We start from the raw sequence: 57,671 nt of genomic DNA on the forward strand, positions 1-57,671 counted from the left end.
CGGCGAACGGCTGATGACGTGGCCCGGTCTCAGTGGAGACCAGTCCTACTGCGGCACAGACCTGTGCGTGAGCGCGGGTGACAAGGAAATCGTGCACTTCCACGGCGAGAACGAAGCCGATGTGCACCTTACCCATTCCATGATCGCCAAATTGCGACCCGCTCTGAAGAACTCGACCGCTCTGCGCCTGCGGGCGGGCTCGGGGTGGGTGACCGTGCGGCTCGACACCGGCGCCGACATCGATCTGCTCACCACTCTGGTCAGCGCGGCGCTCCAGGCCGCGACCATACTTCCCGAGGGATCGGTCACCGGGCCGGTCACCGATCCCTGCTCACGGCAGCGCGCGTACTCCTCGTCCCACTGACTCCCGCCGCCCCGCCCCGCCACGGCTCCGGCTCCGGTGACGCGGCCGATCGCGAAACGGACAGCAAACACAGCGGTCGAGTCGGCACCGGTCGTCAGAAGCCCGACGATCAGCTCGGTGGCGACGGGAGCGGCGGAAAGCGACCCTCGGGTGACCGGCTGCCCCAGAACTGACGGTCCCAGTCAACTTCAGACGTCAGCCGCCGTCGAACGCCCTGCGTACCAGTGCCACCGACCCGGGGCCGGGCCCGGCGGCCTCGTGCGTAACGGCGTGTGCCGCCGTCCTCGTCCGCTCACGTCTTCGACTTGTCGAGAGCCGCCCTGACCAGCGCGGCCGCGAACGTCGCCCGGTCCGTGTCGCCGGCCAGGTCCGCCAGTTTCCCCGGCTCCGGCGGCAGCCCGACGCGGCGCGCGCCCTGCTGGGCCTTCTTGTCCAGATAGGGCGCGACCTCGGGCCAGATGCTCTGTACCTCCCGCAGGAAGATGTCCGCCCCCACCGGTCCCAGTCCGGGAACCTGCTGGAGCAGCCGGCGCAGCTCCGTGACGTCCTCGTGCGCCTCGGCGCGCAGCTTGCGCAGGTCGCCGCCGTACTCCTCCAGCAGGATGTCGGCGCCCTTGCCGAGCTGCGTCGCCGTCCGTTCGTCGTAGCGCCGGTATCCGCCCCGGCCGAGGGCGTCCACGCGTTCCTGCCAGGTGGTGTCCGCCATCCTGCGCGGGGTGCGCATGCCGGCCCGGGAGAGCGCCCGCGACGAGGCGAGCGCGATGCCGCTGCTGATGCGCGCGCTCAGCAGGAAGGACAGCACAAGCAACTGGTAGAGCGGCTGCGGAGTGTTCTTGAGCCGGATGTCCGCCTCGGACGCGTACGTACTGCCGTAGGTGTCGAGCAGTTCTCGTACGGCTTCGCGGTTGCCGGATTGCGCCACGACGCACCTCCTGAGTCAGGTGGTTGCGGTCACGGGCCTCGGTCACGGGCCCCGCGATCAGAGGTTCCGGTCACGAACCCCACGGGCCCCACGTCACGGGCCTTGCGGCCGGAAACAGGAAGAGATCAGTCCCTGCCCTTTCCATTGTTGCTCGGCCAGGTGCCCGTCGCGCGTTCTATGGCCTTGGCGCCCGCCCGGTCGACGGCGCCGCGTACGACGGCGAAGATCGCGCCCTGGATCGCGGCCGCGAGCAGGACCTCGCCCCAGCCCCGGTCCGGGTCCAGGGCATCGGGCGCGTCGTCCTCGTGCCGCAGGGCCTTCCACGTCTGCTGGAACACCTGCCCGGCCAGGGCGCCGCCGACCCAGCCGAGGGCGAAACCGACGGGTTTGTAGGCAAGTGACAGCTTCTGTTTCTTCTTCACCTCAATCGACTGCCCGCCGCGGGCCCGGTGCACACACCCCGGCAGGCCCGATACGCACGCTCCGAGGCGGGACCCGCCTACAGCAGGACCGGCGTCAGATCAGGGCCGGGACCGTCGCCGTACGCGTCCTCGTCGAACGGGTACAGCGGCCGTTCCACCCGGTGGTGGCCCAGGCGCAGCAGGTCCTGGTCGACGCCGCCCGGGGTGAGGGCGAGGAGCCAGTCCGCCGCCATGTCGTACAGCTCGGGTTCCAGGTAACCGATCTTGACGACGACGAGGTCGAACGTGCGCGGGTCGATGCCAAGGCCGCCCACCGCCGGCCCCGTGAAGTCGGCGAGCGTGTGGAACGGCTTGCGGCGCTCGGTGACGACGACCGTGAGACCACCGACCGTGATCGCCGCCAGGTCACAGCCCAGGTCGTACGCGCCGCCCTCCGCCCGGTCGGTCTTGTCCGCCGCGCGCTGGAGGGCCGTCACGGTGCCGGTCAGCCGGTACGGGCCGCCGTGGTTCGGGTCGACCTTGCCGCCGATGTCCAGCGTGACTCGCGCGCCCGTACCCGCCTCGAAGCAGGCGCGTACGGCTGCGGGGTCCGTGATGCCGGGGTGTACGGCGGTGACCCGGCCGGAGGCGATGTCCTCGTGGGAGAGGAGCGTGGAGAGCATGTACGCGAGGTCGCCCGCGCCGCCCGCGGTCGGGTTGTCGCCCGAATCGCTGATCAGGAACGGACGGCGGTCTGAGGCGACCGCTGCGGCGACGCACTCCCGCGCCGTGCCGGTCGGCCCGACGAACTGGAAGTCGCGGCGTACGTCCCAGTACTGGCGGGCCAGCGACGCGGCCTCCGCGGCGGCCAGCTCCGCGTCGTCGCCCGTGACGACCACGGCCGCCCGGCAGCGGGGCTGGTCGGCCCACGCGTACCCGACCCAGATCGCCGCGTCCGTGATCCCGGGCTTGGCCTCGATCCCCGCGAGCCTGCCGTACAGGCTCTTCGCGGGCTCCAGCCGGGTGCTCGTCTTCTCGCCGGGCAGCAGGACGGGGATCTGTACCCAGGCGCGGTGCGGGCGGCGTGCGCCCTCGGGCAGCCGCAGCCGCTCGACCAGCTTGCGGGCCGCGCGTTCGCGGGTGTCCCAGGCGTCCTCGTGCGGCGCGAGCCGGTGGGCGGTGAGCAGGTCCACCAGGTCGGCGAACCTGCGCGAGACATTGCCGTGCAGATCCGTCGCCGCCGAGATCATGGGACGGCCGTTCGCCGGGTCCTCGGGGGTGCCGACCGCGTCGAGAGCCGCCCGTACGGCTTCGGTGAGATCGCCTTCCGCGTCGGCGAGGCCGATCACACTCATCGCGCCGTGCAGGTCGTAGACCAGCCCGTCGAGGGGGCCCGCCGCACGGATACGGGTGACCAGCTCGTCCTTGAGCAGCAGGTACGACGCGGCCTCGACGGGACCGCCGGGCAGCGCGGTGGCGTGCAGCAGGGGCACCCACTCGATGTGCGGCGCGAGGTCGGAGTCCGGCCGCGTCCAGGTGTAGCGGCCGAGGAGTTCGGCGCCACGCGTCTGACGGAAGTCGTCCGCCGTGGAGCGGTGCGGACAGAAGGTGGACGACTCGATGCCGATGCCGCCGATGCCGATACGCAGCGGACGGCCGGGGTTTTCAAAGGCGTTGGGAACGTCGGGGGAGGCGCTGGTCATGGGGAGTGCTTTCCGGGTCGGGCGCACCGCGTGCCGGCGCGGTGTGCGGTGGTGGTGTGCCGTGGCGTGTGTGGTGGTGTGTCTACGGGCGTGGCACCGGGGAGCCCGCTGTGTCCGCCAGGTGCGGGACGCCCTCACGCAGGACCATGAGCCCCGCGCCCAGCAGCCCCGAGTCGCGTCCCGTGACGGTTGTGGTGATCTCCAGGTCCGCCGTGGCCATCGGCAGGCAGCGCTCGTACAGCACCCCTCTGACCGAGGCGACGAGCGGTTCGGCGGCGGCGAGCGCGCCGCCGAGGACGACCGCCTGCGGGTTGAAGAAATTGACGACGACGCTCAGTACGGTGCCGATGTGCCGACCGGCCGTGCGGACGAGGGTGGTCGCGTACGGATCGCCGTCGGCCACCAGCCGGAGCAGATCGGCCGTACCGTCCACCGCGGGCCCCTGCACGGCGAGTTCACGCTGAAGCGCGGCGCCGCTGGCGACCGTCTCCAGGCAGCCGATGTTGCCGCAGCTGCATGGGCGGTCCTGCGCCGCGTCGACCCGGACGTGGCTGATGTCGCCCGCGGCCCCGTTGGCACCCCGGTACGGACGGCCGCCGGAGATGACACCGCAGCCGATGCCCCTGCCGACCTTGACGACGACCAGATGTTCCAGGCGCTGACGTGCTGTCAGGTGTTCGCCGACGGCCATCAAGGTGGCGTCGTTGTCCACGAAGACGGGCATCCCGAGACGCCGGGCGAGAACGTCACGCAGCGGGAAGCGGTGCCAGCCGGGCATCCGGGACGGGGACAGTACGCGTCCTGTCGCCACGTCCACCGGGCCCGGGAAGGCCACACCGGCCCCGGTCACGGTGCGTCCCGCCGCCCGCTGCCGCTCCGCGAGCGCGCCGAGCCTGCCGGCCAGCCACTCGACGGCCGGTTCCGGTCCCGCCGTGAGGTCGTGGCTGTGGTCGGTGGCGTCCATGACCGTGCCGTCGGGCCCCACGGCGGCCATCCGCCCGTGGTGGGAGCCGAGGTCGGCGGCGAGAGCCACGCCGTCGTCCCGGCGTACCCGCAGCAGCCGGGGCCGGCGCCCGCCCCGGGAGGCGCCCTCGCCGGACTCGGTGAGGAGGCCGGCCGTGACGAGTTCCTGTACGCGCAGTGACACCGTCGAGGCGGCCAGGCCCAGTTCACGGACCAGCTCGGCCCGTGACGTCGCCGCGCCTGAGGACACCATGCGCAGGATGTCCTGGTTGGACGGGCTCTCCGCCATCTCGCTCCCTCGTCTTGTTTCGAATAATCGAATCAAGTTCGCGTTCTCTCGGCGTAAGTTACCGATTCAGGCCCAACTTCCGCCAGGTGGTAGGGGAAAGTCTTCACCGCATCGGGCCGGTGAAATCGCTCATCAACGGACAAAGTGTCCAGGCGAGTTGCTTCGTCCGTTGTATTCAGCCCTTGACTTATTTTCGTCATCGGTCCTAACTTTCCCTCACTTTCACCCACAACCGGCCGAACTCCTCTTCGGCCGTCCGCCGGACCCGATGGAGGCCCATCCATGCGCCCAGGGCGCTCACCCGCGCGGCTTCGCGCAGTCGTCGCGGCCCTCGTCGGGGCGGTGCTGGTCGCGGTCCTGTCCGGCTGTACGCAGGACGGTGGCCGGATCGACATGGCCCCCACCGGCGGTGTCCCCGTCGAGGGCGGTACCGCCACGATGGCACTGCCACCGGCCGCCACACCGAACTGGATCTTCCCCATCGGCGCCCCCGGTTACGGCGCCGCGTACAACTACGCGATCCAGACGCTGCTTTACCTGCCGGTCTACGACGCGGTGAAGAAGGACGGCTCCCTCACCACCACGGGCTCCAACACCCTGGGCGGCAAGCCCGTCTACAGCGACGGGAACACCACGGTCACGGTTCCGCTGCGCGAGGACATCACCTGGTCCGGCGGGAAACCGGTCACCGCACGCGACATCGAGTTCTGGTTCAACCTCGTCAAGGCCAACAAGGCCGAGTGGGGCAACTATTCGGTCGGCACCATGCCCGACAACGTCAAGCGGTTCGAGACCGTCGACGACCACACCGTACGGCTGCATCTCGACCGCGCTTACAACCCCGACTGGTTCACCGCCAACCAGCTCACCCTGATGCGCGCGCTGCCGCAGGCCGCCTGGGACGCCACCACCGACGGCGGGAAGACCGGCGACTGGGACCGCACCACCGCGGGCGCCAAGAAGGTCTTCGCGCGGCTCACACGGCACTCCAAGAGCCTGGGCGCCTACTCCACCGATCCGCTCTGGAAGACCATCAACGGCCCCTGGAAGATAGCCGAATGGCGGGACTCGGGTCAGGTCTCGCTGGTACCGAACCCGCAGTACACCGGGCAGGCCCGGCCGCATCTCGACAAGGTTGTCCTGAAGCCCTTCACCACCGCCGACTCGGAGTTCAACGTCCTGCGCGCCGGCGGCGTCGACTACGGCTACATACCGCCGTCCGTCCTGGCGCAGAAGTCGAAGTTCGAGAGCCGCGGCTACCGCGTCGACCCGTGGGAAGGCTGGGCGGCCACCTACATCGTCTACAACTTCAACTCCTCGCACGGCGGGCCGCAGATGAGGCAGCTCTACATACGCCAGGCCATGCAGCACCTGGTGGACCAGAAATCCATGAGCGACATCGTCTGGCAGGGCAGCGCGGATCCGACGCTCGGCCCCGTGCCCGTCACACCCAAGACGCAGTACACCTCCGAGGCCATGGAGCACAACCAGTATCCGTACTCGGTCGGTTCGGCCCGCGCGCTGCTGACGGAGCACGGCTGGAGCATCCGCGACGGACGGGCCCGCTGCACCCGGCCGGGAACCGGGCCCGACCAGTGCGGCGCCGGGATCGCGAAGAACGCGCCGCTGAACCTGACCCTGCTCTCCCAGTCGGGCTCCACCGAGACGACGAACATGATGCAGGAGCTGAAATCCTCGCTCAGCAAGGCCGGGATCACCCTGGAGATACGTCAGCAACCGCTCAACTCCGTCCTCGGGAACTCCGTGCCCTGCAAGGCGGGTGAGCCGGGTTGCGACTGGGACATGTCGTTCTTCGGCACGGCCGGCAGCTGGTACTACCCGCTCAACCCCAGTGGTGAGCAGCTGTTCTCCACCGGCGCCTCGGCCAACTTCGGCAACTACTCGGATCCGAAGGCCGACCGGCTCATCCGCGCCGTCCAGTACTCCGCGGACCCGAACGCCACCCACGCCTACGGCCTCTACCTGGCACGGCAGTTGCCCGTGATGTGGATGCCCAACCCCGCCTACCAGGTCTCCGTCATCCGCAACGACCTGCGCGGCATCGACCAGAACCCGACCGTCACCATCGCCCCCCAGGACTGGTACTACGTCAAGAAGGGAGCCGATCAGTGACCGGCTTTCTCGCCAAGCGTTTCCTCCAGGCGGTGGTCGTCCTCTTCCTGGTGTCGGTCATCGTCTTCGTGCTGCTCCACCTGCTGCCGGGCGGACCCGCCCGCGCCATCCTCGGGCCGAAGGGCACCCCGCAGCAGATCGCGCACTTCAACGACGTACAGGGCTACGACCGCTCCCTGCCCATGCAGTACTTCAGCTATCTGAAGCGGCTGCTCACCGGTGACCTGGGGGAGTCGTACAAGCTCAACCAGCCGGTGTCGCAGCTGCTCACCCAGCGGCTGCCCAAGACGCTGATGCTGACCGCGCTCTCCACACTCGTCGCCGTGCTCGTCGCCGTGCCGCTGGGCCTGCTGCAGGCCGTGCGCCGCGGCAAGGTCTCCGACTACCTGCTCACGGGCGCCGCGTTCCTCGCGTACGCCACCCCGGTGTTCTTCCTCGGGCTGATCCTCATCATCGTCTTCAGCCAGATCCTGCCGGTCTTCCCGGCGGAGGCGCCCCAGGGCGAGTCCGTCTCCGCGATCTTCAGCGGCTTCTCCGGCATGGTGCTGCCGGTCGTCACCATGGCGCTGGGCATCATCGCGATGTTCAGCCGCTACATGCGCTCGGCGACCCTCGACAACCTCACCGAGGAATACGTACGCACCGCGATGGCCAAGGGCCAGTCCGGCCGCCGGATCCTCGTCAGGCACGTCCTGCGCAACGCGCTCATCCCGCTCGCCACGCTCCTCGGGCTCTACCTGCCGACGCTGTTCAGCGGCGCTCTCGTCGTCGAGGCGATGTTCAACTACCCCGGTATGGGGCTGCTGTTCTGGAACGCCGCACAGGGCTCAGACTTCCCCGTACTGCTCGGTGTGACGCTCGTCGTCGGCGTCGCCACCGTGCTCGGATCGCTCCTCACCGACATCGTCTACGCCGTCCTCGACCCCCGGATCCGGAGCGTCGCATGAGCACCGCAGCCATAGCACCCGGGCACGAGGACGCCGACCTCGCGACCCCGTCCCTCGCCCGCCGTACGCTCCAGGTCTTCACCGGCAACAAGCTCGCCCTCACCGGCGTCGTCGTTCTCGTCCTGCTGCTGGCGTTCTGCTACCTCGGACCGCTGATCCATCCCACCGACCAGGTGCACACCGCCCTGTCGCAGGCCAACCTGGCACCGGGCAGCCCGGGACATCTCCTCGGTACCACCGACCTCGGCTATGACCTCGTCGGACGGCTCATGGTCGCCGGGCGTTCCTCCCTGGAGGTCGGCCTCGCAGCCGGCCTGCTCGCCACCCTCTTCGGTACGGTCTGGGGCGCCGTCTCCGGGTATTTCGGCGGCTGGACCGACGCCGTGATGATGCGGGTCACCGACGCGGCGCTCGCCATCCCCGCGATGTTCCTGCTGGTCGTGGTCGCGGCCATCATCACACCGACCAAGACCGTGCTCGTGGTGATCATCGCGGCGGTCGCCTGGCTCTCCCCGGCCCGCCTGGTCCGCGGCGAGGCGCTTTCACTGCGCGACCGCGAGTACGTCCAGGCGATGCGCATGATGGGCGGCGGCGGCGCCCGCGCCGTGTTCCGGCACATCGTGCCCAACGCCATCGGCACGGTCATCGTCAACTGCACGTTCCAGATCGCCGACGCCATCCTCTACGTGAGCTATCTGGCGTTCCTCGGCCTCTCCGTACCGCCGCCCGCCACCGACTGGGGATCGATGCTGTCCGCCGGCATCACCTACACCCAGAACGGCTACTGGTGGCTGATCTTCCCGCCGGGCATCGCCATCGTGCTGGTCGTCGGCGCCTTCAACTTCATCGGTGACGGCCTCAGGGACGCCTTCGAAGTACGGCTCCAGAAGAAGTAGTTGACCGCGAGGGAGTCGGGCGCCAGTCCCGCGCACTCCCGCGTCACTGTCACCGCGCCGTACGCGCGCGTCACCGCCACCGTCATCGCCCCTGTCCGGAGGAACCGCCCATGACCGATCCGCTGCTCCGGATCGACGATCTGTACGTCGACATCGAGACCCGCGACCGCACCGTCCACGCCCTCGACGGCATCAGCCTCGACCTGGCCCCCGGCGAAGCCCTCGGCATCGTCGGCGAGTCAGGCAGCGGCAAGACGATGACCGCGCTCAGCGTCCTCGGACTGCTCCCGTCCGGCGGCTCCATCAGCCGGGGCCGGGTCCTCTTCGACGGACAGGACCTCGCCGCGGGCGGCGAGAAGGTCCTGCGCGAGGTCCGCGGCAACACCATCGGCATGGTCTTCCAGGACCCGCTGACCTCCCTCAACCCGACCATGACCATCGGAGCCCAGGTCGCCGAACCCCTGCTCCTGCACCGCGAGACGACCCGGCGCGAGGCGTGGCGGCGCGCCCAGGACATGCTCGGTCTTGTCGGTATGCCGCAGCCCGCAGAGCGGATGAAGTCCTACCCGCACCAGCTCTCCGGCGGCATGCGTCAGCGCGTCGCCATCGCCATGGCGCTCGTCTGCGAGCCGAGGCTCCTCATCGCCGACGAGCCGACCACCGCGCTCGATGTGACGACGCAGCACCAGATCCTCGAACTCATCGACGACCTGCGCTCCCGTCTCGGCATGGCGATGATCCTCGTCACCCACGACCTCGGCGTCATCGCCAACCGGGTGGACCGCGTCGCCGTGATGTACGCGGGCAAGGTCGCGGAGACCTCCGGTGTACGAGACCTCTTCGCGCACCCCAAACACCGCTACACCCAGGCGCTGTTCGCCGCTCTGCCCGAGCGGGCCGTCGTCGGCGCCACCGAACTGCGCACCATCCCCGGCCTGCCGCCCAACCTCGCGGCCCCGCAGCAGGGCTGCCGCTTCGCCGCGCGCTGCTCGTACGCCACCGGCGTGTGCCGCACCGAGGAGCCACAACTGACCGAAGGGGAGCACCGGTTCGCCTGCTTCCACCCCGTCCCCGAGGAAGCGGGCACACCGCTGGAGGTCGAGCCGTACGACACCGGGGCGCCGGCGCCCGTGGTGCCGGCGGGCGCGGCCCTGCTGGAAATCACCGAACTGCGCAAGGACTTCCCGCTGCGCGGCGGCCCGTTCTCGCGCTCGCGCGGAACCGTCAGTGCCGTCGGCGGTGTGACGCTGACCATCAGGAAGGGCGAAACCTACGGCGTGGTCGGTGAGTCCGGCTGCGGCAAGACCACCATGGGCCGGATGGTCGCCGGGCTTGAGGACCCGACCTCGGGCACGATCGCCTTCGAGGGCCGCGACCTGGCCGCCATGGACCGCGCCGAGCGCCGCGCCCACCGGCGCAGGATCCAGCTGATGTTCCAGGACTCCACCGCGGCCATGGACCCCCGGATGCGAGTCGGCGCGATCCTGCGTGAACCCCTGGTGATCCAGGGCGTGGGCGACCGGGCGGAACAGGACCGTATCGTCGGCGAACTGCTCGACGCGGTGGGCCTGCCGCGCGGCGCGGTCGCCCGCTACCCACACGAGTTCTCCGGCGGCCAGCGTCAACGCCTCGGTCTCGCACGGGCGTTGACCCTGTCTCCGGAGCTGATCGTGGCCGACGAGCCGGTCTCGGCGCTCGATGTCTCCGTGCAGGCGCAGATCCTCAACCTGATGCGGGACCTCCAGCGCGACCGCGGACTGACGTACCTCTTCATCTCGCACGACCTGGCGGTCGTCCGCTATCTCGCGGACACGGTCGCTGTGATGTACCTGGGCAAGCTGGTCGAGTCGGGGCCGGCCGAGCAGGTGTACGCGCGCCCCCTGCACCCGTACACCCGGGGCCTGCTCGACACCGTCAACGTGCCGGACCCGGCCCTGGCGGCCCCGGACCGCGCCCCGCTCGGCGGTGAGACACCGTCCGCCGCGAACCCGCCGTCCGGCTGCCGGTTCCGTACCCGTTGCCCGCGCGCCCGGGACGTGTGCGCCGAGACGGAACCGCTCGCGACCACTCCGGACGGCGAGGGCCACCAGGTCGCCTGTCACTTCCCCCTGGTGCGCGAAGCGGTGTGACCGGCGAATTTCAGCCAGCAAGCCTGTCACGTGCAGGTTTTATGGCTGGTTCACTATTCGGTTCCCTCTGGGTCTTCCCCGCGCCGTCTTTTCGCCGGACTGTGGAGACCAGTCCTGCGCTGTTGTTCAACAGCGCGGCTCAGCAAAGGTTCTGGAGGACCTCGCACTCATGTGGGCATCAGTTTCACGGCAATTGTCCCGCCCCTCGCCCTTGTCCCTCCGCCGCCGAAGACTCGTGTCGGCGGCTCTCGTCGCGGGCGCGGTCGTGGCGAGCCTGGTGCCCACCACGGCGGCGGCCCACACCAAGGACATCAGCGCCTTCGACGCCGTGGACCAGTTCATCGGCACCGAGCTGGACACGACGCAGAACAAGGGCAACAGCGCCTACGGCAACACCTGGCCGGGCGCGACGGTCCCGTTCGGCATGGTGCAGCCCAGCCCCGTCACCTTCCGCACCAGCGACGGTGACCAGAAGGGCGGGTACGAGTACACCGCCGACAAGATCCGCGGCTTCGGCATGACCCGCCTGTCGGGCACCGGCTGCGAAGGCCGCTTCAGCGGCTTCGACTTCCCGGTCCTGCCGTACACCGGCGAGCTGACCGGCGGCGCGCTGCCGAAGAGCCCGTCGACCGCCATCACCGACTACTACCTCGGCTTCGACCACGCCAAGGAGAAGTCCGACCCCGGCTACTACTCCGTGGACCTGGCCAACGGCGTCGGCACCGAGCTGACTTCCACGACCCGCACGGCCGTCAGCCGCTACGACTTCCCCTCGCGGGGCAACTCCACGCTGATCCTGGACGTCGCGGGCTCGAACAACCGGGTCTTCGGCAGCGAGATCACCGTCAAGGGCAAGACGGTCAGCGGCTGGGTGGAGACCGCGTCCGTGTGCGACGAGGGCGGACGCTACCGCGCGTACTTCTCGGCCACGTACGACAAGCCGATCAGGTCCTACGGCACCTGGAAGGGTGACGCCGTCACCGCGGGCTCCGCCACCGTCAAGGGCGGCGAGGCCAAGCACGACGCCGGCGCCTACCTCGTCTTCGACAAGGGCGCGAAGGTCACCGCCAAGACCGGACTGAGCTACGTCAGCATCGCCAACGCCGCGCAGAACGCCACCAGCGAGGCCGGCAAGCACAGCTTCGACCAGGTACGGTCCGGCGCCGCCCGCACGTGGCGTGACGCCCTGGACACCGTCAAGGTCAGCGGTGGGAGCAAGGACGAGCGCGTGAAGTTCTACACCGCGCTCTACCACTCCCTGCTGAACCCCAACGTCTTCGACGACGTCAACGGCCAGTACACCGGCTACGACGGCAAGGTCCGCAAGGTCGCCAAGGGCCGTCACCACTACTCCACCTACGCCGGCTGGGACATGTACCGCAGCCAGTCGCAGCTGGTCGCCCTGCTCTACCCCAAGGTCGGCGACGACATCAACCAGTCCATCGTGGACATGGTGACGCAGACCGGTACGTGGTCGAACTGGCCGCACCTCAACGCGGCGCAGCAGAAGATGAGCGGCGACTCCCTGCAGTCCGCGCTCTCCTCGATCGACGCGTTCGGCAGCACCGGGTACGACCGCAAGGCCGCCCTCGCGTCCATGGTCAGCACCCAGACGCTGCCCGCGGACACCACACGGCGCAACAACGCGTACCAGTACTTCAGCACCGGTTTCATCGAGAACCGCAAGGGCGGCGTCGCGACCTCCACGACGCTCGAGTACGCCATCGACGACTTCGGCATCGCCCAGCTCGCCCAGCGTCTCGGTGACCGCAAGTCGTACGACACCTTCATGGCGCGTGCGCAGAACTGGCAGAACGTCTTCGACGACCAGACCCGCCAGATCCGCCCGCGTGAACGCAACGGCTTCGACCGGGCGTTCAACCTGACGGAGCGCGGCGACCAGTTCGACCAGGCCACCGGCCTCCAGTACGGCTGGCTCGTCCCGCAGAACGTGGGCACCCTGATCGAGAAGCGCGGCGGCATCGAGACCGTCACCGCCGACCTCGACGAACACACCAAGGAGCTCGACGCCGGTGTGTACGGCACGACCGGCGCGTACCTGAGCAACCAGCCCAGCTTCTCCATGCCGTTCGTCTACAACTGGCTGCGCCGCCCCGACAAGACGAGCGACGTGCTGCGCCGCGCGGTCAGCGAGATGTACGACACGACTCCGACCGGTCTGCCGGGCAACGACGACCTCGGCTCCCTCAGCTCGTGGTACGTCTGGTCCAACCTCGGTATGTACCCGTCGATCTACGGCACCGCCAACCTCGTCCTCAGCGCGCCCATGTTCGAGCGCATCGAGATCGACAGCGTCGGAACCCGCCGCTCCATCAGCATCAAGGCGGATGGCGTCGCCGGTGCGAAGAAGTACGTGACCGGCCTCAAGGTCGACCGCAAGTCCACCTCGCGCTCCTGGGTCGGCGAGGACTTCGCCCGCAAGGGCGGCACGCTCGACTTCACCATGGGCCGCACCGCGGGCGCGTGGGGAACCAAGGCCGCCGACGTACCGCCGTCGTACACCGACGGCAGCGACAGCCGCAACAACATCGGCAGCACCCCGGCGGGCAAGGGCTCGCTCGGCTCGCTCGACGTGAGCGACAACTCGCTGTCCCGCGAGCAGCTCGCCGCGGCGGGCGCGGCACCGGGCGCGCGGCTGCCGCTCGGTGACACCGGAGTCGAGTTCCGCTGGCCCGACACCAAGCCGGGCACGCCCGACAACTGGATCCCGCACGGCCAGCGCATCGACATGAAGGGCGCCAAGGCGACCGGCGTCTCGTTCCTCGGCCTCGCGACCAACGGTCCCGCGCAGGGCAACGCCACCGTCGAGTACACCGACGGCACCACCCAGAGCGTGCCTGTACAGCTCACCGACTGGACCCCGGGCGACACGTACCAGTTCGGCAACGTGCCGCTGGTCACCACGTCCGGGCGCAACAACGCCAACGGCACCACCGACACCTTGCAGGCCAAGGTGTTCGCCACCGTCCCGCAGGTCCTGGACCCGGCCAGGCGTGTCGCCGCCGTCGTCCTGCCGCAGGGCACCGACCGCGGCATCATGCACGTCTTCGACGTGGCCCTGACCACGAAGTAGGCGTTCGCGTCGCTCCGTTGATACGGCGCTCGGCAGAGACAGGAGGGACGGGCACCGCCTCGGGCGGTGTCCGTCCCGCCTGCTTTCGCTGCTTGCGGTTCTTGCGGTTCTTTCAGTTTTTCTCAGTGTTCTCGTTGTTCAGTCCAGCAGCCGCAGCGAGGTCACCGACCGCCCGAGGCGCACCGTCTGGCCCCAGGTCAGCACCAGCGCGTCGTTCTCCATGCCGTCACCGAAGGCCACCAGACGGTCGGACTCCACGGTCAGCCGCAGCCGCTCCGCGTCGGCGAGCACCCCTTCGACCAGGGACGTCCCGGTGGTGGGGGAGGGCCACGCCTCGCGTACGTACCAGACCAGCAGCGGGTCCGAGGGGCCCGGCAGCGGCAGGGTGCTGCCGCGCTCCTGGCGCAGGGAGCGCAGCCAGCCGGTCGCGCCCGTGCCCGTACCCACCAGCACGCCCGAGGACGCCTGGGCCTCGGCGGGTACGGAGTCGTCGTCGGGGCCGAGACGGTAGCGGGCGCTCTGGTGCCCCGGGCTGCCGAGATAGATCTCGTTGAGGGCGAGCAGCCGCTGCGTGTCGTCGGCGACGGCCTCCACCATGGTGAGTTCGTCCACGACTGCGCCGCCGGAGCCGGCCGCACGCAGCAACTTCCCCGCGTCCGCCGCACGGTGACGCACCAGCACGCCGGGATTGCGGCCGGGATCCGCGTCGATGCCGATCACCGGCCGTCCCGCCAGGTACTTGGCCGCGTTGGCGACCAGCCCGTCCTGCCCGACGACCACCACCACATCCTCCGGGGCGAACAGGAACCGGTCCAGATCGGCGCGCTCCACCCGGGCCTGACGCCACTGCGGCGGGACCGCGGCCGCCACCGCCGCGAAGGCGCGCCGCGCCCGGTGGTGCCGCTGCGCCACCTCCTCGATGTCCCGGCCGCGCGAGGAGAGGAAGAACGCCGCCTGCCCGTGGGTGCCGTGCCGGGCGAGCAACTCCTCGTACTCACTGGTGCGGTGCACCAGCACCGCGCGCGGCGCCAGGCTCACGGCCGCTCCCCGGCTTCCCCGCCGAGCTTGGCCAGCAGTCCGGTGAGGACGTCCGGGGAGAGGGTGACGCTGTCGACGCGCGGCAGGTTCTCCGCGAGCCGGGTGACGGCCAGCGCGTGCAGCGTCGCCGCGTCCGCCTCGCCGTGCACCCGCAGCCAGGCGTCCTGGGCGGCGGCGCGCGCCTCACCGGTCTCGCGCGCGGCCTCGGCCCCGGCGCGTGCCAGCCGTACCGTACGCAGCGCCTCGGCCTCGGCCCGTATCGCGTCGGCCGCCGCGTTCTCCTCGGCCTCTCGGCGGGCGTTCGTACCGTGCTGCTCGACCAACTGCTCCTCGCGGCGGGCCAGTTCGATCCTGCTGGCGAGTTCGTTCTCGGCGATGGCGCGCTCGCGCTCCACGGCCACGGCCCGCCGCTCGTAGGTGGCCCGGTCCGCCTCCTGCTGGATCTGCTCCCGGGCGGGTGTGCGCAGGGCGCGCTCCACCTCCGGCTCGGGGCGGACGGCGACGACGCGTACGGCCACCACCTCGATGCCGGTGGCGGGCAGCCGGGGTTCGGCGGTGAGTCCGTCCCGCACGCGTTCCCGTACGGTCGCCACACCGTCGGCCAGCGCCTCCGCCAGGGGTGTGCGGGCGAGGACGTCGAGCGCGTGCTGCTGCGCGGTCTCGGTCAGCAGGGTGGCGAGCTGTTCCAGCGGCGCGCCGCGCCAGGCGCCGGTGTCCGGGTCGAGGGAGAAGTCGAGACGTGTCGCCGCGGCGGCGGGCTCGCTGATCCGGTACGTCACGGTGGCCTGCACGGTGACGTCCTGGAAGTCGGCGGTACGCGCATGGAAGACCATCGCCAACTCGCGGTCGTCGACCGGTACTTCGGAGAGCGCGGCGGTCAGGGCCCGGAACCAGAAGCTCAGTCCCGCACCTTCGTGGACCAGTGTGCCGCGCCGGTGGTGGCGGACGTGGGCGGTGGGCGCGGAGCGCAGATGGCGCCATCCGAGGCGCCGGGTGATGTCGGACATGACGGGACCCCCTCTTTTCGTCAATGAGACGATATCGAGAGGAGCTATTTATCGTCAAGATGACGAGAGGAAGGGAAGAGGGAGTCCCGGCTCCGGCTGGCTCAGGCGATGGCCGCCGAGACGATCGCGGCCACCGCGATGTTGCAGGACGCCGTGATCCACACGGCCGGATGCGGCTCCCTCTCCACCAGGGTGGCGCCCAGCTTCCCCGGCGTGACGAGGTCCACCACCAGGAACGCGATCCCCATCATCACCAGCCCGAGCAGCCCGAACGCGGCGGTCGACACGAGGCCCTTGCCGAAGTCCTCGTACGTCGTCCAGATCGACGTGAACACGATGCCGCCGATGCCCAGCAGCGCCGAGCTGAGCAGGACGGCCGCGTTGCGGTTGCGCTCCTCCCAGATCTGCTTGCCGAGCTTGCCCGGTGTGAGCAGATCCACCAGCGCGATGCCGAGCAGGAGCAGGACCACACCGAGCGCCCCGTAGGCGCTCGCGCGGCCAAGTCCGTTGACTATGTCGCTCATTGAATCGTTCATCTCCCCGTAGAAGTTGATCCAGGACAAGGCGCCGGAAAATGTACCGCACGGGACGGGCGTACGGCCCTGACCCGTACGGACCAACAACGCCAGGCCTGCGGGGCGGTGGCCGACGAGAGTGGACCCGTACGCCCTTCTTCCGTGCCCCCGGACCACCGGAGCCCGCCATGACCCGTCTGAACCGTCGTGACCTCGGACTGCTCGCTCTGCGGGCGGGCATCGGTACGGTGCTCGCCGCGCACGGCAGCCAGAAGCTGTTCGGCTGGTTCGGCGGCGGGGGAATCAGCCGAACCGCGGAGGGGATGCGGGCGATGGGCTTCACGCCGGGCAAACCGAGCGCCGTCGCCGCCTCGCTGTGCGAGGCCGGCGGCGGACTGCTGCTCGCGCTGGGACTGGCGACCCCGGTGGCCGGGGCGGTGGCGGCGGGCGGCATGGCGGGGGCGGCCTCCGTGCACGTCTCCAACGGGTTCTTCGCTCAGAAGGGCGGTCTGGAGTACCCGGGCCTCATCGGGTGGACAGCGGCGTCCCTCGGAATCATGGGCCCGGGACACTACTCGCTCGACCATGCGACGGGGCACCGCCTCGACCGGTCCTGGATGGTGCCCGTCGCTCTGGCGGCGGGCGCGCTCGGTACGACGCTGATCCTCCGGAAACGGCTCAAGGAGAACGCCGAGGACGAGGACTGACGTGCCCGGGACGCGTAGTACGCCGGTCGTCTCCGGTCATCGCGGGACGGGTCCGGAGAGATCCGGAAGGGAATCGCGGAAAGGGGGAGCCGAAAGGGAGAGAAGGGAGAACACCGCATGGCACAGCTCGACATCCGCGACGACCGGCCGAAGGGCCGCCTGGAAGCGTACGAGGACGGCGAACTCGTCGGCGTCATCGCCTACTTCACCATGGCCACCGCCCCCGGCCCGCTGGTCGCCGTGCACACGGTCGTCGAGGAGGGCCAGGAGGGCAAGGGCATCGGCAGCGCGCTGGTACGGGAGTTCTACGCGATGGCCGGACGCGAGGACGTCCCCGCCGTCCCGCTGTGTCCGTACGCCGCCCGGTGGGCGCGGCGCCACCCCGACGGGGCGCCGGCGGTCCCGGCCGGGACGGTCGACGCCGCGAAGGCTGAGTTGAAGGCGCAGTTGAAGGCGAGCCCGGGGCGCTGGTGACGGCAGCGGCGCGCCGCCGGACCGGCGAGCGGTCAGGACGGCCCGGCCGGCCCGGAAGAATGAGTGGACCCGGCGCGCGTGGGCACGCGCACCGGGAGACATTGGGAACGCACGTCTCGGCACCTCTGGAGGTCAGGCATGACCAGTCCGTACCCCGACCCCGTACCGCCCTCGCCCATTCCGCAGCCGGGGCCGCCCGTGCCCGGGCCCGGCCCGCTGCCCGGACCGGCGCCGGTGCCCCCGCCACCGCCGGGCCCGACACCCGATCCGGTGCCGAGCCCGCCGGGCCCCGACCCCGTACCGGAGCCGGAGCCCGCGCCCGGGCCGCTGGGCTGATCAGCCGCGCAGCCCGCACACGGCCGAGGCTGATCAGCCGCCGGACACCTCGGAACGGTCGCCGCCCCAGAGGGTGTGGAACGAGCCCTCACGGTCGGTACGGCGATAGGTGTGCGCGCCGAAGAAGTCGCGCTGCCCCTGCGTGAGTGCGGCGGGCAGCCGCTCGGCGCGCAGCGCGTCGTAGTACGACAGCGCCGCGGCGAAGCCCGGAGTCGGGACACCCTGGTGCACGGCGGCGGCGACCACCGCGCGCCAGTCGTCCTGCGCCGCGCCGATCTCCTCGGCGAACGTCTTGTCGGACAGCAGGCTCGGCAGGTCGCTCCGCGCGTCGAACGCCTCGCGGATCCGGTCGAGGAACGCGGCCCTGATGATGCAGCCCGCCCGCCAGATCGCCGCGACCGCACCGAGGTCGATGTCCCAGCCGTACTCCTCGCTGCCCGCCTGGATCTGGTGGAAGCCCTGCGTGTACGAGACGATCTTGGACGCGTAGAGCGCCTGCTCCACCTGGTCCGCGAAACGCGCCGCCTCGGCCTCGCCCAGCGGCGTCGCCCGCGGGCCCGGCAGCGACTGCGAGGCCTCGCGGAGCCCGGCGTGTCCGGACAGCGAGCGCGCGAAGACCGCCTCGGCGATGCCGGAGACCGGCACACCCAGATCGAGGGCGATCTGCACGGTCCAGCGTCCGGTGCCCTTCTGCTCCGCCTGGTCGGTGACGATGTCGACGAACGGCTTGCCGGTCGCCTCATCCGTATGGGCGAGTACCTCGGCGGTGATCTCGATCAGATACGAGTCGAGCCTGCCGGTGTTCCAGGTCTTGAAGGTCTCCGCGATCTTCGCGGGGGAGTAGCCGGCGACCGACCGCAGCAGGTGGTACGCCTCGGCGATCAGCTGCATGTCGGCGTACTCGATGCCGTTGTGCACCATCTTCACGAAGTGACCGGCGCCGTCCGGGCCGATGTGCGCGACGGTGCGCGCGCCGTCGGGAGCCTTCGCCGCGATCTTCTCCAGCAGCGGACCGAGCGACGTGTACGACTCGGCCGAGCCGCCCGGCATGATGCTCGGGCCGTGCAGCGCGCCTTCCTCGCCGCCCGAGATGCCCACGCCGACGAAGTGGATGCCGCGCTCGCGCAGTTCCTTCTCGCGGCGGCGGGTGTCGGCGAAGTGGGCGTTGCCGCCGTCGATGATGACGTCGCCCTCCTCCAGCAGCGGCGCGAACTCCTCGATCACGGCGTCGGTCGGCTCGCCCGCCTTCACCATGATGACGAGACGGCGCGGCCGCTCCAGCGCCGCGACGAAGTCCTCGGCGGACTCCGCCGCGACGAAAGTGCCTTCGTCGCCGAACTCGTCCACCAGAGCACGGGTCTTCGCCGCCGTCCGGTTGTGCACGGCGACCGTGAGCCCGTTGCGGGCGAAGTTACGGGCGAGGTTGCGCCCCATCACCGCGAGCCCTGTGACGCCGATCTGGGCGGTACCACTCATGCGTGCGCTCCTGATTGTCCGTCGGATGTACCGGTTCCGCCGGCCGTGACCCCCGCACAGGGGCACGCGCCGCCGGTCGCGGCCGTTCTTCACAGTCAAACAGCCCGGAGGATCTTGTCATCCCGGGCCCTCGCATCGTGCCGTGTCCGCCCGTCGAGCGCGAGTCTTCGACCGTGTCCGGTTGCGAGGTCTTCGCCGTGTCCGGCCGGACGGAAGGCCCGGCGCCGACTCGGGATCGTTCACGAACTATTGACACCCTCTCAGCGGCGGCGTAACACTGGCACCGCTTCGGAGAGCGCTCTCCCATAGTGATCCCGGCTATTTCCGGTCGTTCGCCGAGTGCGGGCGCGACTCTCCCCGGTGCACCGTCCAGCTCCACTCTCCCCCCGGCGCACACCCTGCGTGTGCGGACGAAGAGCGGCACGGAGGTCCGCATGGCGAAAAGATTCCGCAGTTCCATCCTGGTGTCCGCGTTACTCGTCGCGAGCGCACTGGCCCTGGTGGCCTTCGGGCTCACCGCGATCCCGGACACCGCGACCGCCACCGAACGGACGGCGCCCGCGCCGGCCGCCGCTGCCCACATGGGTCATCAGATGGCCGCGGCCGCACCCGTACCGTTCGGCGACGACCCGGACGGCGACGGGTACATACCGGCGAACCCGCCGGTGACCGGCGTGGTGCCGTCCGCCGAGATCCCACCGCACCGTTACTTCCACGAGTTCCAGGCGAACTGCTCGGTGAACCACGCCGCGCCCGACGACCCGATCGTGTTCCCCGGCCAGGCGGGCGCGTCGCACAACCACAGCTTCATCGGCAACGAGACGACCAACGCGTCGAGCACGACGGCCTCGCTGGACAGCGGCACCACGACGTGCAAGGCGCCGGGCGACAAGTCCGGGTACTGGATGCCGACGCTGTACAAGGGTGACACCGAGGTCCGCCCGGTCGGGCCGCAGACCATCTACTACAAGTCGGGTGTCACCGACTACCGTTCGGTGCGGCCGTTCCCCAAGGGGCTGCGCTTCCTGGTCGGCAGTCCGATGCAGTCGGCCGACGAGTTCCGCAACCACCCGGGCTTCGTCGAGGGCTGGGAGTGCGGTGAGTCGTACTTCAACACCGAGTTCCCGGCGTCCTGCCCGACCGGTCAGGACGTTCAGCTCAACCTCCGCTTCCAGGCGCCCAGTTGCTGGGACGGAAAGTACCTCGACACCCCGAACCACCAGGCTCACATGGCCTATCCGGTGGCTCAGGGTGCCAACCAGGACGTCTGCCCGGCCGACCACCCGGTGGCCCTGCCGATGATCGAGTTCAAGATGGCCTGGCCGGTCAACGGCGACACGTCTCAGCTCAGACTGGCCAGCGGCGCGGGACACACCTTCCACTACGACTTCTTCAACGCCTGGGACGACGCCACCCTGAACGCGCTCGTGCAGCACTGCGTCGTCGAAGGCCTCCAGTGCGACGCCCGCGGCTACGACCAGGCCAACCCGGACGCGGGCGCGGCGCTCGACGAGAACTACGAACTGCCCTGACCTGACGCGCGATTCCCGTATGGGCGCACCGCGCCCATACGGGAGAGCGCTCTCCCAATCCCGCACCTCCCCCCACCCGTGAGGAGAACACCACCCCCATGTACAGACCAGCGTGGAGAAACCGGCCCGGCGTGGCGCGGCTCGCCGTCGCCGGCCTGCTCGCCGCCTGCGCCGTGGCCCTGCCGGCCCCGGCGGCACAGGCGGCGGGCAGCGTCGTCAAGGTCACCGGATCGCAGGGTGACTGGCAACTGACCGTCGACGGCGCGCCCTACCAGGTCAAGGGCCTGACCTGGGGCCCGGCCGCGGCGGACGCCGCGCAGTACATGCCCGACGTCAAGTCGATGGGCGTCAACACCGTACGCACCTGGGGCACCGACGCCACCAGCAAGCCGCTCTTCGACGCGGCGGCCGCCAACGGGGTCAAGGTCATCGCGGGTTTCTGGCTCCAGCCCGGCGGCGGTCCCGGCAGCGGCGGCTGCACCAACTACCTCACCGACACCACGTACAAGAACGACATGCTCGCCGAATTCCCCAAGTGGGTCGACACCTACAAGGACAACCCCGGTGTCCTGATGTGGAACGTCGGCAACGAGTCCGTCCTCGGACTGCAGAACTGCTACAGCGGGGACGCGCTGGAGCAGCAGCGCGACGCGTACACGTCGTTCGTCAACGAGATCGCGCGGAAGATCCACGCCGTCGACCCCAACCACCCCGTGACCTCCACGGACGCCTGGACCGGAGCCTGGCCGTACTACAAGCGCAACGCGCCCGACCTCGATCTGTACGCCGTGAACTCCTACGGCGACGTGTGCAACATCCAGCAGACCTGGGAGGCGGGCGGCTACACCAAGCCCTACATCGTCACCGAGGGCGGGCCCGCCGGTGAGTGGGAGGTGCCGAACGACGCGAACGGTGTGCCGGACGAGCCCGCGGACACCGCGAAGGCGGCCGGATACACCAAGGCCTGGGGATGCATCACCGGACACCGGGGAGTCGCGCTCGGCGCCACCCTCTTCCACTACGGCACCGAGTACGACTTCGGCGGTGTCTGGTTCAACCTGCTGCCCGCCGGCCAGAAGCGGCTTTCCTACTACGCCGTCAAGAAGGCCTACGGTGGCGACACTTCGCGGGACAACACCCCGCCGGTGATCTCCTCGATGACGGTCGACGGAGCGTCGGCGGTTCCGGCCGGCCGTGAGCTGACCGTACACACCTCGGTCGCCGACCCGGACGGCGATGCGGTCACATACCAGGTACTTCTGGGCAGCAAGTACATAGACGATTCCAGTCAGTTGACCGACACTCACTTCACCGACGAGGGCAACGGAACCTTCAAGGTGACCGCTCCCGACCAGCTCGGTGTGTGGAAGGTCTACGTCAAGGCCTCGGACGGCAAGGGCAATGTCGGTATCGAGACCAAGTCGTTCAGGACCGTGCCGCCGCCGGTCGACGGAACCAACATCGCCCGGGGCAAGGCCGCCACGTCGTCCACGTCCCAGCCCACCGGTGACGGCTGCCCCTGCACCGCTGACAAGGCGTTCGACGGCTCGTTCGACACCCGATGGGCGAGCGACTGGAACGACAACGAGTGGATCCAGGTCGACTTGGGTAACAAGACGTCGTTCCGTCACGTCCAGCTCGCTTGGGAGGCCGCCTACGCCAAGGGCTACACACTGCAGGCCTCCGACAACGGGCAGGACTGGACCACCGTGCAAACGGTCACCGACGGAAACGGCGGGATCGATGACCTCGCGGTCACCGGCAGCGCCCGCTACCTGAGAGTGAACTCGACTGTGCGGGGCACTCCTTGGGGCTATTCGCTCTACGAGTTCGGCGTATACAGCTGATCCGTACGAGCATCCGCCGCGGCGGCCCACGGAGACATCCGGGGGTCGCCGTTCAGCCGTTCGGGCTCCGTTTCGCGCCATCGCGCGGACCGCATCGGACTCCGAACGGGCCTCAGTCATGCCCAAACGGACTGTGGGCTGTCTGACATCTACGCGCCTCAATTCCCTGACCTGCGAAACTTCCTGGCGTGAAGCGGGCATGAACGGGCACAGGAGATGCAGCGAAGAGCCTGGTGGCAGTGGGTCTCTTGCTTGTAAAAACGACGCATGAGCCCGAACGGGTGCTCAGTCGCAGTGAAGCAGGGAAGTGTGTGTCGTGGACACGGACGAACGCCGAAGAGAAATCCTTGAGATCGCCCGACGTGACGGGTCAGTGGAAGTAACCGCGCTGGCCGGAAAGCTCACGGTGGCCAAGGAGACCGTCCGGCGTGACCTGCACGTCCTGGAGGAGCACGGTCTTGTACGACGTACCCACGGCGGTGCCTACCCGGTGGAGAGCGCCGGGTTCGAGACCACCCTCGCGGTACGGACGACCCGGCTCGTCCCCCAGAAGTCCAGGATCGGGGCGGCCGCGGCCGATCTTCTCGGCGACGCGGAAACCGTCTTCGTCGACGAGGGCTTCACTCCCCAGCTGGTCGCCGAGGCACTGCCCCGGGACCGCTCCCTGACCGTGGTCACCGCGTCCCTCGCCGTCGCGACCACACTCGCCGACGCGGAGAAGATCGCGGTCCTGCTCCTCGGCGGCCGCGTGCGCGGCTCCACGATGGCCACCGTCGACCACTGGACCACGCGTATGCTCTCCGAATTCGTCATCGACCTGGCGTACGTCGGAGCCAACGGCATCTCTCGTGAATACGGCCTCACCACCCCCGATCCGGCCGTCAGCGAGGTGAAGGCCCAGGCCGTGCGCAGCGCGCGCCGCCGGGTCTTCGCCGGAATACACACCAAGTTCGGCGCGGTGAGCTTCTGCCGCTTCGCCGAAGTCGGTGACTTCGAGGCCATCGTCACCGACGCGGGTCTGCCCTCGGCCGAAGCGCAGCGTTACTCGCTCCTCGGACCCCAGGTCATCCGCGTCTGAAAACGCCCCACCCCCCAGTCCTGTGCTCACCGAACCTCGCCGAGACGGCCGGGGAACGGACCGGCACGTCTCAGGAAACCTTCGCAACACATGATCAGGAGAGAACTCATGCCTCAGCTACGACGACGTGGCCTGTACGTGCGTGTGGGAGCCGGCGCGGCCCTGACGGCCCTCCTCGCGGGATGCAGCGGCGCAGGCGGTGCCTCCTCCTCCGGCGGGGGTGACGACACGCTCAACGTCCTCATGGTGAACAACCCGCAGATGGTCGAGTTGCAGAAGCTCACCGCGGCCAACTTCACGAAGGACACCGGCATCAAGGTGAACTTCACGGTCCTGCCGGAGAACGACGTCCGCGACAAGATCACCCAGGACTTCTCCAACCAGGCCGGTCAGTACGACGTCGCCACCATCAGCAACTTCGAGGTGCCGTTCTACGCGAAGAACGGCTGGCTGCACTCCCTCGACGACTACGTCGCCAAGGACAAGGCGTTCAACCAGGGCGACATACTCAAGCCGCTCCAGGAATCCCTCACCGCCGCCGACGGCAAGCTCTACGGTGAGCCGTTCTACGGCGAGTCGTCCTTCCTCATGTACCGCAAGGACGTCTTCGCCGAGAAGAAGCTGACGATGCCGGATAAGCCCACCTGGCAGCAGGTCGCGGACCTGGCCGCCAAGGTGGACGGCGCCAAGCCCGGTATGAAGGGCATCTGCCTGCGCGGTCTGCCCGGCTGGGGCGAGGTCATCGCGCCGCTGACCACCGTGGTCAACACGATGGGCGGCACCTGGTTCGACAAGGACTGGAACGCGAAGCTCGACACCCCCGAGTTCAAGAAGGCCACGCAGTTCTACGTCGACCTGGTGCGCAAGCACGGTGAGTCGGGCGCTCCGCAGTCCGGCTTCGCCGAGTGCCTGAACGGCATGACGCAGAGCAAGACGGCCATGTGGTACGACGCCACCTCCGGCGCCGGATCGCTGGAGGGCACCGGTTCCCCGGTCAAGGGCAAGGTCGGCTACGTGCCCGCGCCCGTCGACAAGACGGACAGCTCCGGCTGGCTCTACACCTGGGCCTGGGGCATGCAGAAGGCCTCCACCAAGACGGAGAGCGCCTGGAAGTTCATCTCCTGGGCGTCCAGCCAGAAGTACGAGGAGCTGGTCGGCGCCAAGGCCGGCTGGTCCAACGTCCCCGCGGGCAAGCGCGCTTCGACCTACGAGAACAAGGACTACCTGAAGGACGCGGCCGCGTTCGCCGACGTCACCAAGCAGGCCATCTCCAGCGCCAACCCGAAGAACCCGGGCACCCAGCCGCGCCCCACCATCGGCATCCAGTTCGTCGACATCCCGGAATTCACCGACCTGGGCACCAAGGTCTCGCAGGAGATCAGCTCGGCCATCGCCGGCAAGCAGTCGGTCGATGAGGCCCTCAAGGCCTCGCAGGCGCTCGCCGAGAAGGTCGGCAAGGAGCAGAAGTGAGCACCTCCGTCAGCACTCCGCCAGTGTCCCCGGCCGACGCGTCGCCCCCCACGGCGCCACGACGCGACGGCCGGGGGCCGTCCCTCAGGGCCCGTAAGTGGGCCACCCGCGCCCCCCTCATGCCCGCGCTGATCTTCCTCATCGCGGTCACCCAGCTGCCCTTCGTGGCCACGCTGTTCATCTCGCTCTTCGACTGGAACTCGCTCGCCCCCGACAAGCGGGCGTTCAACGGGCTCTCCAACTACGCCTCCGTGTTCAGCGACGCGGACCTGCGTGAGTCGGTGTTCACCACCGTGCTGCTCACCGCGACCGTGGTGGTCGTCAGTGTGGTGCTCGGACTCGCCCTCGCGCTGCTGCTCGACCAGAAGTTCATCGGCCGCGGCCTCGTACGCACGCTGCTCATCACACCGTTCCTGCTGGTGCCCGTCTCGGCGGCGCTGCTGTGGAAGCACGTGCTCTACAACCCCGAGTACGGTTTGCTGAACGGGGCGTGGGCCTGGGTCACCGGACTGTTCGGCGACTCCAGCCCGGCCCAGCCCGACTGGATCTCCGACATGCCGCTGCTCGCGGTCGAGGCCGCCCTCGTCTGGCAGTGGACGCCGTTCATGATGCTCATCCTGCTCGCCGGACTGCAGAGCAGGCCGCCGGACATGATGGAGGCCGCGCGCCTCGACGGTGCCAACGCCTGGCAGATGTTCGGCTTCCTGACGCTGCCGCACCTGCGCCGCTACCTGGAACTGGGCATCCTGCTCGGCTCGATCTACATCGTGCAGAACTTCGACGCGGTGTTCACCATCACCGCGGGAGGACTCGGCACCGCCAACCTCCCGTACACCGTCTACCAGACCTTCTATCAGGCTCACGAATACGGACTGGCGTCCGCCGCGGGAGTTGTCGTCGTGATCGGCACCATCGTGATCGCGACCTTCGCCCTGCGTGTGGTCTCGTCCCTCTTCAGTGAGGAGGCAGGCCGCGCATGAGCACCCTCACCGCTACCGACGCCCCGGCAGCACCCGCACCTTCCGCCCGCCGTGCGGCCCCCGCCGAAAAGCGGGAGAGGCGGCGCGCCGCAGGAATCGGCCTGCTGGCCTGGGTTGTCGGCATCCTCTTCTGCGTGCCGGCGATCTGGATGCTGCTGACCTCCTTCCACTCGGAGCCCGACGCGGCGACCAACCCGCCGTCGCTCATGGCGCCGCTGACCCTCGACAGCTACCGGTCGTTCTTCGGTTCGGGCAGCGGCGCGAGCCCCTGGCCGCCGCTGATCAACTCCCTGACCGCGTCGCTGTTCTCGACGCTGTTCGTGCTGGTGCTCGCGCTCCCGGCGGCGTACTCCCTCTCCATCAAGCGGGTGGAGAAGTGGACGGACGCGATGTTCTTCTTCCTCTCCACGAAGATGCTGCCGGTCGTCGCCGGACTGCTGCCGGTGTACCTCTTCGCGAAGAACGTCGGCATGCTGGACAACATCTGGCTGCTCGTCATCCTCTACACCTCGATGAACCTGCCGATCGCGGTCTGGATGATGCAGTCCTTCCTCGCGGACGTGCCGGTCTCCATCATCGAGGCCGCGCAGGTCGACGGCGCCAAGCTGCCGACCGTCCTCGCCCGGGTGGTCGCGCCCGTCGCCGCCCCCGGTATCGCGGCCACCGCGCTGATCTGCTTCATCTTCAGCTGGAACGAACTGCTCTTCGCCCGGGTGCTCACCGGCGTGACGGCGCAGACGGCTCCGGTGTTCCTGACGTCGTTCGTGACCAGCCAGGGCCTCTTCCTCGCCCAGCTGTGCGCCGCGTCCGTCGTCGTGTCCCTGCCGGTGCTCGCCGCCGGCTTCGCCGCCCAGGACAAGCTGGTCCAGGGCCTTTCTCTTGGAGCTGTGAAATGAGGGCTGCGATCGTCGAGTCCGTCGGCAAGGTATCGGTGACGACGGTTCCCGACCCCACCCCCGGTCCCCGGGACGTGGTCGTACGAGTCGCGGCATGCGGACTGTGCGGTACCGATCTGCACATCCTCCAGGGCGAGTTCGCGCCCACCCTGCCGATCATCCCCGGCCACGAGTTCGCCGGTGAGATCGTGGAACTCGGTGCCGATGTCACCGAGCTGGCCATCGGCGACAAGGTCGCCGTCGACCCGTCGCTGTACTGCCACGAGTGCCACTACTGCCGCATCGGCCGCGGCAACCTGTGCGAGCGGTGGAACGCGATCGGCGTCAGCAAGCCGGGCGGGGCGGCCGAGTTCGCCGTCGCGCCCGTCGCGAACTGCGTCAAGCTGCCCGACCACATCGACGTGAAGGACGCGGCGCTGATCGAGCCGCTGTCCTGCGCCGTGCGCGGGTACGACGTACTGAGCAGCACTCTCGGCGCCCAGGTCCTGATCTACGGGTCCGGCACCATGGGCCTGATGATGCTGGAGCTGGCCAAGCGCACCGGCGCCGCGTCCGTCGACATGCTGGACGTCAACCCGGAGCGGCTGACGACCGCCTCCAAGCTCGGCTGCTCACGCTCCGCCGCCTCGGCGGACGAGCTGGAGACACGGCGCGGCTGGGACATCGTCATCGACGCCACCGGCAACGCCAGGGCCATCCAGGACGGCATCGGCCGGGTCGCCAAGGGCGGTACGTTCCTCCAGTTCGGCGTCTCCGACTACGCGACGACCGCGGTGATCGAGCCGTACAAGATCTACAACCAGGAAATCACCATCACCGGCTCCATGGCGGTGCTGCACAGCTACGAGCGCGCCGCCGCGCTCTTCGCCACCGGTGTGCTGGACCCCTCGGTCTTCATCAGCGACCGGCTGCCGCTGGAGCAGTACCCCGACGCCATCGAGAAGTTCAAGGCGGGCCAGGGCCGCAAGATCGTGGTCGAGCCGTGACCGAAGGATCCGGCGCCGTGCTGGTCATGGGGGAGGCACTGATCGACCTGGTGCCTGCCCCGGACCGGCCGGGGACCCACCTGGCGCAGCCCGGCGGCGCACCGGCCAATGTCGCGGCCGGCCTCGCCAGGCTCGGTACGCCGAGCTGGTACGCGGGGGCCCTGGGCGGCGACGGTTTCGCCCGTTCGATCGAGGAACGGCTCGTCTCGGCGGGTGCGGAACTCGGCCTGTGCGCACGCTCACCGCTGCCCACCGCGCTGGCGATCGCCGACCCGGGTCCCGACGGGACCAGCTACCACTTCCACCTGGCGGACACGGCCACCTTCCGCCTGGAGGACCGCAGCGCCGAGGTGGACCGGTTCGGCGCGGTGTACGTGGGCGGCCTGACCGCGGTCGTCGAGCCGGCGGCGGCGGCCGTACTGGCCACCGCGCGCGCGGGCGCGGAGCGCTCCGTGCTCGTGGTGGACCCCAACGTCCGCGAGGACCGCACGCTCGACGCCGACCGGGGCGCGGCCAGGCTCCGCGAACTGTGCTCGCTGGCGCAGGTCGTCAAGGCCAGCGACGAGGACCTGGCCCGGCTGTGGCCGGACGCCGACCCCGAGGCGACGTGCCGCGAACTGGCCCGGGAGGGCCGGCTCGTGGTGCTCACCCGGGGCGCGGCGGGCAGCACCGCCTACACCGCCGGCTCCGAGGAGCCGGTGTCCGTTCCCGCCCTCCGCGTCCCCGTGGTCAACACGATCGGGGCCGGTGACGCGTTCATGGCCGGGGTGCTCAGCTGGCTCAGCACCAGCGGAGCACACCGCGACGGCGGCGCCGCTCGGCTGCCGCGCGAGCGCGTGGCGGACATGCTCGGCTACGCCTCCGAGGTGGCCGCCTCCGTGGTCACCCAGTCGGGTACGGAACCCTCGGTGCCCGTACGCGGCTGATCCAGGACCGCGGTTCGTCCGCGCGCGGGAGCCACCGCCCTACTCGGACAGGACGGTGGCTCCCGTGCGTACGGGTACCGGAATCGCGGTGCCTGGCCGCGCAGCCCGGAACCGCGGCGCCCGGGTCAGGCGGCCTTTCCGTCGCGTCCCGGCCGGGAGCGGATGATCTCCGCGTACCGGTGACCGCTGGTCTTGACGGTGCGGCGCTGCGTCTCGTAGTCCACATGGACCAGGCCGAACCGCTTGTCGTAGCCGTACGCCCACTCGAAGTTGTCCAGCAGCGACCAGGCGAAGTACCCGGCGAGCGGCGCGCCCTTCTCGACGGCGCGCGCGCAGGCCGCGAGGTGCTCCTCCAGGTAGCGGGTGCGCTCCGGGTCGTCGACCGAGCCGTCCGCGCGTACCGCGTCGGGGTAGGCGGATCCGTTCTCCGTGACGAAGACGCGCCGCGCGCCGTACTCCCGGGTCAGCCGCAGCAACAGCTCTTCCAGACCGTCAGCGTTGACCTCCCAGCCCATGTGGGTGTGGCGGGCACCGGGCACCTCGACCTGCTTGGCGTACGGGGCCGGTCCCGTCGGGTCGTCCCGTACGAACTGGCGGAAGTAGTAGTTCAGCCCCAGCCAGTCCAGCGGCGCGGCGATGGTCTCCAGGTCGCCGGGGCGAGCCGGCAGCTCCACGCCGTACACGTCGAGCATGTCCTGCGGGTAGCCGCGGCCGTGGATCGGGTCCAGCCACCAGCGGTTGGTGTGCCCGTCGGCCCGGACGGCGGCGGCGCGGTCGGCCTCGCTGTCACTGGCGGGCAGGATCGGGCTGAGGTTGTTGACGATGCCGATACGGGCGTCCGAGGACGCCGCGCGGATCGCCTGGACCGCCAGGCCGTGCCCGAGGTGGAGGTGGAACGAGGCGCGTACCGCGGCGGTGAGGTCCTTGACCCCCGGCGCCATGCTGCCCTCCAGATGCCCGATCCACGCCGAGCACAGCGGCTCGTTCAGCGTCGCCCAGTCCTTGACCCGGTCGCCCAGGCGCTCGGCGACGACGGCGGCGTACGCGGCGAAGTGCTCGGCGGTCTCGCGGACCGGCCAGCCGCCCCGGTCCTGGGACGCCTGCGGCAGGTCCCAGTGGTAGAGCGTGGCGAACGGGGTGATGCCGGCTTCGAGCAGCCCGTCCACCAGCCGGTCGTAGAAGGCGAGTCCGGCCTTGTTCACCTGGCCGTTCCCGTCCGGCACGATGCGCGGCCAGGCCAGCGAGAAGCGGTAGGCGTCGACCCCGAGCCGCTTCATCAGCCCGATGTCCTCGGGCACGCGGTGGTAGTGGTCGCAGGCGACGTCGCCGTTGTCGCCGTTGTCGATGGTGCCGGGCAGGTGCGAGAACGTGTCCCAGATCGAAGGGGTACGGCCGTCCTCAGCCACGGCTCCCTCGATCTGGTAAGCGGCGGTGGCGACGCCCCAGGTGAAATCGGCGGGGAGTGCGTTGAGGTCGTTCACGGACTGCCTTTCTGAATCGGTCACTTGACGGCGCCCGCCGTCAGGCCGGCGACAAGATAGCGCTGGAGGAGAAGGAACCCGACGACGACCGGCACGCTGACCACCAGCGAAGCGGCCATGATCTGGTTCCAGTACACGTCGTTCAGGGTGGAATAGCCCTGGAGACCGACGGCGAGTGTGCGGGTGGTGTCGTTCGTCATGACGGAGGCGAACAGGACCTCGCCCCACGCCGTCATGAACGCGTAGACGGCGACGGCGACGATGCCGGGAATCGCGGCGGGCACCACCACCCGGAAGAGCGCGCCGAGCGCCCCGCAGCCGTCCACCTTGGCGGCCTCGTCCAGGTCCCTCGGGATGGAGTCGAAGTAGCCGATCAGCATCCAGATGGAGAAGGGCAGCGAGAACGTCAGATAGGTGAGGATCAGTCCGACACGCGACCCGTACAGCTCGATGCCCGTGCTGTTCCCGATGTTGACGAAGATGAGGAACAGCGGCAGCAGGAAGAGGATGCCGGGGAACATCTGGGTGGAGAGCACCGTGACCGTGAAGACCCGCTTGCCGCGGAACCGGTAGCGGCTCACTCCGTACGCCGCGAACACGGCGATGATCACCGAGAGCACCGTCGCGGATCCCGCCACGATCAGGGAGTTGCCGAAGTACCTGGCGAGCGGGACCGTCTTCCAGATGTCGAAGTACGGACGGATCGTCAGATGTTCCGGGAACCACTGGAACGAGCCGGTGACGTCCTGGAGCGGCTTCAGCGAACTGCTGATCATGACGTAGACCGGCAGCAGGGCGAAGAGCGCGAGCAGCGTCAGGACGACGCGCCGGGTCCAGAGGAAGGACCGCGGTGGTGCGATGGGAGACCTGGTGCTAGACATCCGAGCCCTTCCTTCCGCGTGAGGTGAGCAGCAGATAGATGGTCGTGACCACCAGCAGGAAGAGCAGCAGGAGCACGGACATCGCGGAGCCGGAGCCGAAGTTCCAGGTCACGAACGACGACTGGTAGATGTGGATCGAGATCAGGTCGGCCGCCTCCGGCGCCGATTTGCCGAACAGTACGTACGGCGTGTTGAAGTCGTTGAACGTCCACAGGAACAGCACGAGCACCAGCACCTGGTTGACCGGACGCAGCGACGGCAGTGTGATCTTGCGGATCTGCTGCCAGATGCCGGCGCCGTCGATCGAGGCGGCCTCGTACAGCTCACGCGGGATGTTCTGGAGGGCCGCCATGATCATCAGGAAGGCGAACGGCCAGGACTTCCAGAGCGAGACGACGACCAGCGCGATGAAGCTGTTGTTGCCGATCAGCCAGAAGGACGGCTCGTCGGTCAGCCCCAACTGGTCGTGCAGGACGTGATTGATCATGCCGTTGTCGTGCTGGAACATGAACGCCCAGGTGATGACGGCGGCGTAGACCGGCAGGGCGTACGGGACGAGGAAGATCGTCCGCAGTATGCCGCGGCCGCGGAAGTGGTCCTGGAGCATGACCGCCGCCGCGGTGCCGAACACCCACGAGAGACCGACGGACAGCACGGTGAAGGCACAGGTCACCAGGAACGAGTGGAGCAGTGCCTGGCCGATCGGGGCGTCGAAGTCGACGGCGACTTTGTAGTTGCCGAGCCCCGCCGACGGGGCCTGGCCCCAGTTCCTGATGAAGAACTGGGTGAGCTGGCGGAAGCTCACCCAGATACCGATGATCATCGGGATCAGGTGGATGAGCAGTTCGAAGACGACGGCGGGCAGAAGCAGAAGGTAGGGCAGACCGCCTTGGCGGATACGGTCGGGGACGCGCGGCAGACGTCGTCCGCGCGCATCCCCACTGCCCGTACTTCCCTTGCCGCCTGCCTCGTGCGCACTGGGAGGTGTCACTGTGGCGGTCATGGGAGGAGCCTCACTGCGTCATTTGCTGCTGGGCCTTGGTCAGGGCTGCCTTGACGGACTCGGTGGTCACCGGCTTGCCGGCGGCGGCGTCCGCCCACAGGCTCTTGATCGCCGTACCGACCGTCGTCTCGAACTGCGACTCGTTCGCGACCTGCGGCAGCGGGGCCGCGCTGGTGGCGAGCGTGTCACGCAGGACCTTGAGGTCGGGCGCGTCGAACGCCGGGTCGGCCTGCGCGGCCTTGACGGGAGGGATCGCGCCGAAGCTCTTGTTGAGGATCTTCTGCTCGTCGTCGCTCGTCATGAACTTCACGAACTTCTTCGCGCCGTCGACGTTCTTGGTGTTGTTGAACACCGCGATGTTGATGCCGGCGACCATCGAGTTGACCTGCTTGCCGAGACCGGGAGTGCCTGAGGGCACGGGCACCGGAGCGACACCCCAGTCCGAGGGCTTCATGCCCTGGGAGGCGAAGGTGCTCGCGGCTGCCTGCCAGAGCACCATGGCCGTCTTGCCCTTGGAGAAGTCCGTGAGGGACTGGTTCTGGGCGTACTCCGCGTTGCCGGGAGCGATGATCTTGTCCTTGGCCATGAAGTCGACGTACTGCTTCACGGCGGCGACGGCACCGTCCGACGTGTAGGTCGCCTTGCCGGACTTGTCGAAGAAGTCGGCGCCGTGCTGCTGGCCGAGGACGAACGCCTGGTGGATGTTGTTCGAGAGGTTGCTGCCCTCGGCAGCGAGGCCCCACTTGTCCGGGTCCTTCTGGTGGATCTTCTGGCCGTCGGCGATCAGTTCGTCCCAGGTGGCCGGCGGCTTGGAGATGCCCGCGTCGGCGAACATCTTCTTGTTGTAGTAGAGCGCGTACGCCAGCGAGTACAGCGGCACCGCCGAGGGGTCTTTGCCCTCGGCCCCGGCCGAGCCCACCGCGGACGCCACGAAACGGTCCTCGCCGCCGATCGCGTCGAAGTTCTCCTTGGTCCACGGCAGCAGGGCGCCACTGGCCTGGAGCGAGGCCGACCAGGTGTTGCCGATGTTCAGCACGTCGGGACCCTGACCCGAGGTGGTGGCCGCCAGGATCCGGGTGAGCAGGTCCGACCAGGGGACGACTTCGAGCTTGACCTTGATGCCCGTGTCCTTCTGGAACTTCGCCAGCTCCGGCGTGAGGATCTTCTTGTCGGCCTCGATGTTGGGCCCCTGGTTGGAAGCCCAGTACGTCAGCGTCTTCGGCGACTCGTTGCTCCCGCCGCCCGACGAGGAACCACCGCCGCACCCGGTGACGGCGGCGAGGGCACTGACGATGGTGACTGCTGCTGCGGCTCTGATCGTGCGCATGTGAGACGGCCCCTTTCCGGGGGTGGCAGCGTTCGAGAGTCGAACGGCCTCCATGACTTAATTTATGACGTGATTTAAGAGGTGAGGGAAGGTCGCGTCAAGGGCTGTGACAGGGGTATGTTGCGACCAGGGAAGGAGAATCATGTCGGAACGCAACAGAAGAACGGTGCGTGACCTGCGGCGGGGTAACCGCGCCAGGGTTGTGCAACGGTTGTATTTCGACGGCCCGCTCAGCCGCCAGGAGTTGGGACCGGCGACCGGCCTGAGTTCAGGATCTATCAGCAACGTCGTCGCCGAACTCGTCGCGGAGGGACTGCTCGAAGAGGCCGGAGTCGTCGATTCCGACGGCGGACGCCCCCGTACGCTGCTGCGCGTCGCGCCCGGCGGCGGCCTGCTCATCGGCATCGACATCGGCGAGACCCGCGTCCGTGTCGAACTGTTCGACCTCTCCCTCACCGAACTCGCCCGCACCGAAAGGCTGCTGGCCCAGCACGGTTACGACGTGGCACGCGTCGTGTCCCATGTCCGCACGGGCATCGCCGATGTGCTGCGCGACGCGGGGGCCGACCCGGGGCGGTTGCTCGGCATCGGCATCGGCGTGCCCGGCATCATCGAGCGCGGTGGCCCCGAGGGCGCCGTGGTCCACGGCCAGACCATCGGCTGGCGCGCCGTACCGTTCGAGAAACTACTGCGGGCCGTGATCGAAGTGCCGCCGGAAGTACCGCTGTTCATCGACAACGGCGCGCTGTCGCTCGGTCAGGCCGAGATGTGGTTCGGCGGCGGCCGGGGCGCGCGGGACGCCGCCATCGCGCTCATCGGGTCCGGCGTCGGCGCGTCCGTCATGCACGGCTCCACGTTCGACGACAACCGCCTGGGCAGCGCCCTCGAATGGGGCCACACCACGGTGCAGATGCGCGGCCGCCGCTGCCGCTGCGGCTCCATAGGCTGTCTGGAGGCGTACGCGGGCGCCGAGGCGATGCGCGAACGCTGGCACGAGGCGGGAGGACCGCTGCCGGACGACGCGGACGACGAGACCGCGCTGGCCGCCTTGCTGGAAGCGGCTTTCCCCGGCCCCGGCGGGCCCGAACCCGATCCGGTGGCGGTCTCCCTGCTGGACGACACCGCGGAATGCCTGGGCGCCGCCGTCGCCGATCTGATCAACCTCTTCCTGCCCGAACGGATCCTCCTCGGCGGCTGGGCGGGCCTGCTCATCGGGCCGCGTCTGCTGCCCGCGATCCGCCGGCACGCGGCGCGTTACGCGCTCAGTCACGCCGCGGAACGCGCCACCATCGACCTGGGTGAACTCGGCCCCGACGCCGTCACCGTGGGCGCGGCCACCCTGCCGCTCGCGGCGTTCCTCGCACGCGGCGGCAGCCGGCTTCCCGCCTCCGGCACAGGCGGCCCGGCGGAACCGGCCGGTCCGGCCGCTGCGCGGCGCCGGCCCCGTACCCCCGCGGTCGCCGGTGAGGCGTCAGGCTGAGCCCCGTACCACCAGCGACGGTTCGAAGATCACGGAAGTGGCGGGCCGGCCCGGCCGCGCGAGCCGGTCGATCAGCAGCCGGGCCATCTCCCCGGCCATGGACTCCACCGGCTGCCTGACCGTGGTCAGCGGCGGCCGGCAGGCGGGGGCCGCGCTGCTGTCGTCGAACCCGATGACGGCCACGTCCTCGGGCACCCGCCTGCCGCGCTCCCGCAGCACATGGCAGGCGCCGACCGCCATCAGGTCGTTGGCCGCGAACACCCCGTCCAGATCAGGGTGTTCCGCGAGCAGCCGCTCCATGGCCGCCTCGCCGCTCTCCTGGGTGAACTCACCCTCGACGACCGGCACATGGGGAATGCCCCGGAGCGCCATCGTCTCGCGGAAGCCGGTCAGCCGGTCCTGGGCCGCGGGCAGGTCGAACGGCCCTGCGATCGTGGCGATCCGGCGGCAGCCCCGTGCCAGCAGATGTTCCGCGGCCAGCCGCGCGCCGTCCTGATGGGCCAGGTCCACGTAACTGATGCGCGCGGGGCGGGAAGGACGCGCGTAGAGCACCGCGGGCAGCCCCGCCTCCGTGATCAGCGCGGGCAGCGGATCCTCGGCGTGCGTCGACACCACCAGCGCTCCGTCGGCGTTCCCCTGGCGCAGATACGACACGACCTCGTCGCGTGCCCTGGCCGTCTCCGCGAACATCAGGACCGGATACATCCCGCGCGGCCGCAGGTAGTTGACGACGCCGGTCACCACCCGTCCGAAGAACGGGTCGGCGAAGACCCGCGCGGTGAACGAACCGCTGCCGCCGTCGGGCTCCGCGCCGTCGCCGCTCCCGGTGGCCGTCTCGCGCCCGTCGTCCGTTCCCGACCCGTCGTCCCGGTGTTCCGTGCCGGCCGGACCGTCAAGTGCCGCGTCGTCGGGCGCCGGATCGTCGCCGGCGCCGGAGACCACCAGGGCGATCGCGTCGGCGCGGCGGGTGACCAGCGAACGGGCCGCCCGGTTGGGCGTGTAGCCGGTGGCGGAGACAGCCTGCCGTACCGCTTCCTGGATCGCCGGGTCGACATTGCGCACGCCGTTGATGACCCGTGAGACAGTGGCCCGCGAGACCCCGGCCGCCTTCGCCACGTCCTCCAGGGTGGGCGCACCGCCGGCCGGTCGCAGGTGTTCCGTCATGAGCGCATTTATAGCAGCAGGGGAGAGCGCTCTCCACGGTCGGCCCTGCTCAGTGCGACGGTGCCACCTCCAGGATGACATCAGCGCCGAGCGGCAGATCACCGGCCGAGCGGCCACCGAGCAGGGTGAAGCGGCCGGGTTCACACTCCCAGCGGTGTGAACGCGTCGACCAGTGTTCCATGGCCCGCCCCTCCACGCGTACGACCGCGACGGCCTCCTCCCCGGCGTCCGCGGTGACGGCCGTATGGCCGGCGAGGCGCAGAGCCGGGCGCTCGACCGCCGAACCGGGCCGGGCCAGGTAGAGCTGGACGACCTCGCGCCCGCGCCTGGCACCGGTGTTGCGCAGCCGGACCCGTACCTCGAAGGCGGCGCCCGCGTACACCGAGGCGGGTGCTTCCATCGCCTCGTACGACCAACTCGTATAGCCCAGACCGTGACCGAACCAGTGGGCGGGTGCGGCGCCCGAGCGCAGCCAGGCCGCGTAACCGATGTGCGGACCCTCCTCGTAGCGGAGCACGCCCGCGGTGGGCCGGGTGTCCAGCACGGGGACGTCCTTCTCGGCGGCCGGCCAGGTCGTGGGCAGTCTGCCGCCCGGCTCGGCCCGGCCGAACAGCACGTCCGCCAGGCCGTGTCCGGCCTCCTGACCCGGGAACCAGGCCAGCAGCAGGGCCGGTACGGCCGTGCGCCAGGGGAGTGCCACCGGGCCGCCCGTGTTGACGATCACCACCGTACGTGGGTTGGTCGCGGCGACCGCGCTCACCAGCGCGTCCTGATCCCCGGGCAGGGCGAGTGTGTCGCGGTCGCGCCCCTCCGACTCGCTCTCCTCCGTGGTGCCCACGACGACCACCGCCACCTCCGCCGCGCGGGCCGCTCCGACGGCGTCCGCCAGCGCCGCCGCCGGGTCGCCGGCCGGCGGGGCCGCGGCCAGGATCGTCGCGACGCCCGTACCGGGAGCGAGTCCGCGCCTGACCGTCACCTCCACCTCGTGCCCGGCGCGCAGTTCGGCGCGGACGTGACGGTACGGCGGAGCGACGTGGACCCGGGTCGGATCGTCGGAGTCCAGCGGAAAGACGCCGTCGAGCAGACACCGGCCGTCCACGGACAGCGAAATCGGACCCCAACCGCCCACCGCCAGCGTCCAGTTGCCGCCCACCCGGGGGCGGATGAGAGCGCGGATCTCCACGGTCCCGGCCCCCGCTACCCGGGCGGGCTCCACGATCCGGCCGCAAAGCCGGTGTTCCGAATGGAGTTCGGCGCCGGACGCGTCCAGCAGGCGCACCAGCACGCCGGGTTCGCCGGTACGTGGATTCCGGGACCACGCGGGGTCCAGCGGTCGCGGCAGCGAGGACGGCGCGAGACCCGGCGTATACGTCACCTCCGCGCGTTCCCCCAGCGCCTCCGCGATGCCGTCCAGCGGCGAGACCACGGAGGCGGGGAACACCTCCGCGCTGCCGCCTCCCTGGATCCGTACCGCCGTGGCGTGCGGGCCGATGACGGCGACGGAGCGCAGCCGCGCGGGATCCAGTGGCAGTACGTCACCCTCGTTGCGCAGCAGAACCGTCCCGGCCGCGACCGCCCTGCGCAGCAACCGCCGCTCCGCGTCCGGGGACATGGGCGGCTGTGGAGTCCGGGGCTGCGTACCGAGAGCGCCCAGCCGGGCGGCGAGCCGCAGCAGCCTGCGTACCTTGTCGTCGATCAACTCCTCCTGAATCAGGCCCTCTTCCACCGCGCCGAGCAGCCCGTCGGCCCAGGGGCCCTCGGGACCGGGCATCGCCAGGTCCTGTGCCGCGCCCGCGGTGTCGAGGAGCGAACGCACCGCGCCCCAGTCGGAGACGACCGGTCCGTCGAACCGCCAAGCCCCCTTGAGTGGTTCGGCGAGCAGCGGGCTCGCGGTCATCGTCACGCCGTCGACCCTGTTGTACGCCGACATGACCGCCAGCACTCCGGCCCCGACCGCCGCCTCGAAAGGGGCCAGATACACCTCGTGCAGGGTCTGTTCATCGATCCGGACGTCGACCCTGAGCCGGTCGGTCTCCGCGTCGTTGCCGACGAAGTGCTTGGCCGTGGCGGCCACTTCACCGGACTGGATGCCCCTGATGAGAGCCACGCCCGTACGCCCGGTCAGCAGCGGGTCCTCCGAGAAGCACTCGAAGTGCCGCCCGCCCAGCGGGGACCGGTGCAGATTGAGGGTGGGTGCGAGGAGGACGTCGACGCCCTTGCGCCGCGCCTCCGAGGCCAGCAGGGCGCCGAGTCCGGTCACCAGCTCGTCGTCCCAGGCCGCGGCGAGCGCGGTGGGAGAGGGCAGCACGAGCGAGGTCTTCCGCTCGTCCCAGGCGTCGCCGCGCACTCCGGAGGGACCGTCGGACAGAGTGAGGGAGCGGAGCCCGACGGCAGGCTCGGCGTGGGTGCTCCAGGTGCTCGCGCCGGTCAGAAGGCGCGTCTTCTGGCGCAGATCCAGCTTCTCCAGCAGATGATCGATCTCGTCGTCGGTCATGCCGGCCCCCTTCGCGCAGCGGACGGAGAGCGCTCTCCCGTCGATTCTTGAACAGACTTCCCGGACAATGTCCGCTCTGTCAATGGGGACTTCCGCCGCAGCTCGGGGCGGGTGAGGGCGCTGCGCTGCGTGCCGGGCGGCCGACGGAAAGTAGTGGATCCCCTTGTCCAGGTCTGCGCCAACCCTCTAGGTTGACCCAGTGCGACATGTCCTACTTGCCGATGGGGGAGCCAGTCATGGCCGCTAACGGTCGCCACCGCCGATACCAGCCGAGCCGTATCAACCGCGCATCGCTGACCGTCACGGCGGGCGGCGCGGGGATGGCGCTACCGCTCATTGGGGCGGGGGTGGCGCAGGGGGCATCGGTGGACGCCTGGGAAAAGGTAGCCGCCTGCGAGTCCACGGACAACTGGCAGATCAATACCGGCAACGGCTATTACGGCGGGCTCCAGTTCACCCAGTCGACCTGGGACGCGTACGGCGGCGCGAGATACGCCTCGCGCGCCGACCTCGCCACGAAGGACCAGCAGATCGCTGTCGCGGAAAAGGTGCTCAAGGGCCAGGGCCCGGGTGCCTGGCCCGCCTGTTCGGACGGCGCCGGACTGACACTCGGCGGGAACGCGCCCGCCGCCGACTCCGTACGCACCCAGCGGATCGACCAGAAAGCCGTTCCGAAGAAGGCCGCGTCACCGACCTCCGTACCGACGCGACGCGACGGCTACACCGTGGCCCGCGGGGACACGCTCTCCGAGATCGCGGTCGACGAAACGGTCAAGGGCGGCTGGCAGCGGCTGTACGAGGAGAATCGCGGCGTCATCGGCGCCGACCCCGATCTGATCTTCCCCGGGCAGAAGCTGGTGCTGCGGGTGAAGGCCCCGGCGAAGGCCGCTCCCGCCGCCCCGCCCAAGCAGGCGGAGAAGCCGAAGCCGGCCGCGCACCCCGAGAAGCCCGCCGCACACCCCGAGAAGCCCGCGCAGACGGCGAAGCCCGAACACACGGCGAAGCCCAAGCCCCCACCAGAGAAGCCGAAGCCCGCAGCCCACACGGCGAAGCCCAAGCCGGCGGTCCACACGGCGAAGCCGCACGCCGGTGGAGTCACGGCCCCGGTATCGGCCGCGATCGGCACCGCGTACCGCAGCTCGGGCTCCTCCTGGTCGAGCGGCTACCACACGGGCGTCGACTTCCTCGTCCCCACCGGCACATCGGTGAAGGCCGTCGAAGCGGGCCAGGTCGTCTCGGCCGGCTGGGGCGGCTCGTACGGCTATCAGATCGTCATCCGGCACGCGGACGGCAAATACAGCCAGTACGCGCACCTCTCGGCGCTCAACGTGCGCGCCGGCCAGAAGGTCGGCGGCGGTCAGCGAATCGCCCGGTCAGGCTCGACCGGCAACGTCACGGGCCCGCATCTCCACTTCGAGATGCGTACGGGTCCGGACTACGGAAGCGACATCGACCCCCTCGCCTACCTCAGGTCGGCGGGCGTCCACGTCTAGGTCCTGTCCGGCGGGTATGGCCTGCGGCGGACCGCCCGTGCGCGGCGGACGGTCCTCTGACCGTGACTCCGCGTCAGGTGCCGAAGAAGTTTCACGCTGTTCGGTGGTCAGCAGGATCAGCCCGCCCGCCGCCACGATGCCGGAACCGAGCGCGAGCAGCGTCCCCGTCAGCCCGTACCGGAAGTCCTCGCCGAAGAGCGTGAGGCCCACGGCCGCCGCCACCACCGGATTGACCACGGTGACGGTGGCCAGTGGTGCGGCGAGCCCGGCGCCCCGGTAGGACGCCTGTGAGAGAAGCAGACCCGTCGCGGCGAGCACCGCGATGACCGCCAGACTGGGCACCTGAACGGTCGCGGAGGCCGACGTCCAGTCCTCCGCCACGGTCTTGGTGAACACCGAGGCGATACCGAAGGCCACACCTGCCGCCGCGGCCAGGGCCACACTCCGCACGATCGGCCGGTGCACGAACTGACCGCCCAGGAAGAGCAGGCCGACCCCGCCGAAGGTGGCCAGAGCGAGGATCAGCCGCTCCCCGCCGTCCAACGACCGCGAGTCGCCGCCACCGGTGAGCGCGAGCAGCCCCGCGAGCCCGACAGATGCCATGATCGCGCCGCGCCAGGCGGTGTGCCCGGCCTTGCGCCCCACGAAGATCGCGGCCATCGGCAGCGCGAACACAATCGTCAGCGCACCGAGCGGCTGCACCAGGCTGAGCGGCCCGAACGCCAGCGCGGCGACATGCAGCAGCGCACCGAGCCCGTTGAGCAGCACGGAGGCCCACCACACACCGTGGTGCCAGGGCGCGTAAGGACGGTCAGGGGTGTCCGCGGCGACGCGCTCCTGAAGGATCGCGGCGGCCGCGTAGGCGACCGCCGAGACCAGCGACAGCAGTACGGACAGCGCAAGTGCACTCATGGCATCCACGATCTCTCGTCAAAACCGTTACGTCGTCGTTCTGAAGAGCTCAATCCGGAGTACTGCTTTCGTAGTACACGGGTGCCCGGATGTTCTCCCAAGGATCCTGGTGTGTGAGATCGGGTTGCGCCATGCCGCAACGCCGAGGAGAGCCGACGTGTGTGGGCGGCGGGCTTCTGGTCCGGCTGCCAGCCACAGCCGCCCCACGACCTGATGCGATGGGTCGTCCGAGGGTGGAAGGGGGCCGTGGAGGGGTGGTGTGCAGAACGTAGAGCGTGACTTTGCGGCGTGGAAACCATCGGTTCGGTATCCACTGTGCCTGTACACGCCGTACGTCATGCGGTGCCGGACACCCTGCCGGGCCCGTGTCGGAAGGCGATCCCATGCTGAACAGCGCACCCGCGACGTACAACACCCGGCCCGCGCCAGCACCTCGGCGAACGGCGGCGCGGCCCTGGTGACGGCTGCGGGGTGGAAGGGGGCCGTGGAGGGGTGGTGTCCAGAACGTAGAGCGTGACTTTGCGGCGTGGACACCACTGGCCCGGTGTCCACTGTGCCTGTACACGCCGTAAATCATGCAGTGGCGGACACTTCCCCTGCGCGGAACCCGGCGACAGCACCAGCCACAGCACGCCGGCGCACGGCGGCGCGCGCGGAACCCGTTACCAGCACCAGCCACAACACGCCGGCCTACGGCGGCGCGCGCGGAACCCGTTACCAGCACCAGCTACAGCACGCCGGCCCCCGGCGGCCCGCGCGGAACCCGGCACCAGCACCAGCTACAGCACGCCGGCCCCCGGCGGCCCGCGCGGAACCGGCGACGACCGCAACACTGCCTGGCCCGCACGGGACGGCGATCCCGCGCCGGACGGCGCACCCGCAATGCCCCGGCCACGGCGGCCCGCGCGGTCCGGCGACAACCGCAACCACGACGACCCCGCTCCAAGAGCGTCCGCGAGATGCGCCGACCGGCGCGGGTGGTCTTCCCCACAGCGCGTTTACGGGTGACCATGTGAGGGCCGCGACCGACGTACGACGACCGGGGGTACCGCGTGAAGGTGGGACTGCTCACTCGTGAGTATCCGCCGGACGTCTACGGCGGAGCCGGTGTGCACGTCGAGTTCCTGGCCAGGGAGCTGCGGGCGCTGACCGACCTCCAGGTCCACTGCTGGGGCGAGCATGACACCGCCGATACCCCCGGCTCCGCAGTGACCCGCCACCGCCCCGCCCCGGACCTCGACGGCGCCAATGACGCGCTGCGTACCTTCTCCGTCGACCTCGCGATGGCCGCCGCGCTCGAAGGGCGCGAGCTGGTCCACTCCCACACCTGGTACGCCAACCTCGCGGGCCACGTCGCCAAGCTGCTGTACGGCATCCCGCATGTGATGACCGCTCATTCGCTGGAGCCGCTGCGCCCCTGGAAGGCCGAGCAACTGGGCGGTGGGTACGCGCTGTCCGGCTGGGCCGAGCGTACGGCGATCGAGGCGGCGGACGCGGTGGTCGCCGTGTCGCGGGGGATGCGCGCCGACATCCTCGCCTGTTATCCGGTGCTCGACCCCGACCGTGTGCACGTCGTGCACAACGGCATCGACACCCGCCTGTACCGGCCGGACCACGACACCGCCGTACTGAAGCGGATCGGCATCGACCCCGGCCGTCCCTACGTTCTCTTCGTGGGCCGCATCACCCGCCAGAAGGGCGTCCCGCACCTGTTGCGGGCAGCCCGCGCGCTCGAACCGGACGCTCAGCTGGTGCTGTGTGCCGGGGCGCCGGACACCCCCGAGATCGAGCGGGAGTTCCGCGAGCTGGTGGACGAGCTGAAGCGGACCCGTGACGGTGTGTTCTGGATCCCCGAGATGCTGCCACGTCCTGACGTGGTCCAACTCCTCACGCACGCATCGGTGTTCGTGTGCCCATCGGTGTACGAGCCGCTGGGCATCGTCAATCTTGAGGCGATGGCCTGCGGGACCGCCGTGGTCGCCTCGTCGGTCGGTGGCATTCCCGAGGTGGTGGACGACGGGCGTACGGGACTCCTCGTGCCCTACCGCGAACGCGCCCCCGAGGCCTTCGAGTCGGGACTCACCGAGGCGCTGAACCGGGTTCTGGACGACCCGGAGTCGGCGGCCCGGATGGGAGCGGCAGGCCGGGAACGAGCGGTACGTGAGTTCGGCTGGGATCAGGTGGCCCGCCGTACGCATCAGCTGTACCAGGACCTTCTCACGTCCTCATAGAGGGAGCGGCCATGCGCGGTGGACCTTCGGTGCTCGGGATCGTACTGGCAGGTGGCGAGGGCAAACGCCTGATGCCGCTCACCGCGGACCGGGCCAAACCAGCGGTGACCTTCGGGGGTACGTATCGCCTCGTCGACTTCGTGCTGTCGAATCTCGTGAACGGCGACATCCTGCGCAACTGCGTGCTGACGCAGTACAAGTCACACTCCCTGGACCGCCATGTGACCACCACCTGGCGGATGTCCAGTCTCCTCGGGAACTACGTGACACCGGTGCCCGCGCAGCAGCGGCTCGGGCCGCGCTGGTACCTGGGCAGCGCAGACGCGATCTTGCAGTCCCTCAATCTGGTTCATGACGAACAGCCCGACTATATAGCGGTGTTCGGCGCCGACCACGTGTACCGGATGGACCCGCGGCAGATGCTCAACCAGCACATCGACAACGGCGCGGGTGTCACCGTCGCCGGAATCAGGGTGCCGCGTTCGGAGGCGTCGGCCTTCGGTGTCATCACGCCTGCCGGCGACGGGGTCCAGGTCGAACGGTTCCTGGAGAAGCCGGCCGACCCGCCGGGCCTGCCGGGAGAACCCGATCAGGTCTTCGCCTCGATGGGCAACTACCTCTTCACGACCAAGGTGTTGATCGACGCCCTGAACCAGGACGCAGAGGACCAGAGCTCCGCGCACGACATGGGAGCCTCGATCCTGCCGATGCTCACCGAGCGCGGCATGGCCCAGGTCTACGACTTCGACGACAACAGGGTGCCGGGCGAAACGGACCGCGAGCACGGCTACTGGCGTGATGTGGGCACCCTCGACTCGTACTACGACGCGCACATGGACCTGATCTCGAACCGTCCGGTGTTCAACCTGCACAACAGACTCTGGCCCATCTACACCCACTCGCCCCAGCTCCCGCCCGCGCGGTTCGTCGCCGGAGGCATCGCGAGCGAGTCGATCGTCGGCCCGGGCTGCGTCATCCGCGGCCAGGTCACCAAGTCGGTGCTGTCTCCCGGCGTGGTGGTGGGGGAGGGCGCGGTCGTGCAGGGCTCCGTGCTGCACGACAACGTACGGATCGGACGCGGAGCGGTGGTCCGCGGCTCGGTACTCGACAAGAACGTCGACGTACCGGCGGGCGCCACGATCGGTGTCAATCCCGGACGGGACGAGGAGCTGTACACGGTCTCCAAGAACGGGGTCATCGCCCTGGGCAAGGGGCAGACGGTCCTCTGACCACTCAGTCGGGGTGCGGACGGCTGCGTGTCCGGGATTACCGCTGCAGCCGGTCGGCCCACGGATGTGGCCCGGGAACCAGGGGCCCCGATCACCAGATCTTGACAAGTACTCATAGGGCAGGTTCCGAACCGCTACGGCAGCTGGCCATCGACCACGTACGGACAGAGCTCACGGAGCATGGCGAGGATCGAATCCGCGTCGGCGAAAGTCAGCTTCTCGACGAAGTAGTGCTGCCGTGCTCGAGTTCGCACTCGGGCGTCGGTCGGAACTCATCCGCGTAGAGGCATCGGGCGTGCTCCGTCAGGGTGCCGTGCATGTCCTGGAGCGTATGACAGCTTGATCGCCTGGAACGAACCTGAGGGCCGGCCCGTGAATACTTGTCGGTGGCGTGGCCGGACACCCGGGCCGGCTGTCGCAAAGGCGCTGCATGGCATTCGGCTGTGGAACGACCGTGTTGTCAGTGGCTTTGGATATGGTGCAGTGTGTTGGCCGGACGGAGATCGTTAGGGACTCGCGGCTATGGGGGGTAGGTCGCACAGGCCCCGGCATCCAGCTCGGGACTGGAGATGATTTGCCAGTTCCTGCCCCCCAACTCCGTTTGCCTTTCTGGTCTTGTCACGAGTGGCGCGGTTGACCAGCCCACCAATGGGCGTAAGAGATGGCCCGTCGGATCACCTGTCGTCATGGAGACCGTCCCCCAGTCGTACCAGCGGTGTCCTTTCGTACCGCGTCCGGAACCTGACGGGCCGTGTGAAAGTGCACCTTGGCCGGAGATGATCACGCGCCATGCGGTGTGAGGCGCGAGCAGTTATGGGCTCGGCCCAGTGAAAATGCCTGATCGGAGCAGGTGAGCGAGTGTTACCTTCGCTGGTATGCCTGAACTGATCACACCCACAGTTCGACTCCGGTCCTCGTGGCTCGAGGCGCGTGACGAGTGGCCTCCCGGTGCCCACCAGGACGGAACCGGCTTGCGTCTTGCGCCCGAAGCCGACCTCGGCAGCCCCGAGGTTTTCTCGGACTGGGTCGAGCAGCTGAAGCAGCAGGCGGACACGTCGATTGCTTTGGGAGAAGGGCGTGTCCATGCCACCCACTGGTGGATCGTCGAGGGCGACAGCTATCTGGGAGCTATCGATCTACGGCACTATCTGAACGCCTTTCTGCTCGATGTCGGTGGGCACATTGGTTACAGCATTCGGCCTTCCGCCCGGAGATGCGGCCTGGCCACGTGGGCCCTTGGGGCGGTTCTGTCCGAGGCCCGCGCGCTCGGATTGGAGCGTGTCCTCGTCACCTGCGACGACGACAACATCGGATCGGCGCGCAGCATTGAGGGCAACGGTGGCGTCTTGGAAGATGCCCGCACGACTGACGCGGGCCTCAAACGCCGCTACTGGATCACTCTGTAGGCGGTGGCCACCGCCTGATCTTCTGTCTTCAAGACCGATGATCGACGGGGGCCGACTTGTTGGTCGGCGACGCCGCGCCGGCAGGAGCGGAGGTTGAGCTGGCAGGTGATGGCGCAGACCCGGAGAGCGGCCCCAGAAGGCTCAGGGTTGGGGCAACATCGCGCACAACAGCGCCTCCCAGGTGCCACCGCGTGCCTGGACGGGGGAGGGCCTGGGCTTGGCCCTCCCCGCGTTCTGTGGCGACTCAGAGCATGCGGCGGCGCCGGCCCAGCCAGGTCTGGGCGATCACGACGACCGCCAGGAACGCGCCGCTGACGACTTGCTGGTAGGCCGAGTCCAGGGACCCGATCTGGTTGATGATGTTCTGGATCACCTTCAGCAGCAGGACACCGACCAGTGACCCGCTGATGAAGCCGAAGCCACCGGTCAGCAGGGTGCCTCCGATGACCACGGCGGAGATGGCCTCCAGTTCCATGCCGGTGCCGAGGATGGTGACGCCGGAGACCAGCCAGGCCGCGTTGAGGGCGCCCGCGAGTCCCGCGCAGACTCCGGAGAGGGTGTAGACCGAGATCTTCGTACGAGCCACCGGGGCGCCCATCAGCGCCGCGGCGTCCTCGTTGCCGCCGACGGCGTACACGTACTGTCCGAAGCGGCTGCGGCGCAGTACGACCGCGCCGAGTACGAAGAGCGCGACCGTGATCCACACCGGTACGCCGATCCCGAGCAGTGTGTCCTGGCCCAGGTGGGCGAAGAAGGACTTCTCGTCGACCAGGTAGGTCTTCGAACCCTCGTCGGTGACCGCGAGCAGCACACCGCGCGCCAGCAGCATCGCCGCCAGTGTCACGATGAAGGGGGCCAACCGGGCCCGTGCGATCAACACCCCGTTGACCAGGCCGATCAGCCCGCACACCACGAGGGGCAGCAGCAGCGCGACAGCCGTGCCGTACTGCGATCCCCACGCGCCGAGCACCCCGCCGAGTGCGAACAGCGAGCCCACCGACAGGTCGATCCCGCCGGTGATGATGACGAAGGTCATGCCGAGGGCGACCACGGCGAGGAACGCCGAGGACACCGCCATGTTCTCCAGGTTGTCCCCGGTCAGGAACGTGTCGAAGCTCGCGGAGGCGGCGATCACCACCAGGATCAGTGTGACCAGCGCGCCGTGCTGCTGGGCGAGTGCGCTGAGCCGTTCCGCCCGGCTCGCGCCGAGTGGTTCCTCTTCCAGCGCGGGTGAGTTGGTCGCCTCGGTCTGTGCGGTGGTCACCGCTTCCCCCGTTCCCGTGCCGCGTACACGGCGAGCACGATCACCACGGCCTGGGCGATCTGCGTCCAGGACGGGGGCAGATCGTGCTTGATGAGTGTGGCGGTGAGCAGTTGGATGAGGACGGCGCCCGCGACGGTGCCGCCGATGCGGATCCGGCCGCCGCTCAGTGGCGTACCGCCGACCACCACGGCGGTGATCGCGGAGAGTTCCATGAGTGTGCCCAGTGACGTCGGGTCGCTGGCCTGGAGCCTGGCCGTGGCCAGCACACCGGCGATCGCCGCGAGCACACCGGAGACGATGTAGACGAGGATCAGCACCCGGCGCACCGGGAGTCCCGCCAGCTGCGCGGCGGGACGGCTGTCACCGATCGCCAGGAGCTGCCGGCCGAACGTCGTGCGCCGTACGGTGAATCCGACGGCGAGCGCCAACGCGGCCGCGATCAGCACCAGATACGGGATGCCGAGCACATCGCCCGAGCCGAGCGAGGCCATGCCGGGGTCCCGTACGTCCTTCAGCTGGGGGAGCAGGACCAGCGCGATCCCGCGTCCCGCCACCATCAGCGCCAGTGTCGCCACGATGGGCTGGACGCCGATGAACGCGATCAGTGAGCCGTTGGCGAGGCCCACGACCACTCCGCCGATGACCGCGACGATCAGCGCGATCCACACTCCGTACCCGAGGTACAGCGAGAGCAGCGACGTCGACAGGGCCATCACGGACCCCACCGACAGGTCGACGCCCTCGCTGCCGATGGCCAGCGCCATGCCGAGCGCCACGATGAGGACGGGCGCGACCTGCACGGCCTGGGTGCGGAAGTTCTCCGTCGACAGGAAGTGCGGGGTGAACACGACGTTGGCGACGATCAGGACGGCCACACCGACGTAAACGCCGTACTCCTGAAGGAGTTTCAGCGCCCGCTCGCGGTCGGCGGGCACGCGCCGCAGTGCCAGGTCAGTCATGGTCGTCCCCGCCCTTCGAGGCGATCGCGTGCAGCAGCCGTTCCTCCGTCACTTCGCCTCCGGTCAACTCCGCCACCACAGCGCCGTCCTTGAGAACCACGACCCGGTCGGATCCCTCGATCAGTTCCTCCATGTCGGAGGAGATCAGCACCACCCCGAGCCCGTCGCGGGCCAGTTCGTCGATCAGCCGCTGCACCTCGGCCTTGGCGCCGACATCGATGCCCCGGGTGGGTTCGTCCAGAAGCAGCACCTTCGGCTCCATGGCCAGCCAGCGGGCCAGCAGCACCTTCTGCTGATTACCCCCGGACAGCTCGCCCACCTTCTGGTGCGGCCCCGACGCCTTGATCCGCAGCCGCTTCATGAAGGTGTCCACCAGCCGGTCGATCCTGGCGTCGTCGACCAGGCCGAAGCGGGAGAGCCCGGGCAGCGCCGCCAGAGCGATGTTCTCCCGCACGGAGAGGCCGGGCACGATCCCCTCCGCCTTGCGGTCCTCGGGCAGCAGACTGATCCCCGCCCTGATGGCGGCGGGCGTGGACCCGGTACGTACCGGAGCGCCCGCCACCACCACCCGGCCGGAGTCGGGTGCGAGGGCGCCCGCGATGGCCTTGGCGGTCTCGCTGCGGCCGGAGCCGAGCAGACCGCCGAGGCCGACGACCTCGCCGGGACGCACGCGTACCGTTACCTGGTGCAGGACATGACGGATCGTCAAGTCCTGTGCCTCCAGGACTGCTTCGTCGCCACTGTGATGGCCGCCGGTGAATTTGGTGACGCCCTCACTGCGTACCTCACCCACCTCGCGACCGAGCATCAGCGACACCAGACGCAGCCGGTCGAGTGCTGCTATGGGGCCGGTGTGGACCCGCTTGCCGTCCCGCAGGACGGTGACGGTGTCGCACACCTCGTAGAGCTCGTCGAGACGGTGGCTGACGTAGACCACCGCGATGCCCCGCTCCTTGAGCATCCTGATCACCCCGAACAGGGTGCGCACCTCCCGCGGTTCCAGCGAGGACGTGGGCTCGTCCATGATGACGACGCGCGCGTCGACCGAGACCGCGCGCGCCAGCGCCACCATCTGCTGGGCGCCGACACCGAGCGAGCGCAGCGGACGGCGCACGTCGACCCGCAACCCCAGTGTGTTCAGGGCCTCCCGCGCTTCCCGGTGCATCCGGCGGAAGTCGATCAGACCCAGCCGGCCGCGCGGCTCGCGGCCGAGGAAGAGGTTGCGCGCCACGCTCATCAGCGGGACGAGGTTGACCTCCTGGTAGATGGTGGAGATCCCGGCGTGCTGGGCCTCCAGCGGTGTGTTGAAGTGCACCGGCTCGCCCTGGTGGACGATCTCGCCCGCGTCGGGCCGGTACACCCCGGTGAGCAGCTTGATGAGCGTGGACTTCCCGGCGCCGTTCTCACCGATCAGGGCGTGCACCTCCCCGGGCCCCACCGAGAAATCGACGGAGTCGAGAGCCAGGGCACCGGGGAAGCTCTTCGTCAGGCCGGTGACCGACAGCACGTCAGAATGCCTTGCCGAGGTCGGTCTTGGCGTTCGCCGAGGTGTACGCACCGTCCTGGATGACGACGTTCTGCGAGACCTTCTGGCCCTTGCTGAAGTCGTCGAGCGTCTGGAAGGCGAGCGGTCCGAACCGCGGGTTGGACTCCACGACTCCGGAGATCCAGCCGCCGACGATCTGCTGGACCGCGTTGCGCGTGCCGTCGACCGTGACGATCTTGACGGCGCCGGCCTTCTTGCCCGCGCCCTTCAGGGCGTTGACGGCGCCGAGACCCATCTCGTCGTTCTCGGCGTAGATTCCCGTGATGTCCGGGTTCGACTGGATGAGCTGCTCGGTGACCTGCTGGCCCTTCTCCCGCGCGAACTCGCCGGTCTGCTCGAACACCACCTGCAGATCAGGGGCCTTGTCCTTGAGCCGGTCCTTGAAGCCCTTGGTGCGTTCGGTGGTGACGTTGTTCCCGGCGGCGCCGAGCAGGATGGCGATCTTGCCCTTGCCGCCGGTCGCCTCGATCATCTGGTCGGCGGCGCGCTTGCCCTGCTCGATGAAGTCGGAGCCGATGAAGCTCACATAGTCCTTGCAGGGAGCCGCGTTGATCTTCCGGTCGATGGTGACGATCGGGATCTTCTTGGCGGCGGCGGTGCGCAGCACGGGCCCCCAGCCGTCCGAGTTGAGCGGGGCGATCACCAGCAGGTCGGCGCCCTTGGCGATCAGGTCCTGGACGTCGCTGATCTGCTTGGAGAACTGCGTCTGGGCGTTGACGGCCAGGAGCTTGACCCCCCGCTTCTTCGCCTCGGCCTTGATGGAGGCGGTCTCCGCGATCCGGAAGGGGTTGGCCTCCTTCTCGGACTGCGAGAAGCCGACGGTCGCGGTCGACAGGTCGATCTTCTTACCGCCGAACTGGTCGACGGTGCAGGTCTCGCGGTTTCCCGCACTCGGGGTGGCGACCACCTGGCCCGCGTTGTCCCCGGCCGAGGTGCTCTTGTCGCCGGAGGCGTCGTCCTCGGACTTCGCGCACCCGGAGAGGGCGAGCGCGGCGACAAGACTCGCGGCGAGCACGGTCGTGGTGGTGGTACGGCGGGCGACGGAGGACATCATGGCAAAAACCCCATCTCGGCGCGGCCCCGGCGCGCGGAGCGCTCACGGGGGGTCGGGCTCGTACGGCCTGCTGGTCTGCGCGGTCGTTCGGAAGGGTTTTTACATCGTTGTACGGACCCCTGTAAACCCTTTGCGCCATAACGGTTCGTCATGGCGCGCTCACCGCCTGCCGAGTGTGCTCTCCCGCGCCACCAGCCGGAAATCCGCGCGGAGTTCGCGCGGGCCCGAGGTCAGAGGCCCTTCGGCGGTGCCCAGCAGACGCTCCACGACCGACCGTACGGCAAGCCGCGCGATGGTCTGCTTGTCGGGCGAGATCGTCGTCAGCGTCACAGCGCCGTAGCGGCCGCCCGTCACATCGTCGAAACCCACCACGGCGATGTCCTGCGGCACCCGCAGTCCCCGCTCGGAGAGCACGCGCATGGCCCCGATGGCGATCAGGTCGTTGTACGCGAAGACCGCGTCCGGCAGCTCACCGGAGTCCAGCAGCCGTGCCATCGCGGCGGCGCCGTCCGCGTGGTCCCAGCCGCCGGTCGGGGCCACCATCGAGTCGGGGGCCGGCAGCCCGCACTCGGCCAACTCCGCCCGCCAGCCACGCAGTCGAAGGTGGGACGGCTCGTTCACGCGGTCGGTGCGCGCGCCGAGGAACGCGATCCTCGACCGTCCGAGACCGAGCAGATGCCGGACGGCGACCCGGGCCGCCGCCACATTGTCGATCGCGATGTGGTCGTACGGCAGGTCGTACTCGCGCTCGCCGAGCAGCACCAGTGGCGCGTCGTGGTCGCGGCCGAGCAGGTCCTCCGTCTCCAGCTCGATGGGGCTGAGGATCAGCCCGTCGATGACCCGGGCGCGAAACCCCTGGCTCACCAGGATCTCCCGCTCGCGGCGGCCGCCGGTGTGATCGAGCAGCACGGTGTACTCGTGCTCGGCGGCCGCGTCGACGACCGCGCCGGCCAGCTCGGCGAAGTACGGGTTCTCCAGCTCGGGCACGGCCAGCGCGATAATGCCCGTACGGCCTTTGCGCAGGTGGCGGGCGGTCAGATTCGGCCGGTAGCCCAGCTCGTCGATGGCCTGCTGGACCCGGGTGCGCATCGCGGGCGTCACATGCCGGTAGTTGTTGACGACGTTCGAGACCGTCTTGATGGAGACGCCCGCGCGTTCCGCGACATCCTTGAGGCTGACGCTCATCGCATTCCCCCTCCGAGGCGGCCGCATGAGCCGCCGTGCCCATTTTGTACAACGTTATACAGGGCTGCCGACCTGGTGATGTCAGGACCCTGGACAGTCGGCGGAGTGCCGTGCTGTCATGCCAACTGCCGTCCCTTCCAACGTTGTACAGACTGACGCTACGAGCCGCCACCCCTGACGGGCTGGTCAGCAGCAAGGAGGATTTGTGCGCATCGGGAGAAAACTGGCCCTGCTACTCGCCGCAGTCCTGAGCACCGCGGGACTCGCCGTGGTGTCGCCCGCCTCGGCCGCGGACGACCCGGTCGAGCCTCATGGACTGAAGGGTGAGTACTTCACCCAGTCGGGCCCCGGCGCTTTCGACTTCGACGAGCTGAAGGCCACGGGATTCGACCCGGACATCGACTTCGACACACTGGAGCCGAGGCTCCAGGCCGCCACCGGACAGGCGGACGACGTCTCCGTGCGCTGGACCGGGAAGATCGTCCCGGAGACCACCGGTGCCCACACGTTCTCGATGATCGGGGACAACGGCTTCCGGCTCTGGATCGGCGGCGAACTCGCCATCGACCACTGGACCGACGACTGGGAGGTGGAACAGAGCTCCCAGCCCGTTGAGTTGACCGCCGGCAGGGCCTATGACGTGAAGGTCGAGTACTTCGAGCACGAGGGAGGCTCCGACCTCCACCTGAAGTGGACCCCGCCGGGCGCCGCCAAGGCACCCGTCCCGCAGTCCGTGTTCCGGCTGCCCGACGGGTTCGCGTACGACGGCGCCATCGCCGCCACCGTCGGGAAGGACGGGCGCACCCTCGCGCTGGACTTCGCGCAGAAGCTCGCGCCTCCGCCCGCCGGCGTCGCCGCTCACCTTGAGGCCGTCATCGGCGGCGCCGCCTGGCCGCTGGGCGACGTCACCCGCGACGCGGCCGACGACCACCGCCTGAACGTCGCGCTCAAGGAGCCCGTCGTCGGCAAGAAGGGCGGCGGCGCCTCCGGTCTCGCCGACGTCCGTTACGACGGCGAAGGCGGCCTGAACGGGCAGGACGGCAAGGCCGTCCACCCCTTCTGGTCCAGTGGCCCCAACCAGTCGGAGTACGAACTGCGCACCGACTTCGCCGACGACGTCAGCGCCACCAACGCCCACCCGGAGTACCCGCGTCCGCAGCTGACGCGTGACAACTGGCAGAACCTCAACGGCTCCTGGCAGTTCTCCGCGGCGAAGGCGGGGGAGCGTCCGCCGGTCGGCAGGACGCTGGGCGAGAAGATCCTCGTCCCGTACCCCGTCGAGTCCCAGCTCTCCGGCCTCGAACGGCACGAGGACCGCATGTGGTACCGCCGTACCTTCACCGTCCCGAAGAACTGGAAGGTCGGCGAAGGCAAGCGGCTGCGGCTCAACTTCGACGCCGTCGACTGGCAGTCCGAGGTGTACGTCAACGGCAAGAAGGTCGCGGAACACAAGGGTGGTTACGACCATTTCAGCGCCGACGTCACGGACGCGCTGAAGCCCGGCCGTACGCAGGAGCTGATCGTCGGCGTCTACGACCCGACCGACGCCGCGAACGGCGAGAACCCGCCCATGGGCAAGCAGCGCCTGGACCCGAGCGGTATCTGGTACACCCCGTCGTCCGGTATCTGGCAGACGGTGTGGATGGAGCCGGTCGCGGCCGACCACGCCGACTCCCTCAAGCTCACTCCCGACGTGCCGGGCGGAAAGCTCGCCGTCGAGGTGCGCGGGATCCGCGCAGGCGTGCCCGTCACGGCCACCGCGTACGACGGCAAGCGCAAGGTCGGCACGGCGAAGGGCCGCAGCGGAGTCGCGCTGTCCGTGCCCGTCCCGCACGCGCACCTGTGGTCGCCCGACGACCCCCACCTCTACCGGCTCGAGGTGAAGGCGGGCAGCGACGAGGTCGGCAGCTACTTCGGTATGCGCTCCATCGCGGTGGAGAAGATCGACGGCGTGCCGCGCACCGTGCTCAACGGCAAGCCGACCTTCCTGATGGCCACGCTCGACCAGGGCTTCTGGCCGGACGGACTGAACACCGCGCCGACGGACGAGGCGCTCGCCTTCGACCTGAAGGCGCACAAGGACCTCGGTTTCAACTCCGTGCGCAAGCACATCAAGGTGGAGCCCGACCGCTGGTTCTACTGGGCCGACCGGCTCGGACTGCTGGTCTGGCAGGACATGCCGGCGATGAACAACGACGTGAACCCGGACACGGCCGCCCGCGCCGAGTACGAGCACGAGATGAAGCAGATGATCGACCAGCACAGCAGCAGCCCTTCGGTGATCATGTGGGTCACCTTCAACGAGGGCTGGGGTCAGTACGACCAGAAACGCGTCGCCGACCAGGCCAAGTCCTGGGACCCGACACGGCTGATCAACAACATGAGCGGGCTCAACTGCTGCGGTGCGGTCGACGGCGGTACGGGTGACATCGCCGACGCCCACGGCTATCCGAGCCCGGCGCTGCCCGACCCGGACGGCAAGCGGGCACTGGTCAGCGGTGAGTACGGCGGGCTCGGGCTCGCGGTTCCCGGTCATGCCTGGGCCGTTCAGCAGTCGTACATCGCGGTCGACCAGGACAAGTACACCGACGAGTACCTGGCCCAGCTCGACAACGTCCGCGCGCTCGCCTGCCAGGGGAGCAACGGCGCCGTCTACACCCAGATCACCGATGTGGAAGGTGAGTTGAACGGCCTGCTCACCTACGACCGCAAGGTGATGAAGCCCGACGTCAAGCGGGTGAAGAAGGCGCAGGACGCGCTGATCCGCGACGCGTCCCACCCGGCCACGATGGAGTGCGCGGGCTCCTGACCCGGCCGGACGCCGCCCCGGTCCGCCTCTCCCCAGGCGGACCGGGGTCGTCCTGGGCGGTCTGGCCCGTCCGGGTCGTCCGGGGTTTCCCCGCGCCGCGAGGGGACCGGATCTGCTTCCTCCGCCGGGACGAGTTGTGCCGGCGCTCTTGACGCGGTCGGTGACACCTACGAACAATGACCGCCGGGCCTTGACAACGTTGTCCAAGGTGAATTCCAGGAGGCGCATCCGCGTGAACCACTCCCCGGCCGAGCCGAGCAGGCGCAGCTTCGCCCAACTGGCAGGCATCACAATGGGGTTGGCGGCAGCGCCACTCTCCCTGGCCGTTCCCGCCGCTGCCGGCGTCCGCACCCGTGACGGCGCGGACGAGCACGTTCCCACCGGTCACCGCCCGTCCGCTCCCGACGATGTGGCGCGGACCTACTACCGGGTCCTGCTGACCCACACCCGGTGGTCGGAGACCCAGTGGGACGAGGCCAGGGGCTGCTACACCGCCACGGACTCCGGGTTCGCCGTCGTTCTCGGCCACGCCCTCCTGCTCACCCGCGGCACCTACGACGCGGAACTCGCCGGAATCAGCCAAGAGACCCTGCGTGTGAGGACCTTGGCCTCCATCAAGCACTACGCGGCCTCCAACCGCCTCACCGGCGGCACGGAATGGGGCCGCACCCTCTTCTTCGACACCACCTTCCAGTTGTATTTCGTCCTCGCCGCACACCTGCTCTGGGGCCAGCTGGACGCCCCGACGCGCGACAACATCGACACGATCGTGCGCGCGCAGGCCGAATACACCACCGGCCTCGGTACGGGCGACGACCCGGCCTCCGGCGACTGGACACCGAACGGTCTTCGGGGCGGTTACATCGGTGACACCAAATTGGAGGAAATGGGCGTCTACGCGCAGGCGCTGGCCCCCGGTCTCGCCTGGGCCGGCGACGACCCGCGTCACCCGGCGTGGAGCGAGGCCTTCGGCCGCTGGAGCCGCAACGAGGCCGGACTGCCCGCGGCCGACCGCGTCAACCCGGCCCGTGTCGACGGAGTTCCGGTCAGCGACAACACCGCCCAGAACCTGTACGACACGTTCATCGTGGAGAACCACGGCTCCTTCGGTCCGCACTACCAGGCCGAGTTGTGGCGCACCTCGGGCCGTAACGCCGCGCACTTCATCGCCGCGGGCAGCCCGATGCCCGAGGTGCTGACCGCCCAGCCGAACGCCGGACCGCTCTGGGAGACCCTGCTCACCGTGATGAGCGACGCCGGTGAACCCCTGATGCCGATGGTCAACGACCGCGAGCACCTGTACGGGCGTGATGTCATCCCGCTCGCCTTCCTCGCCCAGGTGCTCGGCGACCGCGCCGCCGCCCGCGCGGAGGCCGCGCTGGCCGAACGCCTCGACGCGTACCAGGCGTACCCGCCGGTCAACCGGCTGGCCAAGTTCTCCGGCGAGCCCAAGTACGAGCCGGAGGCCCGAGCCGAGATCGCCATCAGCTACCTGCTGCACGAGTGGCGCGCCGCGCACGGCACGCCCGTACGCCCCCTCACGGACCGGGAACTCTTCGCGCGGGCGAGTGGTGTGAAGGACTTCGGCGCGGGCCCCGGGCTGCTGGCACACCAGTCGCCCGCGGCCTGGGCCGCCGCCGTCAGCAAGGCGGGCTTCGTGAAGTTCGCCTGGCAACCCGCCCACGACGACTGGCTGTTCGCGCTCAGCGGCGCCACCCCCATGTTCCTGCCCGGCACCACGGGTGAGCCGGCCGCCCGCTCGGTGGTCACGTACAGCGAGCTGCGCGACGGCTTCGAAGGCAGCGCCACACTCCTCACTCTGCCCACCGGATTCGCCGGATTCACGACACTGCCGTCCGGTGCCGTCGTCTACGCGACCAGTGGCACCGCGCCCGGCGAGGGCCACGTCGAAGTACGCAATGTCACCATGCCGGGTATCGCGGGCCTGGACGGCAGCCGTACGTACACCACGGCCGAGGGCGAGGTCACCGTCGCCGCCCAGGACGCCGGAGCCGTCGCTCCCGCGCCGTCCGCGACCGGCCGCACCGACGAGATCACCTTCTCCCGGGCCTCGTTCAGGCAGCTGCGGATGCGCGGGATCAGCCCGGATCCGGCGTACGGCTACTCGCTCTACGCGATCGAGATCCGCGACGGCGCCGACGGAACGGACCTCGCGCGGGGCGCCACCGCCACGGCGTCCTCCGCCGACACCGACAAGGGCGCGCCCCTCGCCGTGGACGGCGACCTCGACACCCGCTGGGCCGTCTCCCGCGACGACCGGGCCAGGGCGGACAGCTGGATCGCCGTCGACCTCGGCGAGGAGCGGGAGTTCGACCGTGTCACCCTGCGGTGGGAGGCGGCGGCGGGACGCGCCTACGTGATCCAGGGTGCCACCGGCGAACCGGACGGGCCCGACGGACCTGGCGAGGCGGCCTGGACCGACCTGGCCCGCTGGCCGGACGCCGATCTCACCAGCACCGGAGGCTGGATCTCCGTCGACGGCCGGGCCGGACTCGTCGTACGGGGTGCGAAGAATCCGCTCGCCGTCTACGGCGATACGGTCATCCTCTCCGACGGTCCGGCCGAACCGGTGCTCGTGGAGGGCGTCCCCTCCGGAGCCCCGTCCGAGGTGAAGGCGGCGGCC

General features: G+C 69.5%; 44 protein-coding genes (2 of these 44 only partly in view). 24 read left to right on the plus strand and 20 right to left on the minus strand.

The features are described 5' to 3' along the window. A protein-coding gene (locus ACIP6N_RS26010; RefSeq protein ID WP_401819377.1) for a luciferase family protein crosses the window boundary here: on the plus strand, positions 1-364 show its 3' portion. The gene continues 20 nt to the left of window position 1, outside the view; 364 of the gene's 384 nt are visible here — the last part of the coding sequence; its start codon lies beyond the left edge, outside the window; it ends in the stop codon at positions 362-364. Between the two features lie 292 nt (positions 365-656). Here the strand turns inward: ACIP6N_RS26010 and ACIP6N_RS26015 are convergent, their stop codons facing one another. The 4 genes from ACIP6N_RS26015 to ACIP6N_RS26030 all read right to left on the minus strand — a co-directional run bounded on the left by ACIP6N_RS26015 (position 657) and on the right by ACIP6N_RS26030 (position 4,642). Beyond that, the gene (locus ACIP6N_RS26015) at positions 657-1,286 is read right to left on the minus strand and encodes an endonuclease (RefSeq protein ID WP_401819379.1); all 630 of its coding nucleotides are present in this window, start codon (positions 1,284-1,286) and stop codon (positions 657-659) included. Positions 1,287-1,411: 125 nt separating this feature from the next. Next, positions 1,412-1,708, minus strand: a complete 297-nt coding sequence (locus tag ACIP6N_RS26020) for a DUF4235 domain-containing protein (RefSeq protein WP_401819380.1) — start codon at positions 1,706-1,708, stop codon at positions 1,412-1,414. Between the two features lie 77 nt (positions 1,709-1,785). Next, a complete protein-coding gene (locus ACIP6N_RS26025) occupies positions 1,786-3,390 on the minus strand; it encodes a M81 family metallopeptidase (RefSeq protein ID WP_401819381.1) in 1,605 nt (534 codons plus the stop codon). A gap of 82 nt (positions 3,391-3,472) precedes the next feature. Next, entirely contained in the window at positions 3,473-4,642 is a 1,170-nt protein-coding gene (locus ACIP6N_RS26030) for an ROK family protein (RefSeq protein WP_401819382.1), read from the minus strand. Between the two features lie 282 nt (positions 4,643-4,924). Here ACIP6N_RS26030 and ACIP6N_RS26035 point away from each other — a divergent pair, with 282 nt between their 5' ends. The 5 genes from ACIP6N_RS26035 to ACIP6N_RS26055 all read left to right on the plus strand — a co-directional run bounded on the left by ACIP6N_RS26035 (position 4,925) and on the right by ACIP6N_RS26055 (position 13,841). Next, complete coding sequence (locus ACIP6N_RS26035; RefSeq protein ID WP_401819383.1) at positions 4,925-6,775, plus strand: peptide ABC transporter substrate-binding protein; 1,851 nt, start codon at positions 4,925-4,927, stop codon at positions 6,773-6,775. Next, positions 6,772-7,722, plus strand: a complete 951-nt coding sequence (locus ACIP6N_RS26040; protein WP_401819386.1) for an ABC transporter permease — start codon at positions 6,772-6,774, stop codon at positions 7,720-7,722. Before ACIP6N_RS26035 ends, ACIP6N_RS26040 begins: the two co-directional genes overlap by 4 nt. Continuing rightward, complete coding sequence (locus ACIP6N_RS26045; RefSeq protein ID WP_401819388.1) at positions 7,719-8,618, plus strand: ABC transporter permease; 900 nt, start codon at positions 7,719-7,721, stop codon at positions 8,616-8,618. The genes ACIP6N_RS26040 and ACIP6N_RS26045 overlap by 4 nt, the downstream gene beginning before the upstream one ends. A 110-nt stretch (positions 8,619-8,728) precedes the next feature. After that, positions 8,729-10,747 (plus strand): dipeptide ABC transporter ATP-binding protein, encoded by a 2,019-nt coding sequence (locus ACIP6N_RS26050; RefSeq protein WP_401819390.1) that lies wholly within the window; start codon positions 8,729-8,731, stop codon positions 10,745-10,747. A 169-nt stretch (positions 10,748-10,916) separates the two neighbouring features. Beyond that, on the plus strand, positions 10,917-13,841 hold the full coding sequence (locus ACIP6N_RS26055) for a GH92 family glycosyl hydrolase (protein WP_401819392.1): 2,925 nt from the start codon (positions 10,917-10,919) through the stop codon (positions 13,839-13,841). 138 nt (positions 13,842-13,979) lie between these two features. On the opposite strand, the gene ACIP6N_RS26060 is transcribed toward ACIP6N_RS26055, so the two are convergent. The 3 genes from ACIP6N_RS26060 to ACIP6N_RS26070 form a co-directional block, all read right to left on the minus strand. Further along, complete coding sequence (locus ACIP6N_RS26060; protein ID WP_401819393.1) at positions 13,980-14,879, minus strand: hypothetical protein; 900 nt, start codon at positions 14,877-14,879, stop codon at positions 13,980-13,982. Beyond that, on the minus strand, positions 14,876-15,886 hold the full coding sequence (locus tag ACIP6N_RS26065) for an SPFH domain-containing protein (RefSeq protein ID WP_401819394.1): 1,011 nt from the start codon (positions 15,884-15,886) through the stop codon (positions 14,876-14,878). The genes ACIP6N_RS26060 and ACIP6N_RS26065 overlap by 4 nt, the downstream gene beginning before the upstream one ends. A gap of 101 nt (positions 15,887-15,987) precedes the next feature. After that, positions 15,988-16,410, minus strand: a complete 423-nt coding sequence (locus tag ACIP6N_RS26070; protein ID WP_401819397.1) for a DUF350 domain-containing protein — start codon at positions 16,408-16,410, stop codon at positions 15,988-15,990. A gap of 179 nt (positions 16,411-16,589) precedes the next feature. Between ACIP6N_RS26070 and ACIP6N_RS26075 the strand changes: the two genes are divergently transcribed. The 3 genes from ACIP6N_RS26075 to ACIP6N_RS26085 all read left to right on the plus strand — a co-directional run bounded on the left by ACIP6N_RS26075 (position 16,590) and on the right by ACIP6N_RS26085 (position 17,918). Next, complete coding sequence (locus ACIP6N_RS26075) at positions 16,590-17,108, plus strand: DoxX family protein (protein ID WP_401819399.1); 519 nt, start codon at positions 16,590-16,592, stop codon at positions 17,106-17,108. A 117-nt stretch (positions 17,109-17,225) separates the two neighbouring features. Then, the gene (locus tag ACIP6N_RS26080) at positions 17,226-17,582 is read left to right on the plus strand and encodes a GNAT family N-acetyltransferase (protein WP_401819400.1); all 357 of its coding nucleotides are present in this window, start codon (positions 17,226-17,228) and stop codon (positions 17,580-17,582) included. A gap of 138 nt (positions 17,583-17,720) precedes the next feature. Continuing rightward, positions 17,721-17,918: a hypothetical protein gene (locus ACIP6N_RS26085; protein ID WP_401819402.1), complete on the plus strand. Its 198-nt coding sequence runs from the start codon at positions 17,721-17,723 to the stop codon at positions 17,916-17,918. Between the two features lie 33 nt (positions 17,919-17,951). Here ACIP6N_RS26085 and gndA read toward each other — a convergent pair whose 3' ends face one another. Then, complete coding sequence (gene gndA, locus ACIP6N_RS26090) at positions 17,952-19,394, minus strand: NADP-dependent phosphogluconate dehydrogenase (protein ID WP_401819403.1); 1,443 nt, start codon at positions 19,392-19,394, stop codon at positions 17,952-17,954. Between the two features lie 434 nt (positions 19,395-19,828). On the opposite strand from gndA, the gene ACIP6N_RS26095 reads away from it, so the two are divergent. From ACIP6N_RS26095 to ACIP6N_RS26130, 8 genes are all read left to right on the plus strand, one after another. Next, the gene (locus ACIP6N_RS26095; RefSeq protein WP_401819406.1) at positions 19,829-20,926 is read left to right on the plus strand and encodes a DUF1996 domain-containing protein; all 1,098 of its coding nucleotides are present in this window, start codon (positions 19,829-19,831) and stop codon (positions 20,924-20,926) included. A gap of 98 nt (positions 20,927-21,024) precedes the next feature. After that, positions 21,025-22,773: a discoidin domain-containing protein gene (locus tag ACIP6N_RS26100; protein WP_401819409.1), complete on the plus strand. Its 1,749-nt coding sequence runs from the start codon at positions 21,025-21,027 to the stop codon at positions 22,771-22,773. A 316-nt stretch (positions 22,774-23,089) separates the two neighbouring features. Beyond that, positions 23,090-23,851, plus strand: a complete 762-nt coding sequence (locus tag ACIP6N_RS26105; RefSeq protein WP_401819411.1) for a DeoR/GlpR family DNA-binding transcription regulator — start codon at positions 23,090-23,092, stop codon at positions 23,849-23,851. Positions 23,852-23,959: 108 nt separating this feature from the next. Then, complete coding sequence (locus ACIP6N_RS26110; RefSeq protein ID WP_401819413.1) at positions 23,960-25,321, plus strand: ABC transporter substrate-binding protein; 1,362 nt, start codon at positions 23,960-23,962, stop codon at positions 25,319-25,321. Then, the gene (locus ACIP6N_RS26115) at positions 25,318-26,301 is read left to right on the plus strand and encodes a carbohydrate ABC transporter permease (RefSeq protein WP_401819414.1); all 984 of its coding nucleotides are present in this window, start codon (positions 25,318-25,320) and stop codon (positions 26,299-26,301) included. The genes ACIP6N_RS26110 and ACIP6N_RS26115 overlap by 4 nt, the downstream gene beginning before the upstream one ends. Further along, complete coding sequence (locus tag ACIP6N_RS26120; protein ID WP_401819416.1) at positions 26,298-27,197, plus strand: carbohydrate ABC transporter permease; 900 nt, start codon at positions 26,298-26,300, stop codon at positions 27,195-27,197. The genes ACIP6N_RS26115 and ACIP6N_RS26120 overlap by 4 nt, the downstream gene beginning before the upstream one ends. After that, positions 27,194-28,183 carry a zinc-dependent alcohol dehydrogenase family protein gene (locus ACIP6N_RS26125; RefSeq protein ID WP_401819417.1) on the plus strand — a complete coding sequence of 330 codons (990 nt, stop codon included), beginning with the start codon at positions 27,194-27,196 and terminating at the stop codon, positions 28,181-28,183. Before ACIP6N_RS26120 ends, ACIP6N_RS26125 begins: the two co-directional genes overlap by 4 nt. Further along, positions 28,180-29,109, plus strand: coding sequence for a PfkB family carbohydrate kinase (locus ACIP6N_RS26130; RefSeq protein ID WP_401819419.1), 930 nt, complete (start codon positions 28,180-28,182; stop codon positions 29,107-29,109). The genes ACIP6N_RS26125 and ACIP6N_RS26130 overlap by 4 nt, the downstream gene beginning before the upstream one ends. Positions 29,110-29,234: 125 nt before the next feature. Here the strand turns inward: ACIP6N_RS26130 and ACIP6N_RS26135 are convergent, their stop codons facing one another. Genes ACIP6N_RS26135 through ACIP6N_RS26150 form a run of 4 tightly spaced genes read right to left on the minus strand, consistent with a single transcriptional unit; the run spans position 29,235 to position 33,801 of the window. Further along, entirely contained in the window at positions 29,235-30,590 is a 1,356-nt protein-coding gene (locus tag ACIP6N_RS26135) for a GH1 family beta-glucosidase (RefSeq protein ID WP_401819422.1), read from the minus strand. A 20-nt stretch (positions 30,591-30,610) separates the two neighbouring features. Next, a complete protein-coding gene (locus ACIP6N_RS26140; RefSeq protein WP_401819424.1) occupies positions 30,611-31,471 on the minus strand; it encodes a carbohydrate ABC transporter permease in 861 nt (286 codons plus the stop codon). Then, positions 31,464-32,474: a carbohydrate ABC transporter permease gene (locus ACIP6N_RS26145; RefSeq protein ID WP_401819426.1), complete on the minus strand. Its 1,011-nt coding sequence runs from the start codon at positions 32,472-32,474 to the stop codon at positions 31,464-31,466. The genes ACIP6N_RS26140 and ACIP6N_RS26145 overlap by 8 nt, the downstream gene beginning before the upstream one ends. Positions 32,475-32,484: 10 nt before the next feature. After that, on the minus strand, positions 32,485-33,801 hold the full coding sequence (locus ACIP6N_RS26150) for an ABC transporter substrate-binding protein (RefSeq protein ID WP_401819427.1): 1,317 nt from the start codon (positions 33,799-33,801) through the stop codon (positions 32,485-32,487). A gap of 142 nt (positions 33,802-33,943) precedes the next feature. Here ACIP6N_RS26150 and ACIP6N_RS26155 point away from each other — a divergent pair, with 142 nt between their 5' ends. Further along, entirely contained in the window at positions 33,944-35,281 is a 1,338-nt protein-coding gene (locus tag ACIP6N_RS26155; protein WP_401819429.1) for an ROK family protein, read from the plus strand. On the opposite strand, the gene ACIP6N_RS26160 is transcribed toward ACIP6N_RS26155, so the two are convergent. Next, on the minus strand, positions 35,273-36,445 hold the full coding sequence (locus ACIP6N_RS26160; RefSeq protein WP_401819431.1) for a LacI family DNA-binding transcriptional regulator: 1,173 nt from the start codon (positions 36,443-36,445) through the stop codon (positions 35,273-35,275). The genes ACIP6N_RS26155 and ACIP6N_RS26160 overlap by 9 nt on opposite strands. Before the next feature lie 49 nt (positions 36,446-36,494). Then, complete coding sequence (locus ACIP6N_RS26165; RefSeq protein ID WP_401819432.1) at positions 36,495-38,939, minus strand: beta-glucosidase; 2,445 nt, start codon at positions 38,937-38,939, stop codon at positions 36,495-36,497. A gap of 236 nt (positions 38,940-39,175) precedes the next feature. Here ACIP6N_RS26165 and ACIP6N_RS26170 point away from each other — a divergent pair, with 236 nt between their 5' ends. Next, entirely contained in the window at positions 39,176-40,432 is a 1,257-nt protein-coding gene (locus ACIP6N_RS26170) for a transglycosylase family protein (protein WP_401819435.1), read from the plus strand. Here the strand turns inward: ACIP6N_RS26170 and ACIP6N_RS26175 are convergent. Beyond that, on the minus strand, positions 40,313-41,344 hold the full coding sequence (locus ACIP6N_RS26175) for a DMT family transporter (RefSeq protein ID WP_401819437.1): 1,032 nt from the start codon (positions 41,342-41,344) through the stop codon (positions 40,313-40,315). The genes ACIP6N_RS26170 and ACIP6N_RS26175 overlap by 120 nt on opposite strands. Before the next feature lie 1,052 nt (positions 41,345-42,396). Between ACIP6N_RS26175 and glgA the strand changes: the two genes are divergently transcribed. The 3 genes from glgA to ACIP6N_RS26190 all read left to right on the plus strand — a co-directional run bounded on the left by glgA (position 42,397) and on the right by ACIP6N_RS26190 (position 46,210). Next, entirely contained in the window at positions 42,397-43,575 is a 1,179-nt protein-coding gene (gene glgA, locus ACIP6N_RS26180) for a glycogen synthase (protein WP_401819438.1), read from the plus strand. A gap of 11 nt (positions 43,576-43,586) precedes the next feature. Beyond that, positions 43,587-44,804, plus strand: coding sequence for a glucose-1-phosphate adenylyltransferase (gene glgC, locus ACIP6N_RS26185; RefSeq protein WP_401819439.1), 1,218 nt, complete (start codon positions 43,587-43,589; stop codon positions 44,802-44,804). A gap of 875 nt (positions 44,805-45,679) precedes the next feature. After that, positions 45,680-46,210 carry a GNAT family N-acetyltransferase gene (locus tag ACIP6N_RS26190; protein ID WP_401819441.1) on the plus strand — a complete coding sequence of 177 codons (531 nt, stop codon included), beginning with the start codon at positions 45,680-45,682 and terminating at the stop codon, positions 46,208-46,210. A 244-nt stretch (positions 46,211-46,454) separates the two neighbouring features. On the opposite strand, the gene ACIP6N_RS26195 is transcribed toward ACIP6N_RS26190, so the two are convergent. From ACIP6N_RS26195 to ACIP6N_RS26215, 5 genes are all read right to left on the minus strand, one after another. Further along, a complete protein-coding gene (locus ACIP6N_RS26195) occupies positions 46,455-47,435 on the minus strand; it encodes an ABC transporter permease (RefSeq protein ID WP_401819582.1) in 981 nt (326 codons plus the stop codon). 35 nt (positions 47,436-47,470) lie between these two features. Beyond that, positions 47,471-48,433, minus strand: a complete 963-nt coding sequence (locus ACIP6N_RS26200) for an ABC transporter permease (protein WP_401819442.1) — start codon at positions 48,431-48,433, stop codon at positions 47,471-47,473. Continuing rightward, positions 48,426-49,940 carry a sugar ABC transporter ATP-binding protein gene (locus ACIP6N_RS26205; RefSeq protein ID WP_401819444.1) on the minus strand — a complete coding sequence of 505 codons (1,515 nt, stop codon included), beginning with the start codon at positions 49,938-49,940 and terminating at the stop codon, positions 48,426-48,428. Before ACIP6N_RS26205 ends, ACIP6N_RS26200 begins: the two co-directional genes overlap by 8 nt. A 1-nt stretch (position 49,941) precedes the next feature. Continuing rightward, positions 49,942-51,033 (minus strand): ABC transporter substrate-binding protein, encoded by a 1,092-nt coding sequence (locus ACIP6N_RS26210; protein ID WP_401819445.1) that lies wholly within the window; start codon positions 51,031-51,033, stop codon positions 49,942-49,944. 159 nt (positions 51,034-51,192) lie between these two features. Then, entirely contained in the window at positions 51,193-52,218 is a 1,026-nt protein-coding gene (locus ACIP6N_RS26215) for a LacI family DNA-binding transcriptional regulator (protein WP_401819447.1), read from the minus strand. Between the two features lie 205 nt (positions 52,219-52,423). Between ACIP6N_RS26215 and ACIP6N_RS26220 the strand changes: the two genes are divergently transcribed. Further along, a complete protein-coding gene (locus ACIP6N_RS26220; RefSeq protein ID WP_401819448.1) occupies positions 52,424-55,027 on the plus strand; it encodes a PA14 domain-containing protein in 2,604 nt (867 codons plus the stop codon). A 232-nt stretch (positions 55,028-55,259) separates the two neighbouring features. Beyond that, on the plus strand, positions 55,260-57,671 hold the 5' portion of the coding sequence (locus tag ACIP6N_RS26225; RefSeq protein WP_401819450.1) for a discoidin domain-containing protein. Its footprint extends 804 nt past the window's final position; the window shows 2,412 of its 3,216 coding nt (coding positions 1-2,412); its start codon is at positions 55,260-55,262; the stop codon falls past the right edge of the window.

The sequence above is a fragment of the Streptomyces sp. NPDC088725 genome, from assembly GCF_044751305.1.
Taxonomy (GTDB): domain Bacteria; phylum Actinomycetota; class Actinomycetes; order Streptomycetales; family Streptomycetaceae; genus Streptomyces.

What these genes read in the sequence shown, in the direction of transcription:
- gndA (WP_401819403.1), bottom strand. Translation starts at nt 19,394, where the DNA reads ATGAGTGGTACCGCCCAGATCGGCGTCACAGGGCTCGCGGTGATGGGG.
- ACIP6N_RS26065 (WP_401819394.1), bottom strand. Translation starts at nt 15,886, where the DNA reads ATGTCCGACATCACCCGGCGCCTCGGATGGCGCCATCTGCGCTCCGCG.
- ACIP6N_RS26170 (WP_401819435.1), top strand. Translation starts at nt 39,176, where the DNA reads ATGGCCGCTAACGGTCGCCACCGCCGATACCAGCCGAGCCGTATCAAC.
- ACIP6N_RS26035 (WP_401819383.1), top strand. Translation starts at nt 4,925, where the DNA reads ATGCGCCCAGGGCGCTCACCCGCGCGGCTTCGCGCAGTCGTCGCGGCC.
- ACIP6N_RS26120 (WP_401819416.1), top strand. Translation starts at nt 26,298, where the DNA reads ATGAGCACCCTCACCGCTACCGACGCCCCGGCAGCACCCGCACCTTCC.
- ACIP6N_RS26200 (WP_401819442.1), bottom strand. Translation starts at nt 48,433, where the DNA reads ATGACTGACCTGGCACTGCGGCGCGTGCCCGCCGACCGCGAGCGGGCG.
- ACIP6N_RS26140 (WP_401819424.1), bottom strand. Translation starts at nt 31,471, where the DNA reads ATGTCTAGCACCAGGTCTCCCATCGCACCACCGCGGTCCTTCCTCTGG.
- ACIP6N_RS26030 (WP_401819382.1), bottom strand. Translation starts at nt 4,642, where the DNA reads ATGGCGGAGAGCCCGTCCAACCAGGACATCCTGCGCATGGTGTCCTCA.
- ACIP6N_RS26210 (WP_401819445.1), bottom strand. Translation starts at nt 51,033, where the DNA reads ATGATGTCCTCCGTCGCCCGCCGTACCACCACCACGACCGTGCTCGCC.
- ACIP6N_RS26085 (WP_401819402.1), top strand. Translation starts at nt 17,721, where the DNA reads ATGACCAGTCCGTACCCCGACCCCGTACCGCCCTCGCCCATTCCGCAG.
- ACIP6N_RS26145 (WP_401819426.1), bottom strand. Translation starts at nt 32,474, where the DNA reads ATGACCGCCACAGTGACACCTCCCAGTGCGCACGAGGCAGGCGGCAAG.
- ACIP6N_RS26110 (WP_401819413.1), top strand. Translation starts at nt 23,960, where the DNA reads ATGCCTCAGCTACGACGACGTGGCCTGTACGTGCGTGTGGGAGCCGGC.
- ACIP6N_RS26215 (WP_401819447.1), bottom strand. Translation starts at nt 52,218, where the DNA reads ATGAGCGTCAGCCTCAAGGATGTCGCGGAACGCGCGGGCGTCTCCATC.
- ACIP6N_RS26050 (WP_401819390.1), top strand. Translation starts at nt 8,729, where the DNA reads ATGACCGATCCGCTGCTCCGGATCGACGATCTGTACGTCGACATCGAG.
- ACIP6N_RS26070 (WP_401819397.1), bottom strand. Translation starts at nt 16,410, where the DNA reads ATGAGCGACATAGTCAACGGACTTGGCCGCGCGAGCGCCTACGGGGCG.
- glgC (WP_401819439.1), top strand. Translation starts at nt 43,587, where the DNA reads ATGCGCGGTGGACCTTCGGTGCTCGGGATCGTACTGGCAGGTGGCGAG.
- ACIP6N_RS26150 (WP_401819427.1), bottom strand. Translation starts at nt 33,801, where the DNA reads ATGCGCACGATCAGAGCCGCAGCAGCAGTCACCATCGTCAGTGCCCTC.
- ACIP6N_RS26190 (WP_401819441.1), top strand. Translation starts at nt 45,680, where the DNA reads ATGCCTGAACTGATCACACCCACAGTTCGACTCCGGTCCTCGTGGCTC.
- ACIP6N_RS26125 (WP_401819417.1), top strand. Translation starts at nt 27,194, where the DNA reads ATGAGGGCTGCGATCGTCGAGTCCGTCGGCAAGGTATCGGTGACGACG.
- ACIP6N_RS26165 (WP_401819432.1), bottom strand. Translation starts at nt 38,939, where the DNA reads ATGACCGACGACGAGATCGATCATCTGCTGGAGAAGCTGGATCTGCGC.
- ACIP6N_RS26075 (WP_401819399.1), top strand. Translation starts at nt 16,590, where the DNA reads ATGACCCGTCTGAACCGTCGTGACCTCGGACTGCTCGCTCTGCGGGCG.
- ACIP6N_RS26095 (WP_401819406.1), top strand. Translation starts at nt 19,829, where the DNA reads ATGGCGAAAAGATTCCGCAGTTCCATCCTGGTGTCCGCGTTACTCGTC.
- ACIP6N_RS26100 (WP_401819409.1), top strand. Translation starts at nt 21,025, where the DNA reads ATGTACAGACCAGCGTGGAGAAACCGGCCCGGCGTGGCGCGGCTCGCC.
- ACIP6N_RS26080 (WP_401819400.1), top strand. Translation starts at nt 17,226, where the DNA reads ATGGCACAGCTCGACATCCGCGACGACCGGCCGAAGGGCCGCCTGGAA.
- ACIP6N_RS26055 (WP_401819392.1), top strand. Translation starts at nt 10,917, where the DNA reads ATGTGGGCATCAGTTTCACGGCAATTGTCCCGCCCCTCGCCCTTGTCC.
- ACIP6N_RS26155 (WP_401819429.1), top strand. Translation starts at nt 33,944, where the DNA reads ATGTCGGAACGCAACAGAAGAACGGTGCGTGACCTGCGGCGGGGTAAC.
- ACIP6N_RS26175 (WP_401819437.1), bottom strand. Translation starts at nt 41,344, where the DNA reads ATGAGTGCACTTGCGCTGTCCGTACTGCTGTCGCTGGTCTCGGCGGTC.
- ACIP6N_RS26045 (WP_401819388.1), top strand. Translation starts at nt 7,719, where the DNA reads ATGAGCACCGCAGCCATAGCACCCGGGCACGAGGACGCCGACCTCGCG.
- ACIP6N_RS26160 (WP_401819431.1), bottom strand. Translation starts at nt 36,445, where the DNA reads ATGACGGAACACCTGCGACCGGCCGGCGGTGCGCCCACCCTGGAGGAC.
- ACIP6N_RS26025 (WP_401819381.1), bottom strand. Translation starts at nt 3,390, where the DNA reads ATGACCAGCGCCTCCCCCGACGTTCCCAACGCCTTTGAAAACCCCGGC.